This window comes from Streptomyces roseirectus (assembly GCF_014489635.1).
GTDB lineage: Bacteria > Actinomycetota > Actinomycetes > Streptomycetales > Streptomycetaceae > Streptomyces > Streptomyces roseirectus.
Genome location: NZ_CP060828.1, coordinates 1653670 through 1710848 on the forward strand (window position 1 = coordinate 1653670; position 57179 = coordinate 1710848).

50 protein-coding genes and 4 pseudogenes (1 of these 54 running past the window's edge) are annotated in these 57179 nt (G+C 71.6%); 28 read left to right on the top strand and 26 right to left on the bottom strand.

The annotated features are described in order from the left end of the window. Positions 1-14: 14 nt before the first annotated feature. Both IAG44_RS06690 and IAG44_RS06695 read right to left on the bottom strand, forming a co-directional pair. On the bottom strand, positions 15-1001 hold the full coding sequence (locus IAG44_RS06690; protein WP_187746198.1) for an alpha/beta fold hydrolase: 987 nt from the start codon (positions 999-1001) through the stop codon (positions 15-17). A gap of 130 nt (positions 1002-1131) precedes the next feature. Beyond that, positions 1132-2037, bottom strand: coding sequence for a helix-turn-helix domain-containing protein (locus IAG44_RS06695; protein WP_187746199.1), 906 nt, complete (start codon positions 2035-2037; stop codon positions 1132-1134). A 170-nt stretch (positions 2038-2207) separates the two neighbouring features. Between IAG44_RS06695 and tkt the strand changes: the two genes are divergently transcribed. The 8 genes from tkt to IAG44_RS06735 all read left to right on the top strand — a co-directional run bounded on the left by tkt (position 2208) and on the right by IAG44_RS06735 (position 12633). After that, complete coding sequence (gene tkt / locus IAG44_RS06700; protein WP_187746200.1) at positions 2208-4271, top strand: transketolase; 2064 nt, start codon at positions 2208-2210, stop codon at positions 4269-4271. 19 nt (positions 4272-4290) lie between these two features. After that, positions 4291-5439 carry a transaldolase gene (gene tal, locus IAG44_RS06705; protein ID WP_187746201.1) on the top strand — a complete coding sequence of 383 codons (1149 nt, stop codon included), beginning with the start codon at positions 4291-4293 and terminating at the stop codon, positions 5437-5439. Next, positions 5436-7001, top strand: a complete 1566-nt coding sequence (zwf, locus tag IAG44_RS06710) for a glucose-6-phosphate dehydrogenase (protein ID WP_187746202.1) — start codon at positions 5436-5438, stop codon at positions 6999-7001. The genes tal and zwf overlap by 4 nt, the downstream gene beginning before the upstream one ends. Beyond that, positions 6998-7933: a glucose-6-phosphate dehydrogenase assembly protein OpcA gene (opcA, locus tag IAG44_RS06715; RefSeq protein WP_187746203.1), complete on the top strand. Its 936-nt coding sequence runs from the start codon at positions 6998-7000 to the stop codon at positions 7931-7933. The genes zwf and opcA overlap by 4 nt, the downstream gene beginning before the upstream one ends. Continuing rightward, positions 7926-9569, top strand: coding sequence for a glucose-6-phosphate isomerase (pgi, locus tag IAG44_RS06720; protein WP_187746204.1), 1644 nt, complete (start codon positions 7926-7928; stop codon positions 9567-9569). The genes opcA and pgi overlap by 8 nt, the downstream gene beginning before the upstream one ends. 2 nt (positions 9570-9571) lie before the next feature. Continuing rightward, positions 9572-10447 (top strand): phosphogluconate dehydrogenase (NAD(+)-dependent, decarboxylating), encoded by an 876-nt coding sequence (gene gnd / locus IAG44_RS06725; protein ID WP_187746205.1) that lies wholly within the window; start codon positions 9572-9574, stop codon positions 10445-10447. Positions 10448-10456: 9 nt separating this feature from the next. Further along, a complete protein-coding gene (locus IAG44_RS06730) occupies positions 10457-11044 on the top strand; it encodes a histidine phosphatase family protein (protein ID WP_187746206.1) in 588 nt (195 codons plus the stop codon). 131 nt (positions 11045-11175) lie between these two features. Next, positions 11176-12633: a membrane-associated oxidoreductase gene (locus tag IAG44_RS06735; protein WP_187746207.1), complete on the top strand. Its 1458-nt coding sequence runs from the start codon at positions 11176-11178 to the stop codon at positions 12631-12633. A 427-nt stretch (positions 12634-13060) separates the two neighbouring features. On the opposite strand, the gene IAG44_RS06740 is transcribed toward IAG44_RS06735, so the two are convergent. Further along, entirely contained in the window at positions 13061-13939 is an 879-nt protein-coding gene (locus IAG44_RS06740) for a shikimate dehydrogenase (RefSeq protein ID WP_187746208.1), read from the bottom strand. A 144-nt stretch (positions 13940-14083) separates the two neighbouring features. Here IAG44_RS06740 and IAG44_RS06745 point away from each other — a divergent pair, with 144 nt between their 5' ends. Both IAG44_RS06745 and IAG44_RS06750 read left to right on the top strand, forming a co-directional pair. Then, positions 14084-14749 (top strand): TetR/AcrR family transcriptional regulator, encoded by a 666-nt coding sequence (locus tag IAG44_RS06745; RefSeq protein WP_187746209.1) that lies wholly within the window; start codon positions 14084-14086, stop codon positions 14747-14749. Positions 14750-14951: 202 nt separating this feature from the next. After that, complete coding sequence (locus tag IAG44_RS06750) at positions 14952-16319, top strand: MFS transporter (protein ID WP_187746210.1); 1368 nt, start codon at positions 14952-14954, stop codon at positions 16317-16319. A gap of 96 nt (positions 16320-16415) precedes the next feature. On the opposite strand, the gene IAG44_RS06755 is transcribed toward IAG44_RS06750, so the two are convergent. From IAG44_RS06755 to IAG44_RS06770, 4 genes are all read right to left on the bottom strand, one after another. Further along, positions 16416-16772, bottom strand: coding sequence for an ASCH domain-containing protein (locus IAG44_RS06755; RefSeq protein WP_187746211.1), 357 nt, complete (start codon positions 16770-16772; stop codon positions 16416-16418). Then, positions 16769-17884, bottom strand: coding sequence for a hypothetical protein (locus IAG44_RS06760; protein ID WP_187746212.1), 1116 nt, complete (start codon positions 17882-17884; stop codon positions 16769-16771). Before IAG44_RS06760 ends, IAG44_RS06755 begins: the two co-directional genes overlap by 4 nt. A gap of 183 nt (positions 17885-18067) precedes the next feature. Continuing rightward, positions 18068-18538: a hypothetical protein gene (locus IAG44_RS06765; RefSeq protein WP_187746213.1), complete on the bottom strand. Its 471-nt coding sequence runs from the start codon at positions 18536-18538 to the stop codon at positions 18068-18070. Continuing rightward, a complete protein-coding gene (locus tag IAG44_RS06770; protein ID WP_187746214.1) occupies positions 18535-18933 on the bottom strand; it encodes an ATP-binding protein in 399 nt (132 codons plus the stop codon). Before IAG44_RS06770 ends, IAG44_RS06765 begins: the two co-directional genes overlap by 4 nt. Positions 18934-19150: 217 nt before the next feature. Here IAG44_RS06770 and IAG44_RS06775 point away from each other — a divergent pair, with 217 nt between their 5' ends. Together IAG44_RS06775 and IAG44_RS06780 are read left to right on the top strand one after the other, a co-directional pair. Next, positions 19151-20368, top strand: a complete 1218-nt coding sequence (locus tag IAG44_RS06775) for a helix-turn-helix domain-containing protein (protein ID WP_246561552.1) — start codon at positions 19151-19153, stop codon at positions 20366-20368. Positions 20369-20380: 12 nt separating this feature from the next. After that, positions 20381-20857, top strand: a complete 477-nt coding sequence (locus IAG44_RS06780; protein ID WP_187746216.1) for a DNA-processing protein DprA — start codon at positions 20381-20383, stop codon at positions 20855-20857. Between the two features lie 62 nt (positions 20858-20919). Here IAG44_RS06780 and IAG44_RS06785 read toward each other — a convergent pair. Next, positions 20920-21119, bottom strand: a pseudogene (locus IAG44_RS06785) (hypothetical protein). A 239-nt stretch (positions 21120-21358) separates the two neighbouring features. Beyond that, a complete protein-coding gene (locus IAG44_RS06790; protein ID WP_187752544.1) occupies positions 21359-21805 on the bottom strand; it encodes a PPOX class F420-dependent oxidoreductase in 447 nt (148 codons plus the stop codon). A 229-nt stretch (positions 21806-22034) separates the two neighbouring features. On the opposite strand from IAG44_RS06790, the gene IAG44_RS06795 reads away from it, so the two are divergent. Then, a complete protein-coding gene (locus tag IAG44_RS06795) occupies positions 22035-23267 on the top strand; it encodes a serine hydrolase domain-containing protein (protein WP_187746217.1) in 1233 nt (410 codons plus the stop codon). Positions 23268-23312: 45 nt separating this feature from the next. Here the strand turns inward: IAG44_RS06795 and IAG44_RS06800 are convergent, their stop codons facing one another. From IAG44_RS06800 to ribA, 4 genes are all read right to left on the bottom strand, one after another. Further along, positions 23313-24425, bottom strand: coding sequence for a saccharopine dehydrogenase family protein (locus IAG44_RS06800; RefSeq protein ID WP_187752545.1), 1113 nt, complete (start codon positions 24423-24425; stop codon positions 23313-23315). 105 nt (positions 24426-24530) lie between these two features. Then, positions 24531-25580: a saccharopine dehydrogenase gene (locus IAG44_RS06805; protein ID WP_187746218.1), complete on the bottom strand. Its 1050-nt coding sequence runs from the start codon at positions 25578-25580 to the stop codon at positions 24531-24533. Further along, complete coding sequence (locus tag IAG44_RS06810; RefSeq protein ID WP_187746219.1) at positions 25577-26722, bottom strand: NAD(P)/FAD-dependent oxidoreductase; 1146 nt, start codon at positions 26720-26722, stop codon at positions 25577-25579. The genes IAG44_RS06805 and IAG44_RS06810 overlap by 4 nt, the downstream gene beginning before the upstream one ends. An 81-nt stretch (positions 26723-26803) precedes the next feature. Continuing rightward, a complete protein-coding gene (gene ribA / locus IAG44_RS06815) occupies positions 26804-27463 on the bottom strand; it encodes a GTP cyclohydrolase II (protein WP_187746220.1) in 660 nt (219 codons plus the stop codon). A gap of 47 nt (positions 27464-27510) precedes the next feature. Here ribA and IAG44_RS06820 point away from each other — a divergent pair, with 47 nt between their 5' ends. After that, positions 27511-28287 (top strand): creatininase family protein, encoded by a 777-nt coding sequence (locus IAG44_RS06820; RefSeq protein ID WP_187746221.1) that lies wholly within the window; start codon positions 27511-27513, stop codon positions 28285-28287. A gap of 140 nt (positions 28288-28427) precedes the next feature. Here the strand turns inward: IAG44_RS06820 and IAG44_RS43360 are convergent. From IAG44_RS43360 to IAG44_RS06840, 5 genes and pseudogenes are all read right to left on the bottom strand, one after another. Further along, a pseudogene (locus IAG44_RS43360) lies at positions 28428-29525 on the bottom strand (lysylphosphatidylglycerol synthase transmembrane domain-containing protein); the annotation flags it as partial. After that, positions 29525-30436 (bottom strand): methyltransferase domain-containing protein, encoded by a 912-nt coding sequence (locus tag IAG44_RS06825; protein WP_187746222.1) that lies wholly within the window; start codon positions 30434-30436, stop codon positions 29525-29527. The pseudogene IAG44_RS43360 and the gene IAG44_RS06825, both read right to left, overlap by 1 nt. After that, positions 30433-31665, bottom strand: coding sequence for a glycosyltransferase family 4 protein (locus IAG44_RS06830; RefSeq protein WP_187746223.1), 1233 nt, complete (start codon positions 31663-31665; stop codon positions 30433-30435). Before IAG44_RS06830 ends, IAG44_RS06825 begins: the two co-directional genes overlap by 4 nt. Then, entirely contained in the window at positions 31662-32060 is a 399-nt protein-coding gene (locus tag IAG44_RS06835) for a 6-pyruvoyl trahydropterin synthase family protein (RefSeq protein WP_187746224.1), read from the bottom strand. Before IAG44_RS06835 ends, IAG44_RS06830 begins: the two co-directional genes overlap by 4 nt. A gap of 115 nt (positions 32061-32175) precedes the next feature. Next, entirely contained in the window at positions 32176-33159 is a 984-nt protein-coding gene (locus IAG44_RS06840) for a zinc-dependent alcohol dehydrogenase (protein ID WP_187746225.1), read from the bottom strand. Between the two features lie 108 nt (positions 33160-33267). Between IAG44_RS06840 and IAG44_RS06845 the strand changes: the two genes are divergently transcribed. Next, on the top strand, positions 33268-34056 hold the full coding sequence (locus IAG44_RS06845; protein WP_187746226.1) for a CDP-alcohol phosphatidyltransferase family protein: 789 nt from the start codon (positions 33268-33270) through the stop codon (positions 34054-34056). Between the two features lie 233 nt (positions 34057-34289). On the opposite strand, the gene IAG44_RS06850 is transcribed toward IAG44_RS06845, so the two are convergent. The 4 genes from IAG44_RS06850 to IAG44_RS06865 are packed head-to-tail and all read right to left on the bottom strand — an operon-like array spanning position 34290 to position 39620. Beyond that, complete coding sequence (locus IAG44_RS06850; RefSeq protein WP_246561555.1) at positions 34290-35729, bottom strand: MDR family MFS transporter; 1440 nt, start codon at positions 35727-35729, stop codon at positions 34290-34292. Beyond that, positions 35726-37510: an ABC transporter permease subunit gene (locus IAG44_RS06855; RefSeq protein ID WP_187746227.1), complete on the bottom strand. Its 1785-nt coding sequence runs from the start codon at positions 37508-37510 to the stop codon at positions 35726-35728. The genes IAG44_RS06850 and IAG44_RS06855 overlap by 4 nt, the downstream gene beginning before the upstream one ends. A 4-nt stretch (positions 37511-37514) precedes the next feature. Next, the gene (locus IAG44_RS06860) at positions 37515-39020 is read right to left on the bottom strand and encodes an ABC transporter substrate-binding protein (RefSeq protein ID WP_187746228.1); all 1506 of its coding nucleotides are present in this window, start codon (positions 39018-39020) and stop codon (positions 37515-37517) included. Between the two features lie 3 nt (positions 39021-39023). After that, positions 39024-39620 (bottom strand): GNAT family N-acetyltransferase, encoded by a 597-nt coding sequence (locus tag IAG44_RS06865; protein WP_187746229.1) that lies wholly within the window; start codon positions 39618-39620, stop codon positions 39024-39026. Between the two features lie 280 nt (positions 39621-39900). Here IAG44_RS06865 and IAG44_RS06870 point away from each other — a divergent pair, with 280 nt between their 5' ends. Together IAG44_RS06870 and IAG44_RS06875 are read left to right on the top strand one after the other, a co-directional pair. Beyond that, positions 39901-40848 (top strand): ATP-binding protein, encoded by a 948-nt coding sequence (locus IAG44_RS06870; RefSeq protein WP_187746230.1) that lies wholly within the window; start codon positions 39901-39903, stop codon positions 40846-40848. Between the two features lie 139 nt (positions 40849-40987). Further along, positions 40988-41380, top strand: a complete 393-nt coding sequence (locus tag IAG44_RS06875; RefSeq protein WP_187746231.1) for an SCO5389 family protein — start codon at positions 40988-40990, stop codon at positions 41378-41380. A gap of 214 nt (positions 41381-41594) precedes the next feature. Here the strand turns inward: IAG44_RS06875 and IAG44_RS06880 are convergent, their stop codons facing one another. Both IAG44_RS06880 and IAG44_RS06885 read right to left on the bottom strand, forming a co-directional pair. Next, positions 41595-42128: a hypothetical protein gene (locus tag IAG44_RS06880; RefSeq protein WP_187746232.1), complete on the bottom strand. Its 534-nt coding sequence runs from the start codon at positions 42126-42128 to the stop codon at positions 41595-41597. Positions 42129-42270: 142 nt separating this feature from the next. Continuing rightward, a complete protein-coding gene (locus IAG44_RS06885; protein WP_187746233.1) occupies positions 42271-44532 on the bottom strand; it encodes an elongation factor G in 2262 nt (753 codons plus the stop codon). Between the two features lie 386 nt (positions 44533-44918). Between IAG44_RS06885 and IAG44_RS06890 the strand changes: the two are divergent. The 4 genes and pseudogenes from IAG44_RS06890 to IAG44_RS06905 form a co-directional block, all read left to right on the top strand. Next, a pseudogene (locus IAG44_RS06890) lies at positions 44919-45958 on the top strand (IS630 family transposase); the annotation flags it as partial. A gap of 301 nt (positions 45959-46259) precedes the next feature. Further along, complete coding sequence (locus IAG44_RS06895; protein ID WP_187746234.1) at positions 46260-46697, top strand: GntR family transcriptional regulator; 438 nt, start codon at positions 46260-46262, stop codon at positions 46695-46697. Beyond that, positions 46690-47631: an ABC transporter ATP-binding protein gene (locus tag IAG44_RS06900; RefSeq protein WP_246561556.1), complete on the top strand. Its 942-nt coding sequence runs from the start codon at positions 46690-46692 to the stop codon at positions 47629-47631. Before IAG44_RS06895 ends, IAG44_RS06900 begins: the two co-directional genes overlap by 8 nt. Next, a complete protein-coding gene (locus IAG44_RS06905; protein ID WP_187746235.1) occupies positions 47628-48614 on the top strand; it encodes an ABC transporter permease in 987 nt (328 codons plus the stop codon). Before IAG44_RS06900 ends, IAG44_RS06905 begins: the two co-directional genes overlap by 4 nt. A 437-nt stretch (positions 48615-49051) precedes the next feature. On the opposite strand, the pseudogene IAG44_RS06910 reads toward IAG44_RS06905, so the two are convergent. Then, a pseudogene (locus IAG44_RS06910) lies at positions 49052-49288 on the bottom strand (helix-turn-helix domain-containing protein); the annotation flags it as partial. 83 nt (positions 49289-49371) lie between these two features. Next, positions 49372-50058 (bottom strand): nucleotidyltransferase domain-containing protein, encoded by a 687-nt coding sequence (locus tag IAG44_RS06915; RefSeq protein WP_187746236.1) that lies wholly within the window; start codon positions 50056-50058, stop codon positions 49372-49374. 160 nt (positions 50059-50218) lie between these two features. Between IAG44_RS06915 and IAG44_RS06920 the strand changes: the two genes are divergently transcribed. The 7 genes from IAG44_RS06920 to IAG44_RS06950 form a co-directional block, all read left to right on the top strand. Then, positions 50219-51373 (top strand): NAD(P)/FAD-dependent oxidoreductase, encoded by a 1155-nt coding sequence (locus IAG44_RS06920; RefSeq protein ID WP_187746237.1) that lies wholly within the window; start codon positions 50219-50221, stop codon positions 51371-51373. Then, positions 51370-51672: a (2Fe-2S)-binding protein gene (locus IAG44_RS06925; protein ID WP_187746238.1), complete on the top strand. Its 303-nt coding sequence runs from the start codon at positions 51370-51372 to the stop codon at positions 51670-51672. Before IAG44_RS06920 ends, IAG44_RS06925 begins: the two co-directional genes overlap by 4 nt. After that, entirely contained in the window at positions 51665-53074 is a 1410-nt protein-coding gene (locus tag IAG44_RS06930; RefSeq protein ID WP_187746239.1) for an NAD(P)/FAD-dependent oxidoreductase, read from the top strand. The genes IAG44_RS06925 and IAG44_RS06930 overlap by 8 nt, the downstream gene beginning before the upstream one ends. Before the next feature lie 228 nt (positions 53075-53302). Further along, positions 53303-54211, top strand: coding sequence for a dihydrodipicolinate synthase family protein (locus IAG44_RS06935; protein WP_187746240.1), 909 nt, complete (start codon positions 53303-53305; stop codon positions 54209-54211). A 58-nt stretch (positions 54212-54269) separates the two neighbouring features. Beyond that, entirely contained in the window at positions 54270-55271 is a 1002-nt protein-coding gene (locus tag IAG44_RS06940; protein WP_187746241.1) for a proline racemase family protein, read from the top strand. Positions 55272-55450: 179 nt separating this feature from the next. Then, complete coding sequence (locus tag IAG44_RS06945; RefSeq protein ID WP_187746242.1) at positions 55451-56146, top strand: GntR family transcriptional regulator; 696 nt, start codon at positions 55451-55453, stop codon at positions 56144-56146. Positions 56147-56331: 185 nt separating this feature from the next. Beyond that, a protein-coding gene (locus IAG44_RS06950) for a flavin-containing monooxygenase (RefSeq protein WP_187746243.1) crosses the window boundary here: on the top strand, positions 56332-57179 show its 5' portion. It continues 439 nt past the right edge of the window; only the first 848 of its 1287 coding nucleotides appear in the window; its start codon is at positions 56332-56334; its stop codon lies beyond the right edge, outside the window.

Genomic DNA, 57179 nt, shown 5'->3' on the forward strand with positions numbered 1-57179 from the left:
CCCCACCTCCTGGTTCAGCCCTTGAGCGTGGCGAGCCAGTCGATCAGCAGGCTGTCGACCTCGTCGGGGCGTTCCTGCTGGACCCAGTGGCCGCAGCCGGCCAGGAGGTGGGAGGCGGACAGGGCGGGGAGGGTGGTGGGGTGGGCGTCGATGGCGTCGGCCATCCAGGTGGTGGAGGCGTCCAGCGCGCCGCCGATGAACAGGGCGGGCCGGGTGATCGGGGCTCCTCGGTGGGGGGCGAGGTCTTCCCAGTCGCGGTCCATGTTCCGGTAGCGGTTGAGGGCGCCGGTCAGGCCGGTGCGCTCGAACTCCCCGGCGTGGACGTCGAGGTCGTCCTCGCTCAGCCAGGCCGGGAGCGGGCCGGCGGGGAAACGGTCGCGCAGCCGGCCGCCCGGGGTGACGAAGTGCGGGTCGGGTTCGCCGTCGGCGGGCCTGGTGTCGGCGGACAGGGCCGCGTAGAAGCCCGCGAGCCAGCCCCGGACGTCGGGCTCGATCTCCACCTCGGCGCGGCCCGGCTCCTGGAAGTAGGAGACGTAGAACTCCTGCCCGGGGCCGCCGATCCGGCCGAAGACGTCGCTGGGGCGGGGGCCGCCGGGCGGCGCGTACGGCACGCTCAGCAGGCCGACCGCGCGGAAGATTCCGGGGTGCAGCAGGGCGGAGGCGGCGGCGATGTTGGACCCCCAGTCGTGGCCGACGACCACCGCGCTCTCCTCCCCGAGCGCGCGCACGACGGCGACGTTGTCGTCCACCAGGTCGAGCATGCGGTACGCGTCGATCGCGGCCGGCTTCGAGGAACGGCCGTAGCCGCGCACGTCGATCGCCACCGCCCGGTACCCAGCTGCGGCAAGGGCCGGAAGCTGACGGCGCCACGAGTACCACGACTCGGGAAACCCGTGCACGAGCAGGACCAGCGGACCGCTCCCCTGCTCGACCAGGTGCAGACGCCCGGCAGGCGCCTCGACGGTGCGGTGACGCAGCGCGGCGGTCGACTCGGACTGCATGGGTGACGTCTCCTCTGTTCGAGGGCGGCCGACGGTTCCCCTCGATCATGCGGCGGGGCAGCCCCTCGACGCGATCAATGTTGCCGTTCCGGCAAGTCGGCAGGACAGCGCGACGAGCCCCCGCCCCCCGCTAACGCATCTCCGCCCGGAACCCCGCCGGAGTCGTGTCCGTGTGCTGGTGGAAGAACTTGGAGAAGTTGCCGGGGTCGGGGAAGCCGACGGCGGCGCCGACGCGGCCGATGGGGAGGTCGGTGTGGGCGAGGAGGCGTTTGGCCTCCAGGACGACGCGTTTGTCGATGAAGCCCTTGGGGGTCTCGCCGGTCGCGGCGCGGACGGCGCGGACCAGGGTGCGCCGCGAGTAGCCGAGGGCGTCCGCGTACGCGCTGACGCTGTGGTTGGTCGCGAAGTCCCGTTCCACCGCGTCGCGGAAGAGCGTGAACGTCGTGTCCATGCGCCGCTCCGCCTCGGCGGAACCCGTGGCGGCGAGGTGGGCGAGGCGCAGCAGGAACGCGGTGAGGGAGTGGCGCAGGACGGCGGTGTGGAGGCTGAGCGGCAGCGTCACCGCGTCCTCGTACTCGCGGCGCAGGTGGGCGAGGGAGGCACGCAGGGCGGCGAGGCGGTCGGGGTCGGGGCGCAGCAGCGGGGGCAGGTCGTAGCGGTAGAGCCCGGTCGCCTCGACGGTCGCGCGCGGAAGGAAGCCGGGCTGCATGGCGAGGACGTTTCCCCGGTACTCGGAGAGCCGGGAGAAGCGGTGCACCTGGCCGGGGCGGATCCACAGGACGTCGCCCGCGCGGGCCTCGTGCTCCGTGAAGTCGACCATGTGACGGACGGGCCCGTGATCGAAGAGCAGGACGACGTGGAAGTCGATGCGGTGGACGCGGTCGAGGGGCGCGTCCGCGTGCCAGGTGCGGTCGTTCGTCATGGGCCCGACCTGCATCCCGACGCCGGCCACGCTGATCTCGACGGGGAAGGGGAACGTTCGGATCCCGGTCACCGCCGCGTCACCCTCGCCACCTTGGATGGTTCTGTCCGCCATGTCCCGCTCGCGCCGCCTCGTCCGTGCTCTGTACTGCTCTCGGTGTCCCACTTTCACCACAGGCTGACACACCCAGCCCTTCCGCTGGAAAAGTCCGACTTTTAATTTTGAACGCGTAACGACCGTGTTACCGGTCGCACAGATGACTTCTTGAAGTGGGGTTTCCGACGATGAGCAACAGCCTGGAGTGGACCGACCTCGACCGGCGTGCCGTCGACACCGCCCGCGTGCTGGCGGCGGACGCCGTGCAGAAGGTCGGCAACGGCCACCCCGGCACGGCGATGAGCCTGGCCCCGGTCGCCTACACCCTCTTTCAGAAGGTGATGCGCCACGACCCGGCGGACCCGGAGTGGACCGGCCGCGACCGCTTCGTCCTCTCCCCCGGCCACACCTCGCTGACCCTCTACACCCAGCTCTTCCTCGCCGGGTACGAGGTCGAGCTGGACGACCTCAAGTCGTTCCGCACGCACGGCTCGAAGACCCCGGGCCACCCGGAGTACGGCCACACGGCCGGCGTCGAGACCACGACCGGCCCGCTCGGCCAGGGCGTCGCGAACGCGGTCGGCATGGCGATGGCCGCCCGCTACGAGCGCGGCCTGTTCGACCCGGACGCCCCCGAGGGCACCTCGCCCTTCGACCACACGATCTGGGCGATCGTCTCGGACGGCGACCTGGAAGAGGGCGTCTCCGCCGAGGCGTCCTCCCTCGCCGGCCACCAGAAGCTCGGCAACCTGGTCCTCGTCTACGACGACAACCACATCTCCATCGAGGGCGACACCGCGACCGCGTTCTCCGAGGACGTCCTGAAGCGGTACGAGGCGTACGGCTGGCACACCCAGCGCGTGGCCCCCGGGGCGGACGGCGACGTCGACACCGCCGCCCTGCACACGGCGCTGACGGCGGCCAAGGCCGAGACCGGCCGTCCCTCGATCATCGCCCTGCGCACGATCATCGCCTGGCCCGCGCCGAACGCGCGGAACACGGAAGCCTCGCACGGCTCCGCGCTCGGCGCGGACGAGGTCGCCGCCACGAAGCGGGTGCTGGGCTTCGACCCTTCGCTGTCGTTCGAGGTCGCCCCCGACGTCCTCGCCCACAGCCGGCAGGCCCTCGACCGGGGCGCCGAGGCACACGCCGCCTGGGACAAGCGGATCGCCGAGTGGCGCACCCGGCTCCCCGAGCGCGCCGCCCTGTTCGACCGGATCGTGGCGGGCCAGCTCCCCGAGGGCTGGGAGGACGCGCTGCCGGTGTTCGAGGAGGGCAAGTCCCTCGCGACGCGCGCCGCCTCCGGCAAGGTCCTCCAGACGCTCGGCCCGGTCGTCCCCGAACTCTGGGGCGGCTCCGCCGACCTGGCGGGCTCGAACAACACGACCATCGACAAGGGGAGTTCGTTCCTCCCGAAGGGCAACCCCCTCCCGGAGGCCGACCCTTACGGCCGCACCGTCCACTTCGGCATCCGCGAGTTCTCGATGGCCGCCGAGATGAACGGCATCGCCCTGCACGGCAACACCCGTATCTACGGCGGGACGTTCCTCGTCTTCTCCGACTACATGCGCAACGCCGTCCGCATGTCCGCGCTGATGCAGCTCCCGGTGACCTACGTGTGGACGCACGACTCGATCGGTCTCGGCGAGGACGGCCCGACCCACCAGCCGGTCGAGCACCTGGCCTCGCTGCGCGCGATCCCGGGCCTCAACATCGTCCGCCCCGCCGACGCGAACGAGACGGCGGTCGCCTGGGCGGAGATCCTGAAGCGCCACGCCACGCGCCCGGCGCCGCACGGACTGGCCCTGACCCGGCAGGGAGTTCCGACGTACGCGCCGAACCCCGAGGCGGCGAAGGGTGGTTACGTCCTCGCGGACAGCTCGACGGCCACTCCCGACGTCGTCCTCATCGCCACCGGCTCCGAGGTCCAACTCGCGGTGGGCGCACGGGAGTTGCTGGAGGCGGAGGGGATCGGCGCGCGGGTCGTGTCGATGCCGTCGGTGGAGTGGTTCGAGGAGCAGACGCCGCAGTACAAGGAGTCGGTGCTGCCGTCGGCCGTGAAGGCGCGGGTCGCCGTGGAGGCCGGGATCGGGCTCACCTGGTACCGGTACGTCGGCGACGCGGGCCGCATCGTGTCCCTGGAGCACTTCGGTGCCTCCGCCGATGCGAAGATCCTGTTCGCGGAGTACGGCTTCACCGCCGAGAACGTCGCCGCTGCCGCCAGGGAATCCCTGGCTGCCGCGCGTGGTTGACCGAAACGCCAGAAAGAAGATGATCGAAGTGACCGCAACACCCCTGGAACGCCTCTCAGGTGAAGGTGTCTCCATCTGGCTGGACGACCTCTCGCGCAAGCGGATCGTGTCCGGCAACCTCGCCGAGCTGATCGCCACTCAGCACGTCGTCGGCGTCACCACCAACCCCTCGATCTTCCAGGCCGCCATCGGCTCCGGCGAGGGCTACGAGCAGCAGCTCGCCGACCTCGCCGTCCGTGGCGTCACCGTCGAGGAGGCCGTCCGCATGATGACGACGGCCGACGTGCGCGACGCGGCCGACATCCTGCGGCCGGTATATGACGCCTCACACGGCCGCGACGGCCGCGTCTCGATCGAGGTGGACCCGCGGCTCGCGCACGACACGACGGCGACGGTCGCCGAGGCCAAGCAGCTCGCGTGGCTGGTCGACCGCCCGAACGTGATGATCAAGATCCCGGCGACGAAGGCGGGCCTCCCGGCGATCACCGAGGTCATCGGCCTCGGGATCAGCGTGAACGTGACGCTGATCTTCTCCCTGGAGCGGTACGCCGAGGTCATGGACGCCTACCTCGCGGGCCTGGAGAAGGCGCGCGCGGCCGGCCGTGACCTGACCGGCATCCACTCCGTGGCCTCGTTCTTCGTCTCCCGTGTCGACTCCGAGATCGACAAGCGCCTGACGGCCGTCGGCACCGACGCGGCCCTCGCCCTCAAGGGCAGGGCGGCCCTGGCGAACGCGCGCCTGGCCTACGAGGCGTACGAGAAGGTGTTCGCCTCCGAGCGGTTCGCGGCGCTGGAGAGCGCCGGGGCGCACCGGCAGCGTCCGCTGTGGGCTTCGACCGGGGTGAAGGATCCTGCTTACAAGGACACCCTGTACGTGGACGAGCTGGTCGCGCCGGGCACGGTCAACACCATGCCGCAGGCCACGCTGGACGCGGTCGCCGACCATGGTGTGATCACCGGTGACACGGTCACCGGCGGGTACGCCGGGGCGCGCGCCGACCTCGACGCGGTCGCGGCGCTGGGCGTCTCGTACGACGAGGTCGTCACCCGACTGGAGCAGGAGGGTGTCGAGAAGTTCGAGGTCGCGTGGGAGGACCTGCTGAGCGCGGTCAGGACGTCGCTGGAGAGCAAGACGGGCGAGGAGAGCAAGGGAGTGGGCGCGGAATGAACGCCGTAGACACTGTCGGCGGTGCGGCCGTGGACCCGGCCGACTGGGACAACCCGCTGCGGGACGCGCGCGACCGGCGCCTGCCGAGGATCGCCGGGCCGTCGGGCCTCGTGATCTTCGGGGTGACGGGTGACCTGTCTCGCAAGAAGCTGATGCCGGCCATCTACGACCTCGCCAACCGCGGGATGCTCCCGCCGGGCTTCTCGCTCGTCGGGTTCGCCCGCCGGGACTGGGAGGACCAGGACTTCGCGCAGGTCGTGCACGACTCGGTGCGCGAGCACGCGCGGACCCCGTTCCGCGAGGAGGTCTGGCAGCAGCTCGCCGAGGGCATGCGGTTCATCCCGGGCGACTTCGACGACGACACCGCGTTCAAGCAGCTGCGGCAGACCGTCGACGAGCTGGACGCGGCGCGCGGCACCAGCGGCAACTACGCCTTCTACCTCTCCGTCCCGCCGAAGTTCTTCCCGCAGGTCGTCCAGCAGCTGAAGAAGCACGGGCTGGCGAAGGCGCCCGAGGGGTCCTGGCGGCGGGCGGTCATCGAGAAGCCCTTCGGGCACGACCTGGCCTCCGCCGAGGAGCTGAACCGGATCGTGCACGACGTGTTCGACCCGGACCAGGTCTTCCGGATCGACCACTACCTGGGCAAGGAGACGGTCCAGAACATCCTGGCGCTGCGCTTCGCGAACCAGATGTTCGAGCCGATCTGGAACCGGTCCTACGTCGACCACGTGCAGATCACGATGGCCGAGGACATCGGCATCGGCGGCCGGGCCGGCTACTACGACGGCATCGGTTCGGCGCGCGACGTCATCCAGAACCACCTGCTCCAGCTGATGGCGCTGACCGCGATGGAGGAGCCGGCCGCGTTCGACGCGTCCTCGCTGCTCACCGAGAAGCTGAAGGTCCTCAGGGCCGTGAAGGTCCCCGACGAGCTGGGCCTGCACACCGTGCGCGGCCAGTACGCCGAGGGCTGGCAGGGCGGCGAGAAGGTCAGCGGCTACCTCCAGGAGGACGGCATCGACCCGGCCTCGACGACCGACACGTACGCCGCCGTCAAGCTGAACGTCGACAACCGCCGCTGGGCCGGGGTGCCGTTCTACCTGCGCACCGGCAAGCGTCTGGGCCGGCGGGTGACCGAGATCGCGGTGGTGTTCCAGCGGGCGCCGCACTCGCCGTTCGACTCCACGGCGACGGAGGAGCTGGGCTCCAACGCGATCGTCATCCGTGTCCAGCCCGACGAGGGCATGACCGTGCGGTTCGGCTCCAAGGTGCCGGGTACCTCGATGGAGATCCGGGACGTGACGATGGACTTCGCGTACGGCGAATCCTTCACGGAGTCGTCCCCCGAGGCGTACGAACGGCTCATCCTGGACGTGCTGCTCGGCGACGCCAACCTTTTCCCCCGCCACCAGGAAGTGGAAGAGTCCTGGAAGATCCTCGACCCGATCGAGGAGTACTGGGCCTCGCACGGCAGGCCCGCGCAGTACGCGTCGGGCAGCTGGGGACCCCGAGAAGCGGACGAGATGCTCGCACGAGACGGACGGAGCTGGCGCAGGCCATGAAGATCGACCTCACCGACACCACGGCAAGCAAGATCAACAAGGCGCTGGTGCAGGGCCGCCGCGCCATCGGGACGCCCGCCGTGGGCATGGTCCTGACGATGGTGATCGTCACGGACGAGGAGAACGCGTACGACGCGATCAAGGCGGCCGAGGAAGCCTCGCACGAGCACCCCTCGCGCACCCTGGTCGTCATCAAGCGCCAGGCCCGCACCCCGCGCGAGCGCACCCAGTCCCGGCTCGACGCCGAGGTCCGGGTGGGTTCGGAGGCGGGCGCCGGCGAGACGGTCGTCCTGCGCACCTACGGCGAGGTGTCCGACCACGCCGACTCGGTCGTCCTGCCGCTGCTCCTGCCGGACGCGCCGGTCGTCGTCTGGTGGCCGGTGGACGCCCCCGAGAACCCCTCGAAGGACCCGCTGGGCGCGCTGGCGCAGCGCAGGATCACCGACCTGTACGCCGTCGAGAACCCCCTGCAGACGCTGTCCGCCCGCGTGAAGTCGTACGCCCCCGGCGACACCGACCTCGCCTGGACGCGGCTGACGCCGTGGCGCTCCATGCTGGCCGCCGCCCTCGACCAGGCCCGGGTGCCGATCGTCTCCGGCGCCGTCGAGGCCGAGGCGGAGAACCCGGCCGCCGAACTGCTCGCGCGCTGGCTCGAGGCCCGCCTCAAGGTCAAGATCGACCGCGTGGTCACCGCAGGACCGGTCGTCACGGCCGTCCGGCTCGGCACGGCGGACGGCGAGGTCGTCATCGACCGCCCCGAGGGCCCCCTCGCGACGCTGTCGCTGCCGGGGCAGCCCTCGCGCACCCTCGCGCTGAAGGTGCGCACCACCTCCGAACTCATCGCCGAGGAGCTGCGGCGCCTCGACGCGGACGAGATGTACGCCGTCGCGCTGCGCGGCGAGGCCACCAAGGAGATCCCCGCACATGTCTGAGACCCCTCTGCTCACCGAACGGCCCGAGTGGAACGCGCTGGTGGCGCACTCCGCCGAGCCCGCGGGACTGCGCGAGCTGTTCGCCGCCGACCCCGGGCGCGCCGAGCGGTACGTGGTCCGGGTGGGCGATCTGCGGATCGACTACTCCAAGCACCTCGTGACCGACGAGACGCTGCGGCTGCTGCGTGAACTCGCTCTTGTGACCGACGTGTTCGGGCTGCGGGACGCCATGTTCCGGGGCGAGAAGATCAACATCACGGAGCGGCGGGCGGTGCTGCACACCGCGCTGCGTGCCCCGCGCGACGCGGTGATCGAGGTCGACGGCGAGAACGTCGTCCCGGCCGTGCACGGCGTCCTCGACAAGATGGCCGCGTTCTCGGAGCAGGTCCGCTCGGGCGAGTGGGTCGGGCACACCGGCAAGCGGATCCGCAACGTCGTCAACATCGGCATCGGCGGCTCGGACCTCGGTCCGGCGATGGCGTACGAGGCGCTGCGGGCGTTCACCGCGCGGGAGTTGACCTTCCGGTTCGTGTCCAACGTGGACGGCTCCGACCTGCACGAGGCCGTGCGGGACCTGGACCCCGAGGAGACGCTGTTCATCGTCGCCTCGAAGACGTTCACCACGATCGAGACGATCACCAACGCGACCTCGGCACGATCCTGGCTGCTCAGGGGCCTGGACGGCGACGAGAAGGCCGTGGCCAAGCACTTTGTCGCGCTGTCGACGAACGCGGAGAAGGTCGCCGACTTCGGGATCGACACGGCGAACATGTTCGAGTTCTGGGACTGGGTCGGCGGGCGCTACTCGTACGACTCGGCGATCGGGCTGTCGCTGATGATCGCGATCGGGCCGGACGCGTTCCGGGAGATGCTGGCCGGGTTCCACCTGGTCGACGAACACTTCAGGACGGCGCCCGCCGAGGCCAACGCCCCGCTGGTCCTTGGCCTGTTGGGCGTCTGGTACGGCAACGTGCTGGGCGCGCAGTCGCACGCGGTGCTGCCGTACTCGCACTATCTCTCCAAGTTCACCGCCTACTTGCAGCAGCTCGACATGGAGTCCAACGGCAAGTCCGTGGACCGCGAGGGCCGTTCGGTCTCCTGGCAGACCGGTCCCGTCGTGTGGGGCACGCCCGGCACCAACGGGCAGCACGCGTACTACCAGTTGATCCACCAGGGCACGAAGCTGATCCCGGCGGACCTGCTCGGGTTCGCGCGTCCGGTCGGTGAGCTGAGCGACGAACTCAAGGCGCAGCACGACCTGTTGATGGCCAACCTGTTCGCGCAGGGCCAGGCGCTCGCGTTCGGCAAGACGGCCGAGGAGGTCCGCGCGGAGGGCGTCCCGGAGGAGCAGGTCGCGCACCGCACCTTCAAGGGCGACCACCCCACGACGACCATCCTGGCGGGCGAGTTGAACCCGTCGGTCCTCGGCCAGCTCATCGCGCTGTACGAGCACAAGGTGTTCGTCCAGGGCGCGATCTGGAACATCGACTCCTTCGACCAGTGGGGGGTCGAGCTGGGCAAGGTCCTCGCCAAGCGCGTGGAGCCGGCCCTCACGACGGGCGCGGACGTGCCCGGTCTCGACGCCTCCACGGCCGCGCTCGTCGCCGCCTACCGTGAACTCAAGGAAGTGAAGTAGCCATGCAGCTCGGCCTGATCGGTCTCGGCAAGATGGGCGGCAACATGCGCGAGCGGATCCGCCGCGCCGGCCACACCGTCGTCGGTTACGACCGCAACCCCGAAGTCTCCGACGTGGCCAGCCTGTCGGAGCTGGTGGAGAAGCTGGAAGCGCCGCGCGTGGTCTGGGTGATGGTCCCGGCCGGCGCCGCGACGCAGTCCGTCGTCGACGAGCTGGGCGACCTCCTGGAGGCCGGGGACACCGTCGTCGACGGCGGCAACTCCCGCTGGACGGACGACGAGAAGCACGCCGAGGAGCTGGGTGCCAAGGGCATCGGGTTCGTCGACGCGGGTGTCTCCGGCGGGGTGTGGGGCCTGCAGAACGGCTACGCCCTCATGGTCGGCGGCGACGCCGAGCACATCGCGCGGGTGCAGCCGGTCTTCGACGCCCTCAAGCCCGAGGGCCCGTACGGGTACGTCCACGCCGGCAAGGTCGGCGCCGGGCACTTCTCCAAGATGGTCCACAACGGCATCGAGTACGCCATGATGCAGGCGTACGCCGAGGGCTGGGAGCTGCTGGAGAAGGTCGACTCCGTCACCGACGTCCGCGAGGTCTTCCGGTCCTGGCAGGAGGGGACGGTCATCCGCTCCTGGCTGCTCGACCTCGCCGTCAACGCCCTGGACGAGGACGAGCACCTGGACAAGCTGCGCGGTTACGCGCAGGACTCCGGCGAGGGCCGCTGGACCGTCGAGGCGGCCATCGACCACGCCGTCCCGCTGCCCGCGATCACCGCCTCGCTGTTCGCGCGATTCGCGTCCCGGCAGGACGACTCGCCGCAGATGAAGATGATCGCGGCGCTGCGCAACCAGTTCGGCGGGCACGCCGTCGAGAGCAAGTAGGGACCGACGATGGGGGACCTCTTCCTGGTCCGCCACGGTGAGACGGAGTGGAGCGTGTCGGGCCGGCACACCAGCTGGACCGACCTGCCCCTCACCGACCACGGCGAGCAGCAGGCCAAGTCGCTCGCTCCACTCCTCACCGGCCGGGCCTTCTCCCTCGCCCTCACCAGCCCCCTCGCCCGCGCGGTCCGCACCGCGGAACTCGCGGGCGTCACCGGGGCGTCGACCGATCCCGACCTCCACGAGTGGGACTACGGCGGCTACGAGGGCATCACCACCGTCGACATCCACAAGACCCGCCCGGACTGGTACCTCTGGACGGACGGCGTCCCGCCCGGCCCCTCGGGCCACCCCGGCGAGTCCCCGTCCGACATCGGCGCCCGCGCGGACCGTGTCCTGGAGCGCGTCGTCCCCGCCCTCGGCGAAGGGGACGTGATCCTCGTCGCCCACGCCCACTTCCTGCGCGTCCTCACGGCCCGCAGGCTCGGACTCCCGCCCTCCGAGGGGCGGTTGTTCCAGCTCGCGACCGGGACGGTGAGCCGGCTGACCATGGAACACGGGTGGCCGGCGATCGCGGAGTGGAACAGCAGGGTGTGAGGTGGGGTGGGACAGCAGGGTGTGCAGTGATGGGGGCGGTGTGAGGTGATGGGTGCGATGTGATGGGTGCGGTGTGATGTAGCACTGATCCCGTTGACACCCGGGCCACAGGCCCGCCAGAGTCGCGACCGATGGAGATCAACGATCTGACACCGGCCGAGCGACGCGTCTGGCGGGCCTTTGTCACGGGGGAGACCGTGGACTTCCGGGACCGGGACGCGGACGGGGGTGAGTGGGGGGCCGAACGGTCCGTGCGCGCGGGGGTGTTGCGGGCGTTGCTGCTCAACGGGCCCGCCGAGCCCGGGGAGGTGGCGGCGCTGAAGGTGATGGGGGCGCGGATCACCGGGGAGCTGGATCTGCGGTACGCGGTGGTGGAGCAGGTGATCCGGCTCAACTACTGCCGGTTCGACGAGACTCCGCGTTTCGCGGGGGCCCAGTTGCAGTACCTCAACCTGCGGGACAGCGTCCTGCCGGGGCTGGCCGCGGCGCGTGCCCGGATCGACGGGAGTCTGCGGCTGACCCGGTGCCGGATCGACGGCCAGGTCAGGCTCGGTGGCACGCAGATCGCCGGGGCGCTTTTCCTGGACGGTGCCGAAGTCACCGGCGACGGCGGCCCGTTGCCCGCACTGGCCCTCAACCAGGTGTCCGTGGACGACGATCTGTGCGCGCGGGGTCTGAAGGCGCGCGGCATGATCCGGCTCGACGGGGCCCGGATCGCCGGGTCGGTCGACCTGGAGGAGGCGGAGCTGTCGCATCCCGGGGCCAATGTCGTCCAGGCCGAGGCGCTGGAGGTGGGGGCGAACCTCGTCGCACGCCGGTTGCGGGCGACGGGGCGGATCGACCTGCGGGGCGCCCGGGTGCCGGGGCGGATCGACCTGTTGGACAGCACGCTGTCCAATCCTGACGGCACGGCGTTGCGGGCGAGCAGTTGTGTCATCGGGGAGTTGTGGCTGCGCAAGGGCGCGCCGATCGAGGGGATGCTGAACCTGCGGGCCACGGAGATCGGCCAGTTGAACCTCGCGCCGGAGAAACTGCCGGACCAGGTGCGGCTGTTGGACCTCACGTACACGTTCCTCACCCCGCACGCCCCCGTCGAGGCCCGCCTCCCGATGCTGGAACGCGACGACTCCTACACCCCGTTCAACCCCCACGCCTACGAACAGCTCACCGCCGCCTACCGCCGCACCGGCGACGACACCTCCGCCCGCCTCGTCCAGCTCGCCAAACAGCGCCGGCACCGCCGCACCCTCCCCTGGTACGGGCGCCTGTGGGGCCACGTCCAGGACATCACCGTCGGCTACGGCTTCCGCCCCCTGCGCGCCGGCGTCTGGCTCCTCTCCCTGCTGGCCCTCGGCTCGATCGCCTTCCACCTCCACCACCCCGCCCCCCTGAAACCCGGCGAGTCCCCCCACTTCAGCCCCGTCTTCTACACCCTCGACCTCCTCCTCCCGATCATCTCCTTCGGCCAGGAGAGCGCGTTCGCCCCGACGGGCGGCTACCAGACCCTGTCGTACGTCCTGATCGTCACGGGGTGGATCCTGGCGACGACGGTGGTCACGGGCATCACGCGGACGGTGAGCAGGCAGTGAACATCCTCAACTCCCCCGCACCGGGCGGCCGGTGTTGCGGATCATCCGCCGCAGCACGTCCATGGCGGCGGTGTACTCCTCCTCGTGGATCCGCGCCCGCACCCCCGCCATCGTCCGGCGCCCTTCCGCCAGGGCGTCGCGCCCGGTGTCGGTGCGGGCCAGCCGGCCGCGAGCAGTCCCCGGTGCGTCAGGGCGTCCGCCGCCCGCTCCATGTCGGCCGGCCCGAAGTCGTCCGTGAACGCGTCGAGCAGACCGCCCAGTTCGTCCCGGGTGTGGTCCGGGGTGTCATGTGGAGTGTCATGTGCGGCACCGTAGAACCGCACCCGGGCTTGAAGGTCAACCGGGGGGCGGGGCCGGAGCGTGAGCCTTGCCGCCGGAGTCGGCGGTACATCACACAGCACACATCACGCACCACAAGCCCCCGTCCTCACCCCGACACCCCCACCACCCCCGCCAGCTCCGCGATGTCCGCCAGCATCCGCCCGCTGTCCGGCTCCCGCCCCGTGAACAGGCGGAACGCGTCGGCGGCCTGGAACACCGCCATCCCGCCCCCGTCGAGGGTGGCGCAGCCCATCTCGCGGGCGGTGCGCAGGAGTTCGGTCTCCAAGGGCCGGTAGACCACTTCGGCGATCCACAACTCGGCGCGCAGCAGCGCGGCGTCGAAGGGCAGCCCGGGGTGCGCGGCCATGCCCACGGGCGTCGCGTGCACCACTCCGTCCGCGTCGGCGAGCAGGGCGGGGAGTCCGTCGAGCGGGGCGGACGATGCGCGGCCCGCCCCGAAGTGGCCGTTCAGCGCCGTTGCCAGCGCGGCGGCCCGTTCCGGTACCGCGTCGACGACCGTCACCACTCCCGCGCCCAGCGTCAGCGCGGCGTGGGCGACGGCCGCTCCCGCTCCGCCGGCCCCGAGCTGCACCACCCGTTCCAGTGCGACGTCGGGCAGTCCCCGGGCGAACGAGGCCGCGAACCCGGTGACGTCGGTGTTGTGCCCCACCGCGCGCCCGTCCGCCTCGAAGACGACCGTGTTCACCGCGCCCAGCGCCTCGGCCTGTGGGGAGAGCGCGTCCAGGTGCTCCAGTACGAGCTGCTTGCAGGGATGCGTGATGTTCAGCCCGTCGAAGCCGAGGTCGCGCGCGGCCCGCACCAGCTCGCCCACCGCCTGCGGCGCGGCCCCGAGGACGTCGAGGTCGATGAGCCGGTACAGGTACCGAAGCCCCTGCCGGTCCGCCTCTCGCTCGTGCAGCGCGGGGCTGAGGGACGGCCCGATCCCGGAGCCGATCAGTCCGACGAGATACGAGTCCTTGGCCACGCGGGACCTCCTGAGCCGATCGGCCACCCGACAGTAATGTACGAACCAGTACGTTAGCTATAGCACTCCGCGCCCACCACCAGGAACCCCTCACCCCACGGCCTTCTAGAATCCGCACACCGGCCGAACTCCCGAAGGACTCCGATGACCAGCGTCGACGAACCGGCACGCCCCACCGGACGGATCCGCGACGCGGCCCGCACCCGCGCGGAGATCCTCGACGTGGCGACCGGGGAATTCGCCCGGCACGGCTACGACGGCGCCCGCGTCGACGAGATCGCCGCCCGCACCCGCACCACGAAGCGGATGATCTACTACTACTTCGGCGGCAAGGAGCAGTTGTTCACGGCGGTCCTGGAACGCGCGTACGGCGTGATCCGCGAGGCCGAACAGGCCCTGGACGTCGGCCACTTGGACCCGGTCGCGGCGATCCGCCGGCTCGCGGAGCTGACCTTCGACCACCACGAGCGCCACCCCGACTTCATCCGCCTGGTGACCATCGAGAACATCCACGGCGCCGAGCACATCGCGGCCTCCGAGAAGCTGGGCCGGATGGGCTCCCCCGCGCTCGACGTGATCCGCCGCATCCTGCGCGCGGGGCAGGAGTCGGGCCTGTTCACGGCGGACGTCGACGCCGTCGACCTGCACGCGATGATCAGCTCGTTCTGCTTCTTCCGGGTGGCCAACCGGCACACGTTCGGCGCCCTGTTCGGCCGCGACCTGGTCGACCCCGGGCGGCGCGAGCAGTACCGGGCGATGCTCGGCGACATGGTGATCGCCTACCTGACGGCGGAGCGCGCGGCGGACTGACGGCCGTCCCAGCCCCCTGCGGGACGAGTGTCGGCGCGACCTCTTGACACCCGGGAAACGTCGGCGCAACATCCCTACCCACCGAGACTAACTATCCAGTGGGTTCATTAGCCGTCGCCCACACCGCGCGACCCGCCTTCGCAGACCCGCCCCTTCCGTCCCCGCTCGCTCCGCCCGCCGTGGAGCACCCGAAGGAGCCGCCGTGTCCGTCCCCGCCTCCACCCCGCCGCCCGCTCACCCCGCCGCACCGCCCGGCCAGCCGAGGAAGGCCGCCGCCGCTGCCTGGATCGGCAGCGCGCTGGAGTACTACGACTTCTTCATCTACGGCAGCGCGGCGGCGCTGATCTTCCCCGACGTCTTCTTCGATGAGTCCGACCCGGCGACGGCGACGCTGCTGTCGCTGGCCACGTTCGGTGTCGCGTACGCCGCGCGGCCGGTGGGCGCGCTGTTCCTCGGGCACTTCGGGGACCGCGCCGGCCGCAAGAAGATCATGGTCTTCACGCTGATGCTGATGGGCCTGTCGACATTCCTGATCGGCTGCCTGCCCACCCGTGAACAGGTCGGTACCCTCGCGCCCGTCCTGCTGGTGCTGTGTCGTGTACTCCAGGGCATCTCGGCGGCCGGTGAGCAGGCCAGCGCGGGGTCGATGACGCTGGAGCACGCGCCCTCGCACCGCCGGGGCTTCTTCACCAGCTTCACGCTGAGCGGCACGCAGGGCGGCCAGTTGATCGCCACGCTCGTCTTCATCCCGGTCGCGGCGCTGCCCGAGGACCAACTGCTGTCGTGGGGCTGGCGGGTGCCGTTCTGGCTGAGCGTCGCCGTCGCGGTGGTGGGCTACGTGATCCGCCGCAAGCTGGCCGAGACCCCGGCCTTCGAGCAGCAGGCCGCGACCGACGGCGTCGTCAAACTGCCGCTGGTGGTGCTGGTGCGCGAGCACTGGGCGGACGTCCTGCGGGTGATCGCGGGCGCGATGGTCGCCTCGGTCAGCACGATCTTCACGGTCTGGGCCCTGTCGTACGCCACCAGTGACGCCGTCGGCATGAGCCGCACCTCGATGCTGTGGGTCGGCGCGCTCGCCAACCTCGTCGCGCTGGCGGCGATCCCGCTGTGGGCGACCCTCTCCGACCGGATCGGGCGGCGCCCGGTGTTCCTGGCCGGCGCGGCGGGCAGCGCGGGCATGATGTTCCTCTACCTGTGGGCGATCTCGACCGCCTCCTACCCGCTGATCCTGCTGCTCGGCATCCTCACCTTCGGGGTCGTCTACAGCGCCGCGAACGGTGTGTGGCCGTCGTTCTACGGCGAGATGTTCACGACCCGCGTCCGTCTGTCGGGCATGGCGATCGGCACCCAGATCGGCTTCGCGATCGCCGGTTTCGCGGTCACGTTCGCGGCGGAGATCGCGGGCCCGGACGGCGCCGACTGGTCGTCCGTCGCCCTCTTCACGGCGGCCCTGTGCCTCCCGCCGGTCGTCGCCGCCCTCACCGCCCGCGAGACGGCGAAGATCCCGACGGAGGCCCTGGGCACGCGGACGGCGGGGTCGCCGGCCGACCGGGAGACGGTCTCCGCCTGACGCGCGGTGTGCGAGGCCCCGGCTGCCCCTAGGGCCGGGGCCACTGTGCGCTCAAGGGACCGCGCCGCTTCCGTGGGTGGGGGCAGCGCGGCCGTCTCAGGGAGTGAGTAGTTCGATCTTGATCGCTAGGGCGCCGAGTGCTTCCTTCTCGGGTGGGTAGATGGTTCGGATGTTGGCGAGCTGTTCCTCGCGGGTGGCTGTCGGGTTGACGTTCGCGGGTCCCTCGCCGTCGAGCAGGGCCTCGAAGTCGGCGTACTCGGTGACCTGTCGTACGTGCACGTCGCATGTCTCGTCGGTGCCCTTGATCCGGAACCGGATCACGTCGCCCGCGGCGAGGTCGGCGAGGTGGTCGTACTTGACCCGTACCTCCGTGGTCTTCCGGCCGGACGCGACCAGGTCGAAGTAGCGCCGGTAGAGGTTCAGCTCGCGGACGCGAGCGGCGGTGTCCGTCATGAGGCGGCAACGCTCCTAGGTGTTGGTGCGGTCATCATCCGGGCGAGTTCGCCGGCGGAGTACGAACGGAAGAAGTGACGGGGGTCGGACAGGACGACCTCGGCCATGTTGAGCAGTCGGTCGACGTACTCGCCCAACGAGCCCGGCCACTCCCGGGTGTCGAGCATCCAGGGGGCGGCGCCCTCGGGCAAGGTCGCGCGTCCTTCCCGGATGAGCGACTTGGACAGTTTGGCGCCGGTGTCGCTGAGGATCATGGGGCAGAACAGGCGGGCGGGTAACTGCCCTTGGGTGAGGCCGACGGCTTGTAAGGCGCCGTCGACCAGTTGGGAGCCGAACACCCAGTCGCCGCCCTTGACCATCACGTACAGGGTGCCGGTTCTGCCGGTGACGGCGAGTTCTTTGATCATGTTCCGGTACAGCGTGGCGAGGTCGAGGTACCCGTCGCTCGTCGGGCTGATGGTGACCTCGTACTCGCCGTGATGCAGGCAGACCGCCGACACCCTCCCCTCTTCGGCGCCGTCGTGCTGAACGTGTGTCCGTTCCGCGTGTTTCTCGGCCCAGCCGCACGCGGGCCGGGGGCAGGGAACCCGGATGTGCGCGATTCCGGAAGACGGGGCGAGCCACCAGCGCGCGGAGTCCATGCGCGGGAGCGCGCGGAGCCACGTACGGCGAAAGTGCTCGTCGGCCTGCTGGCGGCTGTAGGTCTCGACGGCGTACGGGACGTGCAGGCGCTCGGAGAGTGCGGCGAACAGGGGGCGGTACAGCTTGTCGACCTGCTCGACGACGCTCTGTTCCCCGAGTGCTTGCGCGTACGCGCGCTGGTAGCGGTGCCCCGACTCGTTGTCGGTGACGATGGCGTACGGCGCGTTGTCGAGGGCGCCGAACTGAACCTCGGCCGGTACACCGAACTTGTCCCGGACGCGTGCCGCCGCGGCGAACGTGAGGGACTGCACGAGCGAGGTTCCCATGTGCGGGGCCCCGTTGATCTGCGTCCCCACCACGAACACGATGCGGTCGGGCGCGGTGTCGAGGATTCGGGGCGTGAGTACGTCCACGGCGTGGTTGAGCGCGTTCGCGAGGACCGTGTTCGGTGATACGGGGTACATGGTCACCCTGTCTTCCCCCTTGGCAGATGGGCAGGACTGCGCGGGCGGTGCAATGGCGTGCTGTGGTGCGGGTGAGGCCGAGCGGCGACGTCTGTCCGGCTGAGCGCGTCGCGACGCCGGGTACGCTCGGCCCCAGCGGGTCGGCCCGGGGTCCACTACACCTCGGGGCGGCCCGTCTGCCGTGGCCGGTCAGAACCGGCGATGGCCGTGCGTGGTCCCCCACATCGCCAGGCCGCGCGCGAGGCTTTCCGCAAGATGCGCGTTGTGCTGCGCCTGGTCGACGCCGAGTTCGAGGGGCGCAATCACCAGAGAGACGCGGCACAGTTCCCCGCGTTCCACCAGGGTCAACCAGTCCCGAGACGGGGTGGGGAGCGTCATCACGTACCGATCATGGCCGTAGTCCAGCGTGACCAGCATGCGGCGGATCATGATCCGTTTGCCGATGGTGGGGGGCGGTTGGTCGGCGGGGCCGAGATGCAGCGAGGCCGCGAGGCGGCGCATTCCGTCCTCGACGGTTTCGAGGGTTTCGTTCGGCCGGCGCGGTCCGGGGTGCGTGATGAGGAGCTGGGCGACGTCGTATCCCTCGGCGTGGTGGATGGCAGAAGCGACGGTCACGCTGGCGATGAAGCCCGGCCCCGGGGGTACGTCGAGGGCCGTCATGATGCCTTGACCTCTGCCCAGACGATCTTTCCGAACTCGCGGCCGGACACGCCCCATTCTGCGATGGCATCGACGATGAACAGCCCTCGGCCTCGCTGGCGCTCATCGGATTCCGACCTGAAGCGCGGGGGGCGTCGGCGGGTGTCGTGCACTTCGACACGGAGGAGTTCCGGTGAGAAGGTGAACACGACGAGGAGCGAGTCCCCCGGCTCCGTGCCGTACCGGACCGAGTTGGTGACGAGTTCCGAGACCACGAGGACGAAGTCGCCGGCCGCTTCAGGGGGGACATGGTCGGGGAGAGCCGACTTGGCGAAGTCCCGCGCAGCGCTGGGTGCCCTTTCGTTGGCCAGCAAGATGCGTTCCCAGACAGGGCCCGTCGATGCAAGGGTCGTCATGTCGCCTTCCCCTTCAGCTACTTGTGGTGCACTGACTGAACCTCGCACCACAGTTGGTGAGCCAGGGGTGACCCGTGATGTGCATACACGTATGCGCGGGCTGCATAGCAGGTCGTTTCTGGGTAGAGGTGAAGCGTACGAACGGCGTTGAGGGGGACTCGTGAGTTGGACATCGGCCGCTCTTCGAACTGCGGCCCAAGCAGGCGACTACGGGCGGGTGATCCAACTCGCAAGACGTGATGCACGGTTGTCCCAAAAGGAAATGGGCGAAGCGTGCGGGGTAAGCCAGTCGGCTATCTCGCGACTTGAAAAGAAGGGCGTCGGCGGTACGTACGACGCGAAAACTCTGGCGCGGGCCGCCTCCCACTTGCAAATTCCTCCGCATTTGGTCGGCCTCGCCGATCATGCGGCGGCGTTGGCTGCGAACGCGGATATAGGTGGATCAGTGGAACGGCGTAACTTCTTCGGCGGAGTTGCTGCGGTCGCCGTTGCTCCGGTAGTTGCGAGTTTTCCTGCGGCTTCGGCGGAATATACTGCGAGCGACGGCGGATCAGCCGCCACGCTGCGTATGGTGACGGGTGGTTACCGGCGGCTCGACGGAACAACTCCGTCACGTCAGTTGGTTAAGCCTGTGCTTGAACATCTTCAACTGACACAGGCGCTCACTCAATCCGTGGAAGAACACGACCAGCGGAACAGGCTTGCTGCCGTTGGTAGCGAAGTAGCAAGTTTGGCTGGTTGGCTCTCCTGGGACATGGGAGATTACGGATCTGCCCGCACTTGGTATGGCTCGGCGATCAAGTCGGCCCGCAGAGCAGGTAATCCGTTGTTGGCCGCTTACCAGTTGGGAAGCCTCGCCCAGTTCGAGGCTCACGCTGGTAATGCCTCGGAAGGCATGCTGTTGGTGCGGGCGGCCCGGAAAGCGCTGGGGGAGCGACCGCCTGCGATCGCTGAAGCCTGGTTGACGTCAATCGAGGCGCTGTGTCATGCGGCGGCGGGTGACGGGCCAGAAACCGACGTGTCACTGAAGGAGGCTGCTCGACTCGCCGGCCGGATGGTTGGTGAATCGACGCCGTGGCCGTGGGTGTTCACCTTCAACGAGTCCAAGGTCGCCGCAACGCGTGTCGCATGTGGGGCGAAGCTTGGCCGTGCCGACTGGATCACTAGCGCTCAGGACTCTGTGGCCGCGGTTCTATCCTCCGGGCACGATAAGCAGCGAGCCTTGCTGATCCTTGACGTGGCATCCGGACATCTTGCCTCAGGGCGTATTGACGGAGCATTCGCTTTGGCCACGGGAGCCCTGGAAACCGGGGTCAAATACAGGTCTGGGCGCATTGTGGAACGGGCGCGAAGCCTGCGAAGGTCCTACTCGCCGCGCTTGCTGCCGCGTGTGGTGAGGGAGTTCGACGACCGATTGTATGAAATTTTCCTGTAGAGAGGGCTTGGAATGCGTGTGGGAATCACAGGGCATCGTGGACTCGGAAAGCAGACGGAAGAGATGGTAAAGACTGCTCTACGTCGAGAGCTTGAGGCGTTCGAACCTACGGAACTCTGTATCGTCTCGTGCATTGCGGACGGCCCTGATGCTTGGGCGGCTGAGGCGGCGCTCGACTTCGGAGGGCGTATTGAGGTCGTGATTCCGGCCGTGCAGTATCGCCAAGGGCTTCCTAAAGAGCATCACGCGACCTATGATCGACTGATTTCCATAGCGGCAGAAGTGCATGAAACAGGAATGGTCGAGTCCACCGATCGGGCTCACATGGCGGGGAGTGAAATTCTTGTCGGCTTGGTCGATCAGCTCATTGCGGTTTGGGACGGCCAGCCTGCCCGCGGATACGGGGGAACCGGTGACGTCGTCGCATACGCCCGAAGCATGGGCGTTCCCGTAACCGTGGTGTGGCCGGACGGCGCGTCACGCGACTGACACCGAACCGCGCTGTCTGGAACAACTCCCCCGTGCGGTCACATGTCCGCGGGGGGAGTTACCTACGTCCGTGTTGCGAACTGCCACAAGGTCACGGCGAGGCCGATCGCACCGACCAGGGCGGCGAATGCGGGAGCGGCCACCGGTTTCGTTCGAAGGCGGTTATTCGCTGGTCGTGGTCGGCGAGTTGCCGGTCGGTCTGGTCGCCGCGTTGTACGAGCAGGGCGAGGGAGCCGTCGCCCCGGGCGAACCCTGCGGCCATGGTTCCCCGTAGTTTCTCCAACTCGACGGCGAGGGCGCCGTCGGCCCACGGTAGGGACTCGGGAATGCCGGACGCGTCGACGATGGCGGGGAGCGCGACGGCGATACATGACGGTGTGCTTGCCGGCGGGGGTCATGGGTGGTGCCTCATTTGGTGAAGTGGGGAAACGACAAAGGCCCGCCCCGGCGCGGTACCGCCGCGCGCCGGGGTCTCGTCACCGCCGAGGCCGGACGATGGGCTCAGTCCGCCGGCCGTGCCGGGATCCCGTACGCACGTTCCACCGGGATCCGCAGGACGAGCCGCCGGTCGCGGACCATCGCGGCGCGGTAGTCGTCCCAGTCGGGGTGTTCGCCCTGGACGTCGCGGTAGAGGCGGATCAGCTCCTCGACGGTGTCGTCGTCGGGTTTCCGGGCCGGCGGTGTGAGGTCGGCGGTGCCCTCGACGACGGTGTAGGCCCAGCGGTCGGCGCTGGTGACGTGGTAGCTCACGCGGGGGTCGCGCAGGAGGTTGCGGGTCTTGGCGCGGTCGGCGGTGACGGAGATCCGCAGCGTGCGCTCGTCGGGGTAGTAGTGGTGGGTGACGTTCGACAGCTGGGGGCGGCCGTCGCGCTTGAGGGTGACGAGGACCCCGCCCGGGGTGCCGGAGAGCAGGGCGAGGAGGGCGTCGTCCGTCGTGTCCTGAGTCATGTCCAGCGTCAACTCCGGCGGGCGCGCCGCGCATTCCCCCGCCGCGTCATGTGCCATATGTGACATACCACCCCGCCTCGCTCCCCCGTCCCCGCAGAAGCGACGCACCCCACACGCCACACGGCTCCGAAAGGGGTTGCCCCCGTCTCCCACTGCGCAACGATGAGGAGTGAGGCGCTTCGGGGCAGGCGGGCCGGGGTGTCTCGACTGTCGCCCCCGGAGGAGAACGATGGCACTGCTGCGGCAAGAGGTCGACCCCGGCGAGGTCGGGCTGGATGCGAAGGTGCTGGACCGGATGGACCGGTACATCGCGCACGAGGTGGCGGAGGGCCGGCTGCCCGGCTACCTCGTCTCCGTGGCGCGCGGCGGCAAGGTCGCCCACCTCACCGCGCACGGCCACCGCGACGTCGCCGCCGGGCTCCCGGTCGAGCCGGACACCCTGTGGCGGCTGTACTCGATGACCAAGCCGGTGACGTCGGTGGCGGCGCTGCTCCTGGTCGAGGAGGGGAAGCTGTCGCTGGACGACCCGGTGGCGCGGCACATCCCGTCCTTCGCCGACATGCGGGTGTACGTCAGCGGCAGCGGCCGGGACATGGTGACGCGGCCCGCGAAGGGTCCCGTCCTGGTCCGTCATCTCCTCACCCACACCGCCGGGTTGACGTTCGCGTTCTACGGCACGCACCCCGTGGACGCCCTCTACCGCGAGGCGCGCCTGGACTCGTCGGTGGCGCCCGGCACGGACCTCGCGGGCACGGTCGACGTGTACGCGTCGCTGCCGTTGCAGTTCGAGCCGGGCACGGAGTGGAACTACTCGGTGGCCACGAACGTGCTCGCGCGGATCGTGGAGGTCGTGTCGGGGCGGGCGCTGGACGAGTTCCTGGCCGAGCGGGTGTTCGGGCCGCTGGGGATGCGGGACGCCGGGTTCTGCGTGAGCGACGCGCAGGCCGGGCGGCTGGCGGAGCTGTACGGGGAGACCGAGGACGGCGGCATCGCGCCGGTCGCCGGACTGCCGTTGCGCGGCCGGCCCAGGTTCCTTTCGGGGGCGGGCGGTCTGGTGGCCGGCGCGCACGACGTCCACCGGTTCGCGGAACTCCTGCGCGGGCGCGGCGAGTTGGACGGCGTGCGGCTGCTGGCGCCGGAGACGGTCGACCTGATGACCCGCAACCACCTCCCCGGCGGCGTCGACATGCGTGCCTTCGGCAGCCGGCCCTCCCACGACGAACCCAGCAAGGACGGGCTCGGTTTCGGCCTCGGCGTCTCCGTCGTCATCGACCCCGACCGCACCAAGGCCCCGGCGGGCCTGGGTACTTACGGCTGGAGCGGCGTCGCCACCACCACGTTCTGGGTCGACCCCGAGCACGATGTGACCGTCCAGTTCATGACCCAGGTCAGACCGCGCTCGTCGCACGCCCTGTACCCGGAGATCAAACGGTTCGTGCACGAGGCGCTGTCGGCGGGATGAGCGCGGGGTGGGACCCGTCGGCCGGCCACCCCACCCGCCGGCCGGCTATCCCACCCGCATCGTGAACTCCAGCCCCTCCTCCGCGAGTTCGTTCAGCCACTCCTCCGCGCGGACCGCCGTCTCCGGGCCCCGGCTCAGCCCCGGCGGCAGGGAGGAGTCGAGGATGTGGCGGACGCCGAGGGCGAGGGGGCGGGAGACGGTGTGGGCCATGGCGCTCTCCTCGGCGGTGCCGACCCGGTCGAGGAGGTAACTGCCGCTCCAGGTGCGGCCGTTCGCGCCGCGTACGGTCAACGAGACGCTGAGCACGACGCGGTCGCGGTCGGCGCGGGTCGTCGGGTAGGTCCGGGCGAGTTCCCCGGCGAGTTCGGCGATGCGCGCGTCGTCGCCCTTCTTCAGCTCGGCGAAGACCGGGGCCCACGCGTGCTGCCAGCCGTCGAGGCGGAGGGTGCCGCGCACGAACGTGTCGGCGTGCCAGCCGGGCGGCAGGTCGTACTGGGCGATGAAGGGGACGCTGTCGCGGTTGGGGTACGCCTCGAACACCTCGGCGCCCAGGGCGAGTTCGCGGGTCGCCTCCCACGGGTGGGCGGTCACCTTCTCGGCGCCGCCCTCGATGTGCCGGGCGGGTGAGCGCAGCGCGTTGAGGACCCCGAGGGGTGCCCAACTGAAGCGGTAGCGGAAGGAGTTGGGGACGGCGGGCAGGCCCCCGCAGTAGGAGGTGAGGGCGTAGTCGGCCCGGTTCTCGGCGCCGATCTCCGCGCGGGCCCGCGAGACGAGGCTGTGCGCGAAGAGGTGGTCGATGCCGGGGTCGAGGCCGGCCTCGGTGAGCACGGTCAGGCCCGCCGCCCGCGCCGCCTCGCCCTGCGCGAGCAGTTCCCCGGTGACGTAGCTGGAGCAGGCGAAGTGGGCCCGGCCCGCGAGGCACGTAGCGAGCAGCGCGGGGTGCTCGGAGGCCGGGAGCATCGACACCACGACGTCGCCCGGGGTGAGTTCGGCGGCCAGCGCGCCCGGGGTGTGGGCGCGGGGTTCGGCGCGGTCGGCGATGCCGAGGCGGTCCAGCACCTCGGCGGCGCGGTCGGCGGTGCGGTGCCACAGGCGGACGCGGTCGGCGTGGGCGGTGAGCGCCGTGAGGCCGCTGCCCGTGGAGAGACCGGCGCCCATCCAGTGGACCGTTCCGCTCGCGGATACCTGCTGCGCCACCGCTGCCTCCCCTTCGCCTCGACGCCTTCGCCCCGACGTCACTCCCGAGACTGTGACCCTTCCCGACTAGCCCTGTTTGATGCCGAGTTCACGTGACGCCGACGCGAATCGCGCCAGGCACCGCCCCCAAGGCCCGCTGTCCGTACGGAAGTCGAGGAGCTGGGGCAGCAGACTGGCCGAGAAGTCGGTGCTCGACTCCAGCGGCAGCAGCGAGGGCAGGTTGTCGATGGCGATCAGGTCGAACGGCGGCTCGTCGCGCAGCCGCCGCACGGGGTCGGCCCACTCGGTCGTCCGGTCGTACACCGGCAGCACGTTGAGCGGCGAGCCCACGTCGCAGGTCACGTCGGACACCGTGCGCAGCCGGCGGCCGGGGGCGTCGAGGTCCTGGGGCCGGACGAACGGCGGCACCGGGCTGGTCGCGAGGACGCAGTTGACGAGGAGGTCGTGGGCCAACAGGGCGTCGCGGTCGAGGTCCTGGGTCTCCGCGAGGTCCCAGGTGGTCGGTGAGATCCCGGCCGCCGCGAGGGCGTCGCGCGCACCCCGTCCGCTGCGTCCAAGGGCGCCGATCACCAGGGCCGAGATGTCCCGGTCGCCGGAGTCAGGGCTCAGCAGCTCCCCCAGCGCCTTCTCGTCCGTCGGGGTCAACTCGGCGGCGAGGCGGCCCCGGTGGTGCAGGACGGCGAGGGCGGCGCCGAGGTAGCCCGCCCAGTAGCCGAACGCGGCGAGGCGGCGGCCGGTGTCGTCGACCAGGTACTCCAGGTCGAGCAGGGCTCCCCCGCCGGCCGCGAACCGGGTCAACAGGGCCTCGGCGTCGGGCTGTTGCTTGTAGGCGTGGCCGAAGAAGATGTGCCGGTGCGTCAACTCGTCGGGGTCGTCGGGTAGTTCCTTCAGGCCGAGGATCACCGCGTCGTCCGGCGCCGCCACCCACGAGCCGGCGGGGGCGACTTGGGCGCCCACGGCCTCGTACTCCCCGGTGGGGAAGATCCGTTGGGGTGAGTCCTCGACCGTCAGGGTGATGCCGTGCTCGATCAGGCGGCGGGCGTCGGCGGGGACGACGGGGGTGCGGCGTTCGGTGGGGCGGGGTTCGTGACGGAGCCACAGGTGGACGGCGGTCATACGCGGTTGGCCTCCGGGCGCGGGGCGTCGGCGGCGAAGCGGCCGGCGCTCAGGGGGGTGACGTCCACGAAGGGTACGCGGCCGAGGACCAGGTCGCGCATCACCTCGCCGACGGCCGGCCCCTGGAGGAAGCCGTGCCCGGAGAAGCCGGTGGCGTACAGGAAGCGGGAGACCGAACTCGCCTCGCCGATCAGGGCGTTGTGGTCCGGGGTGACCTCGTACAGGCCCGCCCAGCCGCCCGTGCGGCGCAGGTCGAGCAGGGTGGGCGCCCGGTGTTCCATCGCGGCGGCGAGGCGGGGGATCCAGCGGTCGTGGGTGTCGGTGGCGAAGCCGGGGCGCTCGTCGGGGTCGGACATGCCGACCAGCAGGCCGGGGCCCTCGGGGTGGAAGTAGAAGGTGGTGGTGAAGTCGATCGTCATCGGCAGGCCGGGCGGCAGCCCGGGAAGGGCCTCGGTGACGGCGACCTGGCGGCGCAGCGGCTGGACGGGCAGGTCGACGCCGACCATCTCGCCGACCGACTTCGACCAGGCGCCGGCCGCGCAGACGACCGTGTTCGTGGTGATGCGGCCGATCGTGGTGTGCACGGCGGTGATCGTGGAGCCGCGCGTCTCGATGCCGGTGACCGCCGTGCGGCGCAGGATCCGGGCGCCGTGGGCGCGGGCGACGTCCGCGTAGCCGTGGACGACGGCCTCGGGCGTGCAGTGGCCGTCGTCCGGCGAGTAGGCGGCGGCGAGGACGCCGTCCGTGGTGATCAGGGGGTTGAGGCGGCGGGCCTCGGCGGGGTCGATGAGGCGGCTGGGGACGCCGAGGGCGTTCTGCAGGGCGATGCCCGCCTCGAAGGAGGCGACCTCCTCGGGGGTGGTGAGGAGGAAGAGGTAGCCGGTGCGGTGCAGGTCGATGTCGTGGCCGGTGTCCTCGCCGAAGCGGGCGAACGCCTCCAGACTCCGGGCGCCCAGACGGATGTTGACCTCGTCGGAGAACTGGGCGCGGACCCCGCCCGCGGCCTTCGAGGTCGACCCGGCGGCGAGTTCGTCACGTTCGACGAGCACCACGTCGCGGACCCCGGCGGCGGCGAGGTGACAGGCGATGCTGGTGCCGATCACCCCGCCGCCGATGACGACGACCGAGGCATGCGTGTTCAAGCGTGCGGCTCCTTGTGGGCGGCGGCCCCGGCCCGTGTGCCGAGGCCGGGGGGGTGCGACTGCCGTCCTGCCGACGGGAGTTCAGGACCAGTGGGCCACCGCGTCGAGGTGCGGCAGGTGGTGGTCGAGGCGTTCGCGCTTGGTGCGCAGGTAGGTGATGTTGTTCTCGCACGGCGGGATCAGCAGCGGCACCTCCTCGGCGACCTCGATGCCGTTGTCCGTCAACGCCTCGCGCTTGCGCGGGTTGTTGGACATCAGGCGCACCGAGCGCACACCGAGGTCGCGCAGGATCTCGGCGGCGACGCCGTAGTCGCGGGCGTCGACGGGGAAGCCGAGGGCGACGTTCGCCTCGACGGTGTCCAGGCCCTCCGCCTGGAGCGCCATCGCGCGCAGCTTGCCGAGCAGTCCTATGCCCCGGCCCTCGTGGCCGCGCAGGTAGACGACGACACCGCTGCCCTCGGCGACCACCGCGCGCAGCGCGGAGTCGAGCTGGTCGCCGCACTCGCAGTGCTGCGAGCCGAACGCGTCGCCGGTGAGGCATTCCGAGTGCAGCCGGGTCAGGACGTCCTCGGCGCCGAGTTCGCCGTAGACCAGGGCGACCTGTTCGTCACCGCGGTCGTGGTCCATGTAACCGACGGCCTGGAATTTGCCGTAGACGGTGGGCAGAGGGGCATTCACCACGCGTTCCACGCCCGTGCGCTGCGGGGTCTTCTTGCCGAGTACACCGATTTTTTCTGTCATGATCTGGTTCCTAAGAGTCCGATGGGGAGTCGAAAGGGCGGGAAATGATGAGTGGTCCGGAAATACGGGCGGCGGGGCGTGGGACGGTGGCCTCGGCACTGCCGACGGACACCACCGATGACGTACGGACGCGAGGGGCGGCTGTCTCAACGCGGATCGCGGTCCTTCCCGTCGGCAGCTACGAGCAGCACGGCGCTCATCTCCCGCTGGCCACCGACACGCTGGTCGCGTGCGCCATCGCCCGGGAGATCGCGGACGCGCATCCCGTGCACCTCCTTCCGCCTGTGACCATCGCCTGCTCGCACGAGCACGCGGACTGGCCCGGGACCGTCAGCATCTCCTCCGTCACGCTGCACGCGGTGGTGCGTGACATCGCGGCGTCGCTGCGCCGTTCCGGCGTCGAGGGCCTGGTCGTGGTCAACGCGCACGGCGGGAACTACGTCCTCGGCAACGTCGTCCAGGAGGCGTCCGCGCGCGGCGAGCACCTCGCGCTCTTCCCGGCCCCGGAGGACTGGGAGGAGGCCCGCGTCGCGGCGGGGGTCGAAACCTCCCTCCTCACCGACATGCACGCCGGTGAAATCGAGACGTCCATCCTTCTGCACGCGCATCCGGAAGTCGTCAGGCCCGGCTACGAGTCCGCCGATTTCACCGCCGACGACCGCCGTCATCTCCTCACCTCGGGAATGTCCGCCTATACCGATTCGGGTGTCATCGGCCGGCCTTCGCTCGGCTCCGCGGAAAAGGGGGAGCGGCTTCTGGCGAGCCTCGTGGATTCCTTCGGGGCGTATTTCTCGCTGCTGAGTTCCCGGGTGTCGGGGGAATAGGGCGGTACGGACGGCGCGGGGATGTGTGACCGCGAGCGCACCCCCGCCCACCACCGCACCACCAGCACCCCGGCCCCCGGCAGCGCGGCGACGAAGCACAGCACCCCGTAGACGACCGACACGGAGAACCCCGTCTCCGCGCCCAGCCCGGCCGCGCCGAACGCCCAGGCGGTGACCCCCTCCCGGGGCCCCCACCCGCCGACGTTCAGCGGCACGCCCATCGCGAGCAGCGCCAGCACGGCGAGCGGCAGCAGCCGCACGACAGAGGTGGACGCCCCCGCGACACGCGCGGCGACGACGAACGTCGCGATGTGCCCGGCGAGCACGACCAGCGAGGACAGTGCGACGCCGGGCCCGTTGCGCCGGGACAGCAGCGCCTCCCGCGCCTCGGCCAGCATCCCCCGCACCCTTCGTCCGCGCCGGGTGAGCGGCGACGGCGTCGCGGCGGCCGGCGTCCGGTTCATCCGCACGGCGACCACCACCGCGAGCACGCCCAGCCCCGCGAGCGCGACGAGCGGCACGACGTGCCGCACCTCCCCCGCGACCGGCGACGGCACCGCGAGCAGCACCGCGAGCCCGACGACGGCGAGCGCGAGCTGACCTGCGGCCCGTTCCCAGAACACGGCGCGCACGCCGCGTCCGACGTCGCCCTCGCTCTGTCCGTGGCGCACCGCGCGGTGGACGTCGCCGAGGATCCCGCCGGGCAGCGCGGCGTTGAGGAACAGGGCCCGGTAGTAGTCGCCGACGGCCGCGCCGAGCGGCAGCCGGATCTTCAGCCCGCGCGCGACGAGCGCCCAGCGCCACGCGCTGAACACGGTCGTGACGCCGCCGATCGCCAGCGCGAGCACCAGCGAGGCCGCGTCGATGCGCCGCAGCCCGTCGAGGAAGACCCCGGTGCCCATCCGCCACAGCAGCACCCCGAGGATGACGACCCCGGCGAGCGTCCCGAAGTGCGTCCGCAGCGCCCGCACCCAGGAACGCCGGCCGGGAGCACCCACGCCCTCGGCGACACCGGCGACAGCACCGGCCTGCCCAGCGACACCGGCCCTCTGATCGACGTCAACTCGCCCGGCGGCACCGGCCCTTGCCCCGGCGCCGTCCTCCCCCGCGACACCGGCCCCGTCCAGGCCGCCGTCCGCCTCACCCCCGTCCCCCCGGGGCAGAACCTCCACGCCCCGCCCCGGACTCGCGGGCTGCACCCCACCCCCGCCGACGACACCCCCCGACCCCTCGGCCATCAGGCGCTCCTCACCGGCCGGGCCAGCGCCAGCAGGTCCGTGTGATGCACCGCCACCCGCAGTTCGCCCGCGGCGGCGGCCGCGAGCCGCGCCTGAAGGTACTCCTGCGCGCGGGCGGCGAGTTCGGGGCGTTCCTCGACGGCGGCGCCGACCCAGCCGCGCAGCCACTGGGCGGTGAGGGCGGCCTCGTCCGGCCCGAGCCGCCAGGCGCTGGGGTGCAGCTTGACGGTCGCACCCCGGGCGTCGAACGCCTCGGCGGCGTAGGTCACCGCGTCGGGCCCGAGCAGCCCGTCGCGCCGCTGGTGGGCGTTGAAGGCGTCCTGGATCTCCGCGTCCAGGGGATCGGCGGCCGACAGCTCGACCCGCCCGGCGACGGACAGCGTCAGCAGCGCGGGGCACCCGGCGCCCACGCACGCGTCGACCAGCGCGTCGATCTCCTCCCGGGTCAGCACGTCCAGCAGCGCGGACGCGGTCACCAGCGAGGCCCCGCTCAGCGCGTCCGGGGTCAGCCGGGCGACGTCCCCGCGCCGGGTCTCGACGGTCACCCGGCTGCCGTCGGCGGCGGCGCGCGGCGAGGCGACCGCCGCGAAGTGCAGCAGGTAGGGGTCGCGGTCGTGCAGCACCCAGTGCTGGGCCCCGTCGAGGCGGGGGGCGAGCCAGCGGCCCATGGAGCCGGTGCCGCAGCCCAGGTCGTGGACGACGGTCCCGGCCTTCCCGCCGGGCAGGTTCGCGAGCCGGATGCGCAGCGGGTCGAGCAGGTCCAGCGCACGCGCGCTCGCGTCGGCGGGCTCACGCAGCTGAAGCCACTCGGGCGCGTACCGGGGCGGGTCGTCGGGCCCGCCCTCGCGCAGCCGTACGGTGGCCCGTTCCGCGACGGGCCCGGCGCCGGGGATGACGTCGGCGCTGCTCATGCGGCCCTCCAGGACTCGCGGGGAAGCCGGCCGAGGACGCCGGCGAGGCTCTGGGCGGTGGTCGCCCAGCCGTTCAGCGCGGCGCGCCGGCCGCGCGCGGCGGACTTGAGGCGGCGGCGCACGTCCGCCTCCTTGAACCAGCCGCGCAGTTCGGCCACGAGGGCGGCCGGGTCCTCCGGCGGCACGAGGATCCCGGGGACACCGCCGTCGGGGGCGCGCCCGACGGCCTCGGCGACGCCGCCGACGTCCGTGGCGAGCACCGGGATGCCACGTGCGAGGGCTTCGGTGACGGCCATGCCGTACGTCTCGGCGTACGAGGCGAGGACCATCAGGTCGGCGGCGGCGTAGCTGGCGTCGAGGGCGGCGCCGGACTTGGCGCCGGCGATCCGCAGACGGTCCTGGAGGCCGTGCCGGGCGATGAGTTCGCGCAGGTGGGCGACGTACTCGGGGTCCTGGTCGACGCCGCCGACGAGGTCGCAGGTCCACGGCAGGTCGGTCGCCGCCGCCAGCGCCTCGACCAGGCGGTGCTGGCCCTTGCGGAACGTGACGGAGGCGACGCACACGAGGTGCGAGACGCCGTCCGTGCCGGAGGCCAGCGGCGCGATGTCGGCGCCGGGCGGGGCCGTGTGCACCTTCTCGGGGGCGAGCCCGTGGTGCGAGACGAGCCGGCGCACGGCCCAGTCGCTGGTGGCGATGACGGCGGGCACGGCCCGCAGGACGGCGCGCTCGCGGGCGTCGAGTTCGGCGGCGACCTCGGGCGCGAGGCCCGTCTCGTCGCCGAGCGGCAGGTGCACGAGGACGGCGAGCCGCAGCCGCCCGGCCTCCGGGACGACGACCTCGGGGACCCCGCAGGCGACGATCCCGTCGAGCAGGACGACCGCCCCGTCCGGGAGTTCGCGCAGCGTGCGGGCGAGGGCGTCGCGGTCGCTGTCGGCGGGCCGGGGCCAGGCGCCGGCCGCGAGGTGCTTGCGCACCTGCCAGCCGAAGCCGGGCAGGTCGAGGCAGACCCGCCGGTCGTAGGCGTTGCCGCCGCTGGGCCGGCTGAGGTCGTCGACGCCGGCGGGCAGCACGAAGTGCACGGTGCGCAGGGACATCGGGATCAGGTCGCCGTTCTTCCGTACGACGGGCTGCTGCTTGGGCACGTAGGTGAGCGCGCCGGTGTCCGGCTTCGCCGGCTTCTCCAGCTTTTCCAGCCGGACGGCCGTCCGCTCGATGGTCGTGTCGGTCACAGGGCACGCTCGTAACTCGCCCAGGCGATGTGCGACTCGTGCAGGGTGACCGAGAGGGCGCTGATGCCCCGGGCGCCCTCGCCGAGCGCGCCCTTGTGGATCCGGTCGGCGAGCCGGTCGGCGATGACCTTCGCCAGGAACTCGGTGGACGTGTTCACCCCGGCGAAATCTGGCTCGTTGTCCAGATTCCGGTAGTTCAGTTCCGCGACCACGGCGCCGAGCTCCTGGCTCGCGAGCCCCATGTCGACGACGATGTTGTCGTCGTCCAGCGTCTCGCGGCGGAAGGTGGCGTCCACGAGGAACGTCGCTCCGTGCAGGCGCTGCGCGGGTCCGAAGACCTCGCCGCGGAAGCTGTGGGCGATCATGATGTGATCGCGGACGGTGACACTGAACAACGGACGACCCTCCAGGTGCGGCGCGTCTGGTCCCCCGGACCGCTCGTGCCGGGGGATGCCGTGTAGTACGGCCGGCCGCTTCCCCTTGTTCAGCGGCCGGTCCTCTTTTCTCAGGTCAGGCGTGCGGCGCCGGGTAGCGCACCCGGTGGCACAGCGCGGGGATCTCGCCCGAGGCCAGCCTCGGCATGACCTCGGGCAGCTCGTCGAACGCGCACTCTCCGGTGATCAGCGCGTCGAGGGCGGGGTCGGCGAGCAGGTCGAGCGCGAGGGCGAGGCGGTCGGCGTAGGTGCGGCTCGCGCGCGCGGGCGCGACGGTGCCGACCTGGCTGCTGCGGATCGTCAGGCGCCGCGAGTGGAACGCCTCGCCGAGAGGCAGCGCGATGCGCCGGTCGCCGTACCAGCTGAGTTCGACGACGGTGCCCTCGGGGCGCAGGAGTTCGAGGGCGCGGGTGAGGCCGGCCTCGGTGGCGCTGGCGTGGATCACGAGGTCGAGGTCGCCGGTGGCGTCCTCGGGGAGCGCGAAGTCGATGCCGAGTTTCGCGGCGGTCTCGGCGCGGGCGGGGTCGGCGTCGACGAGCTGGGCCCGGACGCCGGGGAAGCGGGCGAGGAGGGCCGCGACGGAGCAGCCGACCATCCCGCCGCCGATGACCGCGGCGCGGTCGCCGATCATGGGGGCGGCGTCCCAGAGGGCGTTGACGGCGGTTTCCACGGTGCCGGCGAGGACGGCGCGCTCGGGGGGAACGTTTTTGGGTACGACCATCACACGGTCAGCTGGTACGACGTACCGCGTCTGGTGCGGGTACAGGCAGAACACGGTCTGGCCGACGAGGTCCGCCGGGCCCTGTTCGACCTCGCCCACATTGAGGTACCCGTACTTCACCGGGGCCGGGAAGTCGCCCTCCTGGAACGGGGCGCGCATCGCCGTGTGCTGGTTGTCCGGGACCTTGCCGCCGAAGACCAGGGTCTCGGTGCCCCGGCTGATCCCCGACCACAGCGTCCGCACCAGCACCTCGCCCTCGCCGGGCGCCGGGACGGCCGTCTCACGCAGCTCCCCCTCCCCCGGACGACTGATCCAGAACGCACGTGCGGCGTTCTTCATGCGAAACCTCCTGAACGATCGGCATCCGGTTCACGTACCGAGATGTGGCACAGGCCGCGCACAGTACGCGGCGATGATCGACTCTGTCACTCGGCCGGAGGATGTGCGGTGGCCCTGAACAACACGTACGAGGCAAGGCTGGTCCAGCAGGAGACCGCTCTGGGAGCGGGCGCGCAGATCCTGCTGCTGGCCCTGCTGGGCTCGGTGATCGGCATGGGGACGGCGGGCTGGGCGACCGGCCTCGTCTTCGCCCTCGGCACCTGGGCCCTGCTCTCCGGCGCCTGCCACCGCTCCGGGATCCGCACGTTCGGCCCCGCCAACCGCGTCACGCTCGGCCGCGCGACCCTCGTCGGCGGGGTGACGGCCCTGGTCGCCGACTCCTTCGAGTCCGCGCCGCCGGTCACCCTGCTGGTCGGCCTCACCGCGATCGCGCTGATCCTCGACGGCGTCGACGGCAAGGTGGCGCGGCGCACGGGGACGTCCACGCCGCTCGGCGCGCGCTTCGACATGGAGGTCGACGCGTTCCTGATCCTGGTGCTCAGCGTCTACGTGTCCACGCAGCTCGGGCCCTGGGTGCTGCTCATGGGGGCCATGCGGTACGTGTTCGTCGCCGCCGCGTACGTCTGGCCGTGGCTGAACGCCGCGCTGCCGCACAGCATGGCCCGCAAGACCGTCGCCGCGACGCAGGGGGTGTGTCTGCTGCTCGCCGGGTCGCAGTTGCTGCCCTACGCGGCGAACCTCGCGATCGCCGGGACGTCGCTGGCCGCGCTGATCTGGTCGTTCGGACGGGACGTCCTGTGGCTGTTCCGGACGCGGCCCGGGGCCCGGGTGGCGGTGGCTGAGGCGCCGGTGGTCACGGCGGTGGCTCAGGAGACGGCGGTGCTGGCGGCGCGCTGAATCCGCAGCGGGAGGGCCCGGACACCGCAGGGGTGGTCCGGGCCCTTTCGTGTGGGCCCGCGCGAGACCGCGGGGGCGTGTTTCCCTACGGGTCTGCTCGACTGCTGTCGCGCCGAGCGCGCCCGCGCCACCGCGCATCCTCCGGCGCCGGCGGGGTGCGGGATCGCGGCGGGCGGCCCTCTGCGCCGCACGGCGTGCCGTGGCGGCGGCCGACGCGGGCCGGCCGCGTGTCTTCACCCGCCTTGGCCGTTCTGGGGAATCACCGGGGCCTTGCCAGGGGCGGGCGGGGTGCCGACGGGGCTCTCGGCGGGGGCCGACCGGGCCTCGGCGGGGCTCTCGGCGAACGCGAGCCGCGTGCCGTCCGGGCCTTCGGCGGGGGCGGACGGGTTGTCGGCCGGGGTGTCGGCGCGTGCCCCGGAGTCCGCCGGCGTCCGTGCCGGCTCCGTCGGCGTGGTCCCGCCCGCGCGCGGCAGCAGTGCGATCGCCGCGACCGGCACGGCGGCCAGCACCAGCCACGGCACCGCCGCCGGCAGGCCCGTGTCGAGGAGGGTTCCCGTCGCGGAGCTGCCGATGAGCACGATCAGCCCGGAGACGGAGGACAGGGCGCCGGTGTAGAGGCCGAGGCGTCCGTCGGCCGCGAGGTCGGGCACCCACGCGCGGGCGGCGGGGGCGACGAGCATCTGCCCGAAGGTCAGCAGGACGACGAACCCGGCGGCCGGCAGCAGCCCCGCCGTCCCCTGGGCCCCGGCGGGCAGCGCGGCGGCGACGACCGCGAACCCGGCGGCGATCAGCCCGAGCCCGCCCGCCATGGACGCGCGCAGGCTGAGCCGGTCCCCCACCCACCGCGTGACGGGCAACTGGGCGACGACGACCAGCGCCGACGACAGCGCGAACAGCCACGACAGCGGCGTCTGCGACCCGGCCGCCCGCTCCACCTCGGCGGGCAGCGCGAGGTAGAGCTGGTTGTAGGCGAGCAGGTAGGCGCCGTAGGCGCAGCACAGCGCGAGGAAGCGCCGGTTGCGCAGCATTGGCCCGACCCCGCCCTTGACCCGGGTCCGCTGCCGCCCGGGTATGTGCTGGGGCAGCAGCCAGGCGTGTCCGGCGAGGACGAGGACGAAGACCCCGGCGCCGGCCAGGCACACCGTCCGGAAGTCCACCGACAGCAGCAGCGCCCCGAGCAGCGGCCCGACGAACGCCCCGGCCTGCCCGGCGACGGTGAACAGCGCCAGCACGCGCGTGCGCGACCCGTTGCCGTCCTCCTCCCAGACGACGGCCTGGCGGGCGACCTCGCTCTCGACGGCCGGCGAGAACAGGGCGGCGGCGAACCCGATGAGCAGGACGGCGCCGATGACGGACGCGATGTGCCCGGCGAACCCGAGCCACACGAACCCGGCGATCCGCAGGACGCACCCGGCGAGGACGACGGGCCGCACCCCGTACCGGTCGGTGAGCGCGCCGCCGACCACGAACAGCCCCTGCTGGCTGAACGTCCGCAGCCCGAGCACGAACCCGACGAGCCAGCCGGCGAGCCCCATCCCGGTGCCCAGGTGTTCGGCGAGGAACGGCAGGACCGCGAAGAAGCCGACGTTGAAGGCGAGTTGGGTGAGGATCAGCAGGGGCGACAGCGGGACCTTGTCCGCGCCGGTCTTCGCCAGGGCTGTCGTCGAGGTCATCGGGCGGCTACCAACTCTCGTACAGGTTCGGTCGGTTCAGGGGCGGGCAGGTCGTCGTCCGGGCGGTTTCGGCGCCGGCCGCGCAGGCCCACGGCCGTCACCGCGAGCGCGCCGAGGAGCGCGAGGGCGGCGGCGGGGGCGAGGACGGCCCAGGGGGCGCGTTCGGCGTAGGGCTGGTTCTCGGCGAGCAGCAGCCCCCATTCCGGGGACGGCGGCTGCGCGCCGAGGCCGAGGAAGCCGAGGGTCGCGAGGGCGAGGGCGTTGCCGGGCAGGCGCAGCGCGGCGTGCCGGGCGACGGGCGGCAGGACGGCGGGCAGCACCGCGCGCCGCAGCAGGTGCGCGCGCCCGGCGCCGAGGGCGCGGGTCGCCGCGAGGTGGACGGCGGCCTTCTCCTGGGCGAGGAGCGCGGAGGTGTGCGCGGCGAGCGGCGCCCAGGCGACGACGGTCACCGCGAGCGCGGGCGTGCTCACTCCGCTGCCCCACGCGGCGGCGACCAGCAGGGCGGCGAGGACGGGCGGTACCGCGTTGACGGTGTCCACGAGCGGTCCCGACACCCTCGGCGCGAGCCCCAGCAGCACCCCGATCAGGTAGGCGGCGAGGCTGATCCCGCCCGCGAGGAGCAGCGTGTCGAACGCCCCGTGCGCGACGCGCGCCAGCAGGTCACGGCCGAGGGCGTCGGTGCCGAACGGGTGCGCGGGCGACGGCGCCTCCAGACGCCGGGTGGTGTCGATGGCGAGGGGGTCGCGGGCCAGGCCGGCGGCGACGACGGCCGCGAGGAGTCCGCCGTACAGGAGCGGCGGGAGCCTGCGCGCGGGCGGGTCGGGGTGGTGCAGGGTGGGCAGGGCGCCGTCGCGCAGGGCGGGGCCGAGGAGGGGGCGGGCGGCGAGCCGGGCGGCGCCGGCGGTGAGGGCGGCGAGCAGGACCAGCGCGAGGGTGCCCGCCTGGAGGACGGGCAGGTCCTGGGCGAGGGCGGCCTGGAGGGTGGTGCGGCCGAGGCCGGGGATGTCGAAGATCTGCTCCACGACGACCGCCCCGCCGGTCAGGCCGACGGCGAACAGGCCCAGGTTGGGCAGGAGTCCGGGCAGGCAGCGGCGCACCGCGTGCCGGGCGATCCGCCGGCCGGGCACCCCGCGCGCGGTCGCCGCCTTCGCCCAGGGTTCGGCGAACGCGCCGGGCAGCAGGTCGTCCATGAGCCGGCCGAGGACGGCCCCGGCGGGCAGCCCCAGCGCGAGCGCCGGCAGCACCGTCCACTTGATCCCGTACCAGCCGAGCGCGGGCAGCCAGCCGAGCTGGACGCCGACGACGGTGGCGAGGACGGACGCGGTCAGGAACTCCGGCAGCGCGGCGAGCATCGCCGACGCGGAGCGGGCGGGCGCGTGCCCGGCGAGGGCGCGGCGGGCGCCCCGGCGCAGGGTGGGTGCGCAGACCAGGGCGGCGGTGGCGAGCGCGACCAGCAGGGCGACCGTCACCAGCAGCAGGGACGCGCCGAGCGCCTGGAGCACCGCGGGCGTGACCTGTTCGCCGGAGATCCAGGACCGTCCGGCGTCGCCGCGCGGCAGTCCGCTCAGCCACTGGCCGAGCAGGTGCAGCGGGCCGTCGGCGAGGCCGAGCTGTGCGCGGATGGCGGCCAGGACGTCGGGGGTGGGGTCACGGTCGGCGGAGCGCGCCTTGAGGACGGTGCGCGCCGGGTCGGTGTCCGTGAGCCACGGCAGCAGGCCGATCCCGCACACCAGCCCCGCCGCGAGAGCCGCCCGCCAAGCGAGCGCCGTGACCCGTCCCACGGGGTCAGCGCCGGGTGCCGGTGCCGACGAGCGTGCGCTCGTACGGGTCGAGGAGGACGCCGCGCACGCGCGCGCCGACGCCGGTGATGACCCGCTGGTGGACGAGGGGGACGACCGCGTCCGTGCCGAGGATCGCGGCCTCGGCCGCCATCGCCGCGTCCTGGCGCCCGCCGGTGTCGGCGACGCCCTGGGCCGTCTTCACGGCCTGGTCGGCCTTCTTGTCGCAGAGCTGGGCGATGTTGAAGCCGCCGTCGCAGGTGTAGTCGCCGGCGAGAGCGGCGACGGGGTCGCCGGTGTCGAGGAGGGTGTTGCGGGCCAGCACGAACGCGTCGAACTTCCCCGCGAGCGCGTCGCTCTCCAGGCGCGAGTACTCGCGGACCTCCAGGGTGACCTTGAAGCCGGCCTTCTCCAGCTGCTGCTTCAGCACCTGCGCGGCCTCGGGGAGTTCGGGCCGGTTGTCGTAGGTGGCGAGGGTGACGGCGGCGCCGGCCGGCTTGCCGGGCGTCGCCCGTCCGGTGGGGGCGGTGCGCTTGCCCGCGGCCCAGGTGACGGCGGGGCCGTAGATGCCGGCGCCCGCGTCCGCGTGGCCCTCGTAGACGCCCTTGGCGAGGGTCGCGGTGTCGACGGCCGCGCGGGCGGCGGCCCTGAGCGCCGGGTCCTTGAAGGTGCCCGTGCGGGCGTTGAGGAGGAGGCTGGTGGTGCGGGTGGTCGCGGTCTCCTTGCGGGTCACCGCGTCCAGCGTCGCGGCCTGGGCGACGGGTATCGCCTCGGCCACGTCGACCTCGCCGGTGCGCAGGGCGTTGGCCCGCGCGGTGCCGTCGGCGATGAAGCGGGCGTCGACGCCGGCGGCCTGGGCGCGCCCGCCCCAGTAGTCGTCGAACCGGTCCAGGGTCGCGGACTCCGTCCCGGTGAGCTTGGTGATCTCGAAGGGGCCGGTGGCGGTGCCGACGGGGTTCGCGGCGCCCTTCGCGTCGTACGCCTTCGGGGCGAGGATCGCGAGGCTCGGGCTGGTCAGGCGCAGCGGCAGCACGGGGTCGGCGGCCGTCGTCGTGATCCGCACGCCACTCGCGCCGTCCGGCTTCACGGTGAGCGTGGCCCCGGCGAGCGCGGCGGGGGCGGGCCTGGCCTCGCCGGCGTGGCCGAGGGAGGCGGAGACGGCGGCCGGGGTGACGCGGGTGCCGTCCTGGAACGTGGCGTCCCTGAGCGTGAACACCCAGGTCCGTGCGTCCACCTGGCGCCACGACTGCGCCAGCGCGGGGGCCGGGGTCCCGTTCGCGTCCAGCGCGGTCAGGCCCTCGGTGACGCCGAGCCGGCTGAGGATCGTCGCGTCCGCGCCGTACGGGGAGAGCTGTTCGGCGGGCGGGAAGGCGAGGGCGACGCGCAGCCGGGTGCCGTCGCCGTCCTTGGCGCCGTCGCTCGTGTCGTCGTTCCCGCCCGAGGCGAAGCAGCCCGCGAGGAGCGGTGCCGCGAGGAGGGCGGCGAGGATTCGGGAGCCGTGGGGGATGCGCATGTCTTACCGGTCTGTGAGGAGGGTGGACGGGGAACTGGTCGTGCCGTGCCCGGCGGGGACCCTGCTCGCGCGCACGGCGTCGAACGGGACCTCGAAGTGGACGACGCTCTGGCCCCGCTCCTCCCGTTCGTCGAGCACCACCTCGCCGAGCGAGCGCCAGAAGCCCTCGGCGCCCTCCACCGACGGGTCGGTGTGCAGGTACACGGACCGGTATCCGCCGTCCGCCGCCGCGAAGTCCAGCAGCTCCCCGACCAGGCGCCGCGCCAGCCCCCGGCGCCGGTGCGCGGGCCGGGTGTAGATCCGCCTCAGCTGCGCGGTCGTCCCCGACGGGTAGCGCGCGGCCAGGTGCGCGGGGTTCGGCGGGTGCAGCGGGCCGCGCGAGTCCAGCGCGCCCGTCGCCACGATCGTGTCCGCCGCGTCGACCGCCACCAGCAGCGTGTGCCGCGCGGGCGTCAGGTACGCCCCGGCCAGGTCGATGATGTCGCCGTGCCATCTCGGCACGTACCCGGTGCCGAAGTCCCGGTACACCGTGTCGAGCATGACGGCCCGCGCCTCGTCGAGGTCGTCCGGCCCGGCCACCCTTACGCAGTAATCACGCACCTGCACATCATATGCATTTAGTACGCGAGTGCGATCAAGAGGATACCCACACCCCCTCCGGACCCCCGATTTGACAGTGCCCATCCGTCCTCCTAAAACGTAGTCACATGAAACCCATTTTCAAAACCACGGGCCGCGCGGCACGGCCCGTGGCCCGCCCCGGAGGCTGCCCCCCGGCCCCCTGGGCCCGGGAACAGGCACCCGGCGAACGGGAGTTGACACCCGGCGATCGTGAACCGGCACTCCAGGGCCGACCTCGGGCGGTCGGGGGTGAGCGGCGGTGCGCATAGCGTTCGTCGGGAAGGGAGGGAGCGGGAAGACGACCCTGTCGGCGTTGTTCGCCCGGCATCTGGCCCGGAGCGGTGCTCCCGTCCTCGCCGTGGACGGGGACATCAACCAGCACCTCGCCGAAGCGCTCGACCCCGACGCGGCCCCCTTCACCGCACCCCCGCTCGCCGGTCACCTCGGTGAGATCAAGGACTTCCTGCGGGGCACCAACCCCCTGATCCCGTCCCGGGAGGCGATGGTCAAGACGACCCCGCCCGGCCGGGGCTCACGCCTGCTGAGCCTGCTCGGCGCCGACGAACTCCACGCCCGCCACGTCCAGCCCGTCGGCGGCGTCCCGCTGATGGTGACCGGCGAGTTCGACGAGAGCGACCTCGGTGTGGCCTGCTACCACTCCAAGCTCGGCGCGGTGGAGCTGTACCTCGGGCACCTGGTGGACGGTCCCGGCGAGTACGTCGTCGTCGACATGACCGCCGGCGCCGACGCCTTCGCCTCCGGACTGTTCACCCGGTTCGACATGACCTTCCTCGTCGCCGAACCGACCCGGCGCGGCGTCTCCGTCTACCGCCAGTACCGCGACCACGCCCAGGAGTTCGGCATCCCCCTGGCCGTCGTCGGCAACAAGGTCACCGGCGAGGACGACCTCCTCTTCCTCAAAGAGCAGACCGGCGACCACCTCCTGACCCACCTCACCCACTCCTCCTGGGTGCGCTCCGCCGAACGCGGCACCCCCCAGGGCGAGCTGGAGGACACCAACCGCCACGCCCTCGACGTCCTGCGCGCCGCGGTCGACGCCCGCCCCAAGGACTGGCCGGCGCTCCACCGCCACGCCGTCGACTTCCACCTCCGCAACGCCCGCGCCTGGGCGAACGAGGCGACCGGCCGGGACCTCGCGTCCCAGGTGGACCCGGAGTACGTGCCGGGCCGGCTGCCCGACGCCTGACCGGGATCACGGCCCCCGCCGCGAACCGTCTCTCCTTTCCTCCACCCGTCTTCTGCCGCTTCCCTTCCCCACTGCCTCTCCTGCTGCCTCTCCCCCTGCCCCTCCTTCTGTCTTCCGTACTCCCTGAACAGGACCCCTCATGTCTCTCGACGTCTCCCCCACCCTCCTCGCCCAGGCCGAAGCCGGTGACGTCCGCGAGGAGGACTTCGTGGACACCGTCCGCACCTCCCTTCCCTACGCCTACGACCTGATCGCCTCCCTCGCGGCCGACCTCAAGGGCGGAAGCGCCGAGTTCGCCGACAACCAGACCCCTCCTCCCTCCGAGCGCGAACGCGGCCAGCTCCTGCGCGCCCTCGCCAGCGACGCCATCCGCACCAGCCTCGAACGCCACTTCGGGGTGGCCCTCGCCTTCCAGAACTGCCACCGCGTGGCGGCCTTCCACCCCGGCGCCCGCACCGGTGACACCTACGCCCGCTTCACCTCCGTCCGCTCCCAGCTCCTCAACCAGTCGCCCGAGTTCCGGGACTGCTGAACCGGGCGGGCACAGCGGGGCCGCCCCGCGCGACGGTCACCCGGCCCCGCCGTGCCGCACGCCTTCTTCTCCGTCTCCTCCGCTCCTCCGTCTCCCCTCCCCTTCATCCCCCTCCTCTTCATCCCCCCTCTCCTTCGTCCCCTTCTCTTTTGTCTCCCCTTCTCCTTTGCCTCTCCTTCTCCTTTGTCTCTCCTTCTCTCATGTCCCCCGCCAGTCACACCCCCGTCGCGTCGAGCAGCCGGACCAGTTCCGCGTGTCCATAGCCGAGGGATTCGGCGCGGTAGCGGGCCATCAGCACCAGGTGGGCCACGATCTGCGCCCCGTAGCCGTCCTTCCCGTCGTCCATCCACTCCTGCGATCCGGTTCCGAGGCTGTTCATCACCAGGCCGTGGTCGCGGCGGATCTCCCGAAGCGTCTCGGTGATCGCGTCCAGCATCGTGCGGCCGGGGCGGTCGCAGCTGAGGGCGAAGCAGCCCCAGTTGATCGGGGTGCATCCGGTGGGCGGGTTCGCGCGCAGCGCGTCGTACCGGTCGTCGTCGAAGGAACCGCCCTCGAACTCCTCGTGCACCAGCACGAAACGGTGCAGGCCCTCGGCCGGCGGCGGGAGCCGTGGGCCGCACGGCCGCCTCGCGTCCTTGTGGACCAGGCGGCGCACCTCCTCCTCGTCCGCACTGGTCACCGAGAAGCCCGTGGCGTCGTTGCACCCCGTGAAAGTGCCGTCCTCGTTGTCGTGGAACTGAAGTCCCATGTCCTTGCCTCCGTCCGATCCGGGTGCCGGGAAAATCTCCCGACACCCGGCCAACGGACCGCTCCTCGCACACGTGCCCAGAAATCGAAATGTCACTCGATAGTGCGACACCCGATGTCACGTTGACGCGGGAGCCCTCTCCTTACTTATCTGCCGCCGCCACGGCGGGGGCCGGCGCGTAACCGGTGGGCCGGGCCGTGAAGGTGCCGCGGCCCTGGGTCCGGCCGCGCAACCGGGTCGCGTAGCCGAAGAGTTCGGCGAGCGGGACGGTCGCGGTGACGACCACCGAACCCGAGCGCACCTCGGACCCACCGACCCGGCCGCGCCGCGTCGCGAGATCGCCGAGGACCGCGCCGACGACCGCCTCGGGCACGGTGACCGTGACCTCGGCGACCGGCTCCAGCAGCACCATCGCGCACGCCCGCAGCGCCTCCCGCAGCCCGAACCGCCCCGCCGTACGGAACGCCTGCTCGGACGAGTCCTTCACATGCGTCGCCCCGTCGGTGAGCGTGACGCGCAGCCCGGTGACCCGGTGCCCGCCGAGCGGCCCCTCCGCCAGGGCGTCCCGGCAGCCGGCTTCGACGGCCCGCACGTACTCCTGCGGCACCCGCCCGCCGACGACCGCCGACCGGAACACGAACTCCCCATCGAACGGCTCGACTTCGAGCACGACCTGAGCGAACTGCCCGGCCCCGCCATCCTGTTTGACGTGCCGGTACACGACCCCGGACACGCCCCGGCCGACGGTCTCGCGGTAAGTCACCCTGGGACGACCGATGTTGACGTCCACCCCGAGCGTCCTGCGGATCTTCTCCACCGCGACCTCCAGATGCAGTTCTCCCATGCCGGACAGCACGGTCTGCCCCGTCTCCGGATCGGTCCGCACCGTCAACGACGGGTCCTCCTCGACGAGTCGGGCGAGCGCCGACGCCAGCCGCTCGGTCTGCGCACCCCGGCACGCCACGACCGCCACGGACACCACCGGCTCCGCCACTCCGGGCGGCTCCAGCGCCAACGGAGCGTCCGGCGCGCACAAAGTCGCCCCGGTCCGCGCCGACTTGACCCCGACGACGGCCACGATGTCCCCGGCCACCGCCCGCTCCAACTGCTCATGCCGGTCGGCCTGCACCCGCAGAATCCGCCCGACCCGCTCACTCCGCCCCGCCCCCGCGTCCCACACCACGTCCCCCTTCTCCACCGTCCCCGAGTACACCCGCAGGTAGGTGAGCCGGCCACTGGGCGTGACGGCCACCTTGAAGACGAGCGCGGAGAAGGGAGCGGAGGGGTCGGCGGGGCGGGTTTCGGCGAGGCGGGTTTCGGTGAGGTGGACGGGGTCGGGGGTGGTGGCGGAGGTGGGGGCTGGGGTGGAGGGTGGTACATCACGCATCACTGGCGGGGCGGGTGGTGCATCACGCGTGACAGATCCGGCCGGTGGTACATCACGCATGATGTGTCCGCCCGCCGACGCATCACGCGCCACCGGCCCGCCCGGTGGTACCTCACGCATCACACCTCGCCCGCCCGCCACCGCCGTCCCCCGCACCGCCGGTACGTCCGACGGTGACGGCAGGTACGACACCACCGCGTCGAGCAGCGGCTCGATGCCGCGGTTGCGGTAGGCGGAGCCGCACAGGACGACCACGCCGTCGCCGCTGTGTGACATGTCACGCAGCGCGGCGACGAGGGTCGGCGCCGACAGCGTCTCCCGGTCGCAGAACTCCTCCAGTGCCGCCGGATGCCGCTCGGCCACGGCCTCCTCCAGGAGCCGTCGCCGGCGCAGCGCCTCGGCCCACAACTCCTCGGGCACCTCGCCTGATACGGGCGCGCTGTCGCCGTCGGCCCAGGTGAGCGCGCGCAGGTGTACGAGGTCGACGACGCCGGTGAACATGTCCTCGGTTCCGATGGGCAGTTGGACGACCAGCGGCGTCGGGTGGAGGCGTTCGCGGATGGAGGCGACGGCGGCGTCGAGGTCGGCGCCCGCGCGGTCGAGTTTGTTGACGAAGGCGATGCGTGGCACACCGTGCCGGTCGGCCTGGCGCCAAACGGACTCGCTCTGCGGTTCGACACCGGCCACCGCGTCGAACACGGCGACCGCGCCGTCGAGGACACGCAGGGCGCGTTCGACCTCGTCGGCGAAGTCGACGTGGCCGGGGGTGTCGATCAGGTTGAGCCGGTGGCCGTCCCAGTCGCAGCTGACGGCCGCCGCGAAGATGGTGATGCCACGGTCGCGTTCCTGAGGGTCGAAGTCGGTGACGGTGGTGCCGTCGTGAACCTCGCCGCGTTTGTGCGTGGTTCCGGTGGCATAGAGGATCCGTTCCGTGACGGTGGTCTTGCCCGCGTCGACGTGGGCGAGGATGCCGAGATTGCGTACGGCGGCGAGCTGACGGTCGAGGTTGTTGCGCACGGCCCTGGGCCTTTCGAGGTGCGTCCGAGTGTCGGGCAGCGCGATGTGCGAACGAAGTCCAGCCTGCGCAGGCAGAGTTGACGACACGTCAGATTGCTTGCGGGGCAGAGGTGTTGAGGTGGTCCGGGGGCTTCGTCAGCTGGACCGGTGCCGGGCGCGCAGCGGGCACCGGACGGTCCAGGACACGAGGATCACCTCGTACCGGGCTCGGGGAGTCGCGGTAGCGGTGTGCTCACGCATGGCCAACTCCCCTTTCGTGACACGGTGAACGCGCTGCCCTTGCCGTGGGCGGCGCAACGACAAGCGTGAGTGTAGGGAGGGCGGCACGGCCGGGGCACATGATTTTCCGGCCCGCCCCGGCGCCCGCCAGTGCTCTGACCGCACAGGTTCGCCGGGGCAGTACCAGCACGGTGCGTTACCGGCGGGCGATGATGCTGCTGGCCTCGGCGGGCGGGAACCGGGTGCCGGTGATCGCCCAGCTGGTGCAGGCTGACGAGGACACCGTCCGGGACGTGATCCACCGGTTCAACGAGATCGGCCCGGCCTGCCTGGGCTCTCGGTGGGCGGGAGGCCGTCCCCGCCAACTCAGCTCTGATGACGAGGACTTCGTCGTTCAGGCGGCCACCACCCGCCCGACCAAGCTCGGCCAGCCTTTCACCCGCTGGTCGCTGCGTAAACTCGTCGCCCACCTGCGGAAAGCCCACGGCCGGGTGATCCTCATCAGCCGTGAAGCGTTACGCAGCCTGCTCGCCCGCCGCGGTATCACCTTCCAGCGCGCCAAGACGTGGAAGGAGTCCCCGAACCACGAACGCGAGGCGAAGCTGGACCGGATCGAGGAAGTCCTCGGCCGTTTCCCGGACTGGGTCTTCGCCTTCGACGAGTTCGGCCCGCTCGGCATCCGGCCCACCGCCGGCTCGGGCTGGGCCGAGCAGAAACACCCAGACCGGCTGCCCGCCACCTATCACCGCACCCACGGAGTGCGGTACTCCACGGCTGCCACTCGGTCGGCGACGACCGCCTGTGGGGCGTCAACCGCCGCCGCAAGGGTGCCGCGAACACGCTGGCCGCACTCAAATCGATCCGTGCCGCCCGCCCGGACGGCGCCCCGGTCTACGTGATCCTGGACAACCTGTCCGCCCACAAAAGCGCCGGCATCCGCCGCTGGGCGAAGAAACACAAGGTCGAGCTGTGTTTCACCCCGACCTACGCCTCGTGGGCGAACCCGATCGAAGCCCACTTCGGACCACTGAGGCAGTTCACCATCGCCAACTCCCACCACCCCAACCACACCGTGCAGACCCGGGTGTTGCACGCCTACCTGCGCTGGCGCAACGCCAACACCCGCCACCCCGGCGTCCTGGCCGCCGAACGTAAAGAACGCGCCCGCATCCGCAGCGAGAAAGGCATCCGCTGGGGGCGAACGCCGCCTCGTTACGGAGTGCGATGTCACGATCATCGTGCAGCACTGATCGTGCGACCCACCGCCTCACGCAGCGATCCTGCGGCAACCGCGCCTCCACGAGGGGCACTTCGGGCGCCGGCGTCGGCTTCTGCTTCAACGGCCAGGTCGACGCGCGCACCCTCGCGGCGCATACGGCGTCGAAGTGGATGCCGGCGTGACGGAGGCCGCGGCCGGCGGCCGGAATCCTGTCCGGGAAGCCTCTCCGATCGCCGTTGACAACCACCCGCGCCCCCCTCCATCATCATTCCCCTAATCAAGTAGTGAAATGGTGGTGGTAGTCATGGAGTTCCGCATCGACAGGCGGAACGGAGTCCCCGCCTTCCAGCAGATCGTGCAGCAGACCAAGCAGGCTCTGCGGCTGGGCGTACTGGTGCCGGGCGACCGGCTGCCGACCGCCAAGGACGTCGCCGAGGTCAGCGCGGTCAACCCGAACACCACCCTCAAGGCGTACCGCGAGCTGGAGCGTGAGGGCCTGGTCGAACCGCGACCCGGCAAGGGCACGTTCGTACGCCGCACACTGGCCCGCCCCTCGGCGAGCACCGACTCACCGCTGTACGGGGAGCTGGTGGCGTGGGTGTCCCGGGCGGCCGAGGCGGGCTTGGAGCGGGAGGACGTGGCCGCGCTGGTCGCCTCGGCCATGGAGAAGCAGTACGCCGCCGGTTCGGAGACGGCGGCCACGACACCTAGGAGCACGGGTGAGTAACGGTATGTACGCGGGTGACTCGGCGTTTGAGGCGCACGGCCTGGGGGTGCGCCACCGGCGGGGATGGGCGCTGAAGGACTGTTCCTTCCGGCTCCCGGCGGGACGGATCTGCGGGCTGGTCGGTCCCAACGGGGCGGGCAAGACCACGCTGCTGAGCATCATGGCCCAGGTACTGGAACCGACGGAGGGCACGTTCAGTGTGTTCGGCGCGGCACCGGGCTCGGTGGACTCGGGGCGCATCTCGTTCCTCGCCCAGGAGAAGTCCCTGTTCCGCGGGTTCAGCGTGGCGGAGACCCTGAGGCTGGGGCGGGAACTGAACCCGGGCTGGGACCAGCGCACCGCCGAGGACATCGTCCGCGCGGGCGATGTGCCCTTCGACGCGAAGATCGGCACCCTCTCCGGCGGCCGGCGCACCCGTGTCGCCCTCGCTCTCGCCCTCGGCAAGCGGCCCGACCTGCTGCTGCTCGACGAGCCGATGTCGGATCTCGACCCGGTCGCGCGTAAAGAACTGACAGGCGCCCTCCTCGCCGAGGCTGCCGAGCACGGCACCACCGTCCTGATGTCCACCCACGTCCTGGCCGAACTGGAGAACGTGTGCGACTACCTCGTCGTCCTCTCCGGCGGCAAAGTACGCCTCGCCGGTGACGTGGACGAGCTGCTGTCCGTACACACCGTGGTCACGGGCGCCAAGGAGGGCGAGGGCCTGCCCGCCTCCCTCGCGCACCACCCCCTCGTCGAGTCCCGGATCAGCGGACGGCAGTTCACCGCCCTGATCCGCCCCGACAGCCCGGCCATCGGCCCCTGGGAGACGGACAAGCCGAGCGTGGAAGAACTCCTGCTCGCCTATCTCCGCTCACCCGACGCGCTCCCTGTGATCACCCCCACCGCCCAGGCCCAGGACCAGGCGTACAACACCCGGACGGTGGCAGCATGAGCTCTCTCACCAGCACCTCGACGACGACCAGGTCCGGGGCCCCGGGCACCACCGGCACCGGCCGACTCCCTCAGCTCCGCCGGCCCCTCAACGGCATGACCTGGCTGGTCTGGCGCCAGCACCGGGCCGTGTTCTGGAGCGTCCTCGGCGCCTCCGCGCTCGCCGTGGCGTTCATCGTCCTCCAGCGCTCCCAGCTGCATACCGCCGGGTACGGCCCCACGTCCACGGGACTGCGGCTGATGCCGATCCTGCTCGGTGTCCTCCTCGGTGCCCCGCTGTTCACCGGCGACCTGGAGAACGGCACCGCCAAGCTGGTCGTCACCCAGTCCATGAGCCGGACCCGCTGGCTGACCACGAAACTGGCCCTGACCGCGCTGGTGGTCGTGGTGAGCACGGTCGCGCTGTCGGTCGCGTTCGGGTGGTGGTGGACCCTCTACGACGAGTCCACGGCCTGGGAGTGGACCTCCGGACCCACCTTCGACAACACGGGACCCATGCCCGTCGCCCTCGCCCTCTTCTCCGTCTTCGGCGGGGTGGCGATCGGCGTGGTGCTGCGCCGCACGCTGGTGGCCATGGTGGTCACCCTCGGTTTCACCGTCGTCGTCCAGATCGTCTGGTCCCACTTCCTGGCCCACTTCCTGCTGTCGCTCGCCGACGTCGTCACGATCACGACGAACAAGGGCGTCACGTTCCAGCACGTGATGCCGACGTTGCCCCCAGGCGCGCACCGGGTGAACTGGTCGAACCCCCCGTACATCACCAGCGACGGGAAACTCCTCGGCTGGGGCACCTGTAATGAAGTACAGACGGAACAAGCGCACGAGCTGTGCATGAAGAAGGCCGATGTCGTGGGCTGGTCGGTCGACTACCTGCCGATCTCCCAGATGAACGGCCTGCAGTGGTTCGGCGCGTCGATCCTGCTGGCCCTGACGGCCGCCGTCACGGCGTTCCTCTTCTTCTGGGGCCGCAAGCGCCTCGTCTGAGACCCGCCCCCGGCCTGTGCGGGAGCCCGGACGGCTCGGACGTATCGCGAGGCCACCGTGTGGACGGCTCGCACCACCAGCACCAACGAGTCGTCAAGGCAAAAGGCGTTGACACTCGACGGCGCCGGGCATCACCGCTGTGCACGCAGGCATCGCGGCCAGGCGGAGCACAGGCGTTCGCCCGGCGCCCACGAGCGGCAACCCCTCGCCTCACGGTGGTGGCCGCGAGGACGCCGAACACCACCGCTCCGCTGTGAGACGTCGAAGCCAGGGCCTCGTGAGGCATCCGTCCGACAGCCCACGCGACCACCACCCCGAACATCGGGGCCCACACCGCTCCCCTGCGGATGCCCCAACGGCCAGGATCCGGAAAGGCGCCGCAGCCCTCAGCCCGGCGCGAGTGCGGTCCCCGCCGCTGGAGCCGTTGACAAGGAATCAGGGTCCAGACAGGCAAGACCAATCTCGTTGAACCGGCGGATCACATCCCGGACGGTGTCCTCGCCGGCCCGCACCAACTGCGCGATCACCAGCACCCGGTTACCGCCCGCCGAGGCAAGCAGCAGCATCGCCGCCCGCCGGTAGCGCACCGAACTCGTGCTGCCCCGGCACGCGATCTGCTGCAACTTCTGCCCCTCCTGGTCGGTCAGTCCGCGCACACGGACAGGCTCGGCCACCGCACCTCCAGCGGCCGGAACGGACATCCCCACACATCCAACTGCCACGACCACCGACCCGGCGAACCTATACGGTCACAGCACTAGCCGACGTAGAAGTGCCGCCGCACCCGCCGCAGCCACGCCTCGGCGGCGCGTTCGTCGGGCTGCTCCGGCAGCACGGTGCGGGTCGTGGCGAACGCCTCCTCGTAGTGGCGCAGCAGCGGCACGGCCGCGTCGGGATCGGCGGCGACCTCCTCGCCGAACCGGTGGTAGCTCTCCGGGTCCTCGACCCGGACGGCCAGCCGGCCGGTGCTGTAGAGCGCGAACCCTTGCACGCAGAGCCGTTTGAGGTGGCGGGCGTGCTTGGCGGTCCGCTTGCGGGTGTCCGCCGAGAAGGAGCCGTCGCCGCGCCCCTGGAGTCTCCTGAACTGCTGGGTGGCGTACCCGAGATAGGCGTCCCGGACGCGGTCGGCGCTCAGCAACGTGCCCCGGATACCGATGAGTTCATCCCCGAGCGGGGTGCGTGTCTCATACAACTCGTCGGGCAGCCAGACGAGTTCCATCACCGTCGGGTTGCCGGCCAGGGCGAGGCGGCACCACTTGGCCGCCTCGTGCAGGGTGCTGTCCGGGGAGGTGGTGACGTGGGACTCCTTGGGCCGGTGCAGGCCGTGCAGGTCCTCGGTGGGGGCCGCGAACATGCCGAGGCGGTCGACGTCGGAGCCCTCGCGGGCGAGCCCGTACGCCGTCGAGCCGACGATGCCGGACAGCAGGATGTTCTGGAGTGTCATGCCGTACCCCCGTGGTGGTTCTCTCCGTGGTCGGCGGTCGTCGTGCCGGGCCCCGGGGAGGACATCATGCCGTCTCGGGCGCCTCACCCACCTCAGGGTTTTCGACGAAGTTCACGTTCGGGGTATTTCGCCCCTCGGTAGTGTGTGACACATTACTGCGGTGACCAAGCAGTCCAGCTGTGATGTCGTGGTCGTGGGCGCCGGAATGGTCGGCGCCGCCTGTGCGCTGTACGCCGCCCGCGCGGGGCTCGACGTCGTCGTGGTGGACCGTGGTCCGGTGGCCGGCGGTACGACCGGGGCGGGCGAGGGCAACCTCCTCGTCTCCGACAAGGAGCCCGGACCGGAACTCGACCTCGCCCTGCTCTCCGGCCGGTTGTGGGCCGACCTGGCACAGGAGCACGGCCCCGCCTTCGAGTACGAACCGAAGGGCGGCCTCGTCGTCGCCTCCACACCCGAAAGCCTCGCCGCGCTCACGGAACTCGCCGACACCCAACAGGCCGCCGGAGTGACGACGAAGCCGGTCGCCCCGGACGAACTCGCCTCCCTGGAACCGTACTTGGCGTCCGGACTGGCGGGCGGGGTGCTGTATCCGCAGGACGCCCAGGTGATGCCGACCCTCGCCGCCGCCCACCTGCTGCGCGCATCGGGAGCCCGCGTCGAGACCGGGCGGACGGTGACGGAGGTGCTGCGCGCGGCCGACGGCGCCGTACGCGGCGTGCGCACCGGCCGGGGCGTTCTCCACGCACCGGCCGTCGTGAACGCGGCCGGGACCTGGGGCGGTGAGGTCGCCGCGCTGGCCGGCGTCCGGCTGCCGGTCCTGCCCCGGCGCGGGTTCGTCCTGGTCACCGAGCCGCTGCCGCGCCGGATCCGGCGCAAGGTGTACGCCGCCGACTACGTGGCCGACGTGGCGAGCGATTCGGCGGCGCTGCAGACTTCGCCGGTCGTCGAGGGGACCGCCGCCGGGCCCGTCCTGATCGGCGCGAGCCGTGAACGCGTGGGCTTCGACCGCTCGTTCGCCCTGCCGGTCGTGCGAGCGCTCGCGGCGAGCGCCACCGCGTTGTTCCCGTTCCTCGCCCAAGTCCGGGTGATGCGCACCTACTTGGGCTTCCGCCCCTACCTCCCCGACCATCTGCCGGCGATCGGCGCCGACCCGCGGGCGCCCGGCCTGTACCACGCGTGCGGCCACGAGGGTGCGGGTATCGGCCTGGCGACCGGCACCGGCCACCTCCTCGCCCAACTCCTGGCCGGCACACGGCCCGACCTCGATCTGACCCCGTTCCGCCCGGACCGTTTCACCGAGGAGGCCGCCGCATGAACCCCCTGGACCTGGTCCGCGCCAGGCCCGACGCCGCCTTCCGTCTCACCTTCGACGGCCGCCCGATCGAGGCACTGCCTGGCCAGACAGTGGCCGCCGCACTGTGGACGGCCGGTGAGATGTCATGGCGCACCACCCGGGGCAGTGGTACATCACGCGGCGTGTTCTGCGGGATCGGGGTCTGCCACGACTGTCTGGTCACCGTCGACGGCCGTCCCAACCTGCGCGCCTGCCTGGTGCCGGCCGAACCCGGCGCCGACGTCCGCACCCAGGAAGGGACCGGTCACCACGATGACTGAACCGCCCCGTCTCGCGGTGATCGGCGCCGGCCCTGCGGGGCTCGCCGCGACCCTGGCCGCCGCCGCGCGGGGGGTCCGTGTCACCCTCGTCGACGCGGGCCAGGGACCCGGCGGCCAGTTCTGGCGTCAACCCGCACCGGAGCTGCGCGCCCGCCGCCCGCAGGCCCTGCACCACCAGTGGCGCACCTGGAAACGCCTTCGCACCGGCCTCGACACCCACCTCACGGCAGGACGCGTCACCTACTTGACGGATCATCATGTGTGGTGTGTGGAACGGGAGTCGGCGGGCTTCACCGTGCACGCGCTGCTCGGCCCGGAGCAGGAGAGGCCGGTCTCCGTGCGCGCCGACGGCGTCCTGCTGGCGACCGGCGGATACGAGAAGGTGCTGCCCTTCCCCGGCTGGACCCTCCCCGGCGTGATCACGGCGGGCGGGGCGCAGGCCATGCTGAAGGGCGGACTCGTCCTGCCCGGCCGCACCGCCGTCGTCGCGGGTACCGGCCCGCTGCTCCTGCCGGTCGCGACCGGCCTCGCCTCGGCGGGCGCGCGGGTCGTCGCGGTGGTGGACTCCACCGATCCCCGGGCGTTCGTGCGGCGCGCCGGTGTCCTCGTGCGGGAGCCGACCAAGCTCGCCGAAGGCGCGGGGTACGCCGCGCGGCTTCTGCGGTACGGCGTGAAGGCGGTGATGTGTCATGCAGTACTGGAGGCGCACGGCACCGAGCGGCTGGAAGGGGTGACCGTTGCTGCGCTGGACCGTCGAGGTCGGCCGGTGCCGGGTGGTACGCGATACATCACATGTGACACCCTCGCCGTCAGTCACGGCCTCCTCCCCCACACCGACCTCGCGGACGGTCTCGGCTGCGGTCTCGACGGATCCGCCGTCCGCGTCGACGCCGAACAGCGCACCGACGTGCCCGGTGTCTGGGCCGCCGGAGAGGCCACCGGCATCGGCGGCGCGACCCTCTCCCTCGCCGAGGGCCACATCGCGGGCCGCTCGGCCGCCGCCCGCCTGCGCGGCATCCTCCCCGACCCCGCCTCCTGGGCGCCCGCCGCACGGACCCGGACCCGTCTGCGCACGTTCTTCACGGCCCTGGACAGCGTCTACACCCCGCCCGCCCGCTGGGCGGAACAGGTCACCGACGACACCGTGGTCTGCCGCTGCGAGGAGGTCACCGCCGGTGCCGTGCGCGAGGCCGTGGGCGGTCTCGGCGCGGGCGATCTGCGCACCGTGAAGCTGCTGACCAGGGCCGGTATGGGCTGGTGCCAGGGGCGGGTGTGCGAGGCGGGGGTCGCCGGGGTCGCGGGCTGCCCGCCCACCCCCGGACGCCGGCTGCTGGCCCGGCCGGTGCCGCTGGGGGTGCTGGCGGAGGCCGGTGACGAGGGCGGGGCGGGGGGTGGTGCGTGATGTATCACGCATCACGCATCACGCCTCACAGGCGGCCGGGTAGTGCATCACCCATCACGCATCACCGGCCGCTAGGTAGTGCATCACACATCACGCACGACGACCCGCCTCGTCATACATCACGCATCACACACCACGCCCCGCCGCGTACTACCGCACGCACCCCACCCCACCCCACCCCGTAATACCTCACACATCACACACCACCCCCGACCCGAAGGGACCCCCATGCCCACCCCCATCCCCACCCCCGCCCCCCGCCCCTGGCGCGGCGTTCTCGTCGCCACCGCGCTCCCGCTGAACGACGACCTCTCCGTCAACTACGACAAGTACGCCGAGCACTGCGCCTGGTTGGTGGCGAACGGCTGCGACGGGGTGGTGCCGAACGGTTCGCTGGGCGAGTACCAGGTGCTGACGCCGGAGGAGCGGATGCGGGTCGTCGAGACGGCGGTCGCGGCGATCGGCGGGGAGCGGGTGATGCCGGGGGTCGCGGCGTACGGCGCTGCGGAGTCGCGGCGTTGGGCCGAGCGGGCGGGTGAGGCGGGGTGCGGGGCCGTGATGCTGCTGCCGCCGAACGCGTACCGGGCGGACGAGCGTGCGGTGGTCGGTCACTACGCCGAGGTCGCGGCGGCGGGGCTGCCGGTCGTGGCGTACAACAACCCCATCGACACCAAGGTCGACCTGGTCCCGGAACTGCTGGCGCGGCTGCACGGCGAGGGCTACATCCAGGGGGTGAAGGAGTTCTCCGGGGACGTCCGGCGGGCGTACCGGATCGCCGAACTCGCGCCGGAGCTTGACCTGTTGATCGGTGCGGACGACGTGCTGCTGGAGTTGGCCGTGGCGGGGGCGAAGGGGTGGGTGGCCGGGTATCCGAACGCGTTGCCGCGTGCGTCGGTGGAGTTGTACCGGGCAGCGGTGGCCGGTGATCTGACCGCCGCGTTGCCGTTGTACCGGCAGTTGCATCCGTTGCTGCGGTGGGACTCGCGGGTCGAGTTCGTGCAGGCGATCAAGTTGTCCATGGACGTCGTGGGCCGGCACGGCGGTCGATGTCGGCCGCCCCGGGTGCCGTTGCTGCCGGAGCAGGAGGCCGCCGTGCGCGCGGCGACCGAGAAGGCGGTGGCGGCGGGGCTGGCGTGAGGTCTCGACTCACGTCGTCTCGCGGGGACTTGGCCAACTCAGGGAAAGGGAACCGGACATGCGCAGCAAGCTCGTCCTGCACGCCGTCGACTCGCACACCGAGGGGATGCCGACCCGGGTGATCACCGGTGGGATCGGGACGATTCCGGGTGCGACGATGAACGAGCGGCGGCTGTACTTTCGTGAACACCGCGACGACATCAAGCAGTTGCTGATGAACGAGCCGCGCGGGCACGCGGCGATGAGCGGGGCGATCCTCCAGCCGCCGACGCGTCCGGACTGTGACTGGGGTGTCGTCTACATCGAGGTGTCGGGTTATCTGCCGATGTGCGGGCACGGCACGATCGGGGTGGCGACCGTGCTGGTGGAGACCGGCATGGTCGAGGTGGTGGAACCGGTCACCACGATCCGGCTGGACACGCCCGCCGGGGTGGTGGTCGCCGAGGTCGCGGTGGAGGGGGGCGCGGCGAAGGCGGTGACGCTGCGGAACGTGCCGTCGTACTCCGTCGCGCTGGATCGCAAGATCACGCTCAGGGACGGGCGGACGGTGACATATGACATGGCATACGGCGGAAACTTCTACGCGATCCTGTCGCTCGACGAGTTCGGACTGCCGTTCGACCGTGCGCGAAAGGATGACATTCTGCGGGCCGGTCTTTCGCTGATGGAGGCCATCAACTCCGAGGCTGAGCCGGTACATCCGGAGGATCCATCGATCCGCGGCTGCCATCACGTCCACCTCTGGGCACCGGGTTCCACGGCCCGTCACTCCCGTCACGCGATGGCCATCCACCCCGGCTGGTTCGACCGTTCCCCTTGCGGCACCGGCACGAGCGCGCGCATGGCCCAGCTCCACGCGCGCGGTGAACTCCCCCTCCACACCGAGTTCGTGAACGAGTCCTTCATCGGCACCCGCTTCACCGGCCGCCTCCTCGGCACCACCGAAGTGGCCGGTCTCCCCGCCGTCCTGCCCAGCTTCACCGGACGAGCCTGGGTCACTGCAACAGCCCAGTACCTACTGGACCCCACCGACCCCTTCCCGGCAGGCTTCACCCTGTGAGGGGGAACCGCCACACGTCCAGGGCTACTTGACGCTTCGTCAGGTCGAAGTGTCATTCGCCCGTCCGGCTCCGCCGAGAACGTGTCGCCTCAACTGCGGCCGCACCAGGCCGGATCCGTCCCCCTCACGGCATCGGGCGGCTCCGCCGCAGGCTCACTCGACACCGTACGGAGAACACCATGGCCACCCAGTACAGCAGCATGGCCCCCACCCCCGACCCCACCATCCCCGTGCTCGGGCCACCGAGCAGCTATCGGGAGAAGGTGGTCAGCGCGTTGCGGGCCGCGGTGATCGCCGGGGAGTTGCGGCCGGGGGAGGTGTATTCGACGCCGGGGGTGGCGGCGCGGTTCGGGGTGTCGGTGACGCCGGTGCGGGAGGCGATGCTGACGTTGGCGAAGGAAGGGCTGGTGGAGGCGGTTCGGAACAAGGGGTTCCGGGTGACGGACGTGTCGGACGAGCAACTGGACGAGTACACGCAGATCCGGGCACTCATCGAGATCCCCACGGTCGTGGGGCTCGTGGCGACGGCCGACACCACGTCGTTGGAGGCGCTGCGCCCCGCCGCGCGGGAGATCGTGACCGCGTCCGTGGCCGGCGACCTCATCGCGCACGTCGAGGCGGACACCCGTTTCCACCTCGGCCTGCTCGCCCTCGCGGGCAACGCGCACCTCGTGGAGGTGGTCCGTGACCTGCGAGGACGCTCCCGGCTTTACGGCCTGAACGCCCTCGCCGCCTCCGGCGCCCTGCTCGCCTCGGCGGCGGAACACCTGGACCTCGTCGACGCGCTGCTCGCCCGCGACGAGGACGCCGTCCGCACGATCATGACCCGGCATCTGAGCCATGTACGGGGGCTGTGGGCAACGGCCGAGGACTGACTCCGGCCGCTCGGTGGTACATCACGCATCACACGTCAAGCAGCACACATCACGCACCACACAAGACCGCCTCCTGTGATCCTTGTCGCTGATGTGCGGCGAGTGAGGCAAGTTACCTATGGGCATGTCAATCCCCGTTGGCGAAAGGACGGTGCCGTTCCTGTAGAGGAAGTGGGGGAAACGGCGTGCGAGTATGCCTGATCGGCGCGGGCCTGTCGGGACTGGCGACGGCGCGGGCGCTCAAGGAGCGCGGCGTCGAGTTCGTCTGCCTGGAGAAGGCCCCGGAGGTCGGCGGCCTGTGGCGGCAGCCGAACGCCGGTGAGCGCGGCCCGGGTTACCTGTCCCTGCACCTCAACACGGCCAAGCAGCTCACCGGTTACGCCGGCTACCCCATGCCTGCCTCGTACCCCCTCTACCCCCGGCACAGCCAAGTCGCCGCGTACCTGCGGTCGTTCGCCGAGTGGGCCGGCCTCCCGGCCCACATCGAGCTGAACACGGCGGTCGAGTCGGTGAGCCAGGAGGACGACGGCTCCTGGACGGTCGTCAGCAGGCACGCCGGCGACGACAGCGTCTCGCGCCGCTTCGATCACGTCGTCGTTGCCTCCGGGCACAACACGCAGCCCGTGATGCCCGCACTGCCACGCGGTGCCGACACCTTCGACGGAACGATCCTGCACGCCCTCGACTACCGCGACGGCGGCGACTTCGCCGGCCGTCGTGTCGTGGTCGTCGGACTCGGCGCCTCGGCCGTGGACATCGCCGCCGACCTGTCGCGCCACGCCGAGCACACCGTGATCTCGGTACGCCGGGGTCTGCACGTGCTGCCCAAGCAGTTGTTCGGCATGGCCCTCGACGAGATCGCCGACGCGCCGTGGTGGACGGCGATGGAGCTGGAGGAGCAACGGCGCCTCATAGAACAGGCGTTGCTCGTCGTGCGCGGCAAGCTGTCGGACTACGGCCTGCCCGAGCCCGACCACCCCCTCTTCGCCTCGGCGGTCACCATCTCCGACGAGATCCTGAGCCGCATCCGGCA

Coding starts and splice junctions, on each gene's coding strand:
- IAG44_RS06800 (WP_187752545.1), bottom strand. CDS start 24,425: ATGGGCGCCGGTCTCTCCACGGGCAGCGGCCTCACGGCGCTCACCGCC.
- IAG44_RS06840 (WP_187746225.1), bottom strand. CDS start 33,159: ATGAAGAACGCCGCACGTGCGTTCTGGATCAGTCGTCCGGGGGAGGGG.
- IAG44_RS06755 (WP_187746211.1), bottom strand. CDS start 16,772: ATGACGGACACCGCCGCTCGCGTCCGCGAGCTGAACCTCTACCGGCGC.
- IAG44_RS06860 (WP_187746228.1), bottom strand. CDS start 39,020: ATGCGCATCCCCCACGGCTCCCGAATCCTCGCCGCCCTCCTCGCGGCA.
- opcA (WP_187746203.1), top strand. CDS start 6,998: ATGAAGATCGACCTCACCGACACCACGGCAAGCAAGATCAACAAGGCG.
- IAG44_RS06730 (WP_187746206.1), top strand. CDS start 10,457: ATGGGGGACCTCTTCCTGGTCCGCCACGGTGAGACGGAGTGGAGCGTG.
- tal (WP_187746201.1), top strand. CDS start 4,291: ATGATCGAAGTGACCGCAACACCCCTGGAACGCCTCTCAGGTGAAGGT.
- IAG44_RS06930 (WP_187746239.1), top strand. CDS start 51,665: ATGACTGAACCGCCCCGTCTCGCGGTGATCGGCGCCGGCCCTGCGGGG.
- IAG44_RS06690 (WP_187746198.1), bottom strand. CDS start 1,001: ATGCAGTCCGAGTCGACCGCCGCGCTGCGTCACCGCACCGTCGAGGCG.
- ribA (WP_187746220.1), bottom strand. CDS start 27,463: ATGACAGAAAAAATCGGTGTACTCGGCAAGAAGACCCCGCAGCGCACG.
- IAG44_RS06790 (WP_187752544.1), bottom strand. CDS start 21,805: ATGACTCAGGACACGACGGACGACGCCCTCCTCGCCCTGCTCTCCGGC.
- tkt (WP_187746200.1), top strand. CDS start 2,208: ATGAGCAACAGCCTGGAGTGGACCGACCTCGACCGGCGTGCCGTCGAC.
- pgi (WP_187746204.1), top strand. CDS start 7,926: ATGTCTGAGACCCCTCTGCTCACCGAACGGCCCGAGTGGAACGCGCTG.
- IAG44_RS06925 (WP_187746238.1), top strand. CDS start 51,370: ATGAACCCCCTGGACCTGGTCCGCGCCAGGCCCGACGCCGCCTTCCGT.
- IAG44_RS06915 (WP_187746236.1), bottom strand. CDS start 50,058: ATGACACTCCAGAACATCCTGCTGTCCGGCATCGTCGGCTCGACGGCG.
- IAG44_RS06945 (WP_187746242.1), top strand. CDS start 55,451: ATGGCCACCCAGTACAGCAGCATGGCCCCCACCCCCGACCCCACCATC.
- IAG44_RS06770 (WP_187746214.1), bottom strand. CDS start 18,933: ATGACGACCCTTGCATCGACGGGCCCTGTCTGGGAACGCATCTTGCTG.
- IAG44_RS06780 (WP_187746216.1), top strand. CDS start 20,381: ATGCGTGTGGGAATCACAGGGCATCGTGGACTCGGAAAGCAGACGGAA.
- IAG44_RS06795 (WP_187746217.1), top strand. CDS start 22,035: ATGGCACTGCTGCGGCAAGAGGTCGACCCCGGCGAGGTCGGGCTGGAT.
- IAG44_RS06805 (WP_187746218.1), bottom strand. CDS start 25,580: ATGACCGCCGTCCACCTGTGGCTCCGTCACGAACCCCGCCCCACCGAA.
- IAG44_RS06825 (WP_187746222.1), bottom strand. CDS start 30,436: ATGAGCAGCGCCGACGTCATCCCCGGCGCCGGGCCCGTCGCGGAACGG.
- zwf (WP_187746202.1), top strand. CDS start 5,436: ATGAACGCCGTAGACACTGTCGGCGGTGCGGCCGTGGACCCGGCCGAC.
- IAG44_RS06735 (WP_187746207.1), top strand. CDS start 11,176: ATGGAGATCAACGATCTGACACCGGCCGAGCGACGCGTCTGGCGGGCC.
- IAG44_RS06850 (WP_246561555.1), bottom strand. CDS start 35,729: ATGACCTCGACGACAGCCCTGGCGAAGACCGGCGCGGACAAGGTCCCG.
- IAG44_RS06875 (WP_187746231.1), top strand. CDS start 40,988: ATGTCTCTCGACGTCTCCCCCACCCTCCTCGCCCAGGCCGAAGCCGGT.
- IAG44_RS06895 (WP_187746234.1), top strand. CDS start 46,260: ATGGTGGTGGTAGTCATGGAGTTCCGCATCGACAGGCGGAACGGAGTC.
- IAG44_RS06880 (WP_187746232.1), bottom strand. CDS start 42,128: ATGGGACTTCAGTTCCACGACAACGAGGACGGCACTTTCACGGGGTGC.
- gnd (WP_187746205.1), top strand. CDS start 9,572: ATGCAGCTCGGCCTGATCGGTCTCGGCAAGATGGGCGGCAACATGCGC.
- IAG44_RS06765 (WP_187746213.1), bottom strand. CDS start 18,538: ATGACGGCCCTCGACGTACCCCCGGGGCCGGGCTTCATCGCCAGCGTG.
- IAG44_RS06745 (WP_187746209.1), top strand. CDS start 14,084: ATGACCAGCGTCGACGAACCGGCACGCCCCACCGGACGGATCCGCGAC.
- IAG44_RS06820 (WP_187746221.1), top strand. CDS start 27,511: ATGAGTGGTCCGGAAATACGGGCGGCGGGGCGTGGGACGGTGGCCTCG.
- IAG44_RS06940 (WP_187746241.1), top strand. CDS start 54,270: ATGCGCAGCAAGCTCGTCCTGCACGCCGTCGACTCGCACACCGAGGGG.
- IAG44_RS06935 (WP_187746240.1), top strand. CDS start 53,303: ATGCCCACCCCCATCCCCACCCCCGCCCCCCGCCCCTGGCGCGGCGTT.
- IAG44_RS06905 (WP_187746235.1), top strand. CDS start 47,628: ATGAGCTCTCTCACCAGCACCTCGACGACGACCAGGTCCGGGGCCCCG.
- IAG44_RS06695 (WP_187746199.1), bottom strand. CDS start 2,037: ATGGCGGACAGAACCATCCAAGGTGGCGAGGGTGACGCGGCGGTGACC.